At 73.4% G+C, this 57,671-nt stretch carries 46 protein-coding genes and 1 pseudogene (1 of these 47 running past the window's edge); 28 read left to right on the top strand and 19 right to left on the bottom strand.

Annotated elements, in window-relative coordinates:
• The first annotated feature begins 535 nt into the window (after window positions 1-535).
• From AB0C76_RS10155 to AB0C76_RS10190, 8 genes are all read left to right on the top strand, one after another.
• Entirely contained in the window at window positions 536-1,441 is a 906-nt protein-coding gene (locus tag AB0C76_RS10155; RefSeq protein ID WP_359962473.1) for an HEXXH motif-containing putative peptide modification protein, read from the top strand.
• A gap of 240 nt (window positions 1,442-1,681) precedes the next feature.
• On the top strand, window positions 1,682-1,867 hold the full coding sequence (fxsA, locus tag AB0C76_RS10160) for an FxSxx-COOH cyclophane-containing RiPP peptide (RefSeq protein ID WP_359962476.1): 186 nt from the start codon (window positions 1,682-1,684) through the stop codon (window positions 1,865-1,867).
• 34 nt (window positions 1,868-1,901) lie between these two features.
• On the top strand, window positions 1,902-4,280 hold the full coding sequence (locus AB0C76_RS10165; protein ID WP_359962478.1) for an FxsB family cyclophane-forming radical SAM/SPASM peptide maturase: 2,379 nt from the start codon (window positions 1,902-1,904) through the stop codon (window positions 4,278-4,280).
• A 98-nt stretch (window positions 4,281-4,378) separates the two neighbouring features.
• Entirely contained in the window at window positions 4,379-5,146 is a 768-nt protein-coding gene (locus AB0C76_RS10170; protein ID WP_359962481.1) for an AAC(3) family N-acetyltransferase, read from the top strand.
• Window positions 5,147-5,541: 395 nt separating this feature from the next.
• The gene (locus AB0C76_RS10175; protein WP_359962484.1) at window positions 5,542-6,300 is read left to right on the top strand and encodes a hypothetical protein; all 759 of its coding nucleotides are present in this window, start codon (window positions 5,542-5,544) and stop codon (window positions 6,298-6,300) included.
• Between the two features lie 137 nt (window positions 6,301-6,437).
• Window positions 6,438-7,793 carry a TIR-like protein FxsC gene (locus AB0C76_RS10180; RefSeq protein WP_359962486.1) on the top strand — a complete coding sequence of 452 codons (1,356 nt, stop codon included), beginning with the start codon at window positions 6,438-6,440 and terminating at the stop codon, window positions 7,791-7,793.
• A gap of 149 nt (window positions 7,794-7,942) precedes the next feature.
• Window positions 7,943-11,797: an FxSxx-COOH system tetratricopeptide repeat protein gene (gene fxsT, locus AB0C76_RS10185; protein WP_359962800.1), complete on the top strand. Its 3,855-nt coding sequence runs from the start codon at window positions 7,943-7,945 to the stop codon at window positions 11,795-11,797.
• A gap of 54 nt (window positions 11,798-11,851) precedes the next feature.
• Complete coding sequence (locus tag AB0C76_RS10190; RefSeq protein WP_359962489.1) at window positions 11,852-12,814, top strand: D-glycerate dehydrogenase; 963 nt, start codon at window positions 11,852-11,854, stop codon at window positions 12,812-12,814.
• 13 nt (window positions 12,815-12,827) lie between these two features.
• On the opposite strand, the gene AB0C76_RS10195 is transcribed toward AB0C76_RS10190, so the two are convergent.
• The 3 genes from AB0C76_RS10195 to AB0C76_RS10205 form a co-directional block, all read right to left on the bottom strand.
• Window positions 12,828-13,682: an alpha/beta hydrolase gene (locus AB0C76_RS10195; protein WP_359962802.1), complete on the bottom strand. Its 855-nt coding sequence runs from the start codon at window positions 13,680-13,682 to the stop codon at window positions 12,828-12,830.
• 44 nt (window positions 13,683-13,726) lie between these two features.
• Entirely contained in the window at window positions 13,727-14,671 is a 945-nt protein-coding gene (locus AB0C76_RS10200) for a DUF4231 domain-containing protein (RefSeq protein ID WP_359962491.1), read from the bottom strand.
• A gap of 146 nt (window positions 14,672-14,817) precedes the next feature.
• On the bottom strand, window positions 14,818-15,582 hold the full coding sequence (locus AB0C76_RS10205) for a sugar isomerase domain-containing protein (RefSeq protein WP_359962494.1): 765 nt from the start codon (window positions 15,580-15,582) through the stop codon (window positions 14,818-14,820).
• Window positions 15,583-15,804: 222 nt separating this feature from the next.
• Here AB0C76_RS10205 and AB0C76_RS10210 point away from each other — a divergent pair, with 222 nt between their 5' ends.
• Window positions 15,805-16,497, top strand: a complete 693-nt coding sequence (locus AB0C76_RS10210) for a metal-dependent transcriptional regulator (protein WP_359962497.1) — start codon at window positions 15,805-15,807, stop codon at window positions 16,495-16,497.
• 515 nt (window positions 16,498-17,012) lie between these two features.
• On the opposite strand, the gene AB0C76_RS10215 is transcribed toward AB0C76_RS10210, so the two are convergent.
• Window positions 17,013-17,711 carry a bifunctional DNA primase/polymerase gene (locus AB0C76_RS10215; protein WP_359962805.1) on the bottom strand — a complete coding sequence of 233 codons (699 nt, stop codon included), beginning with the start codon at window positions 17,709-17,711 and terminating at the stop codon, window positions 17,013-17,015.
• Window positions 17,712-18,026: 315 nt separating this feature from the next.
• Here AB0C76_RS10215 and AB0C76_RS10220 point away from each other — a divergent pair, with 315 nt between their 5' ends.
• Both AB0C76_RS10220 and AB0C76_RS10225 read left to right on the top strand, forming a co-directional pair.
• Complete coding sequence (locus tag AB0C76_RS10220; protein ID WP_359962499.1) at window positions 18,027-19,403, top strand: transcriptional regulator; 1,377 nt, start codon at window positions 18,027-18,029, stop codon at window positions 19,401-19,403.
• A gap of 168 nt (window positions 19,404-19,571) precedes the next feature.
• Window positions 19,572-20,756, top strand: a complete 1,185-nt coding sequence (locus tag AB0C76_RS10225) for a hypothetical protein (protein WP_359962502.1) — start codon at window positions 19,572-19,574, stop codon at window positions 20,754-20,756.
• 54 nt (window positions 20,757-20,810) lie between these two features.
• Here AB0C76_RS10225 and AB0C76_RS10230 read toward each other — a convergent pair whose 3' ends face one another.
• A complete protein-coding gene (locus AB0C76_RS10230) occupies window positions 20,811-22,091 on the bottom strand; it encodes an ABC transporter substrate-binding protein (RefSeq protein WP_359962505.1) in 1,281 nt (426 codons plus the stop codon).
• A 176-nt stretch (window positions 22,092-22,267) separates the two neighbouring features.
• Here AB0C76_RS10230 and AB0C76_RS10235 point away from each other — a divergent pair, with 176 nt between their 5' ends.
• Window positions 22,268-22,783, top strand: coding sequence for a hypothetical protein (locus AB0C76_RS10235; RefSeq protein WP_359962508.1), 516 nt, complete (start codon window positions 22,268-22,270; stop codon window positions 22,781-22,783).
• 134 nt (window positions 22,784-22,917) lie between these two features.
• Window positions 22,918-23,784, top strand: coding sequence for a formyltetrahydrofolate deformylase (purU, locus tag AB0C76_RS10240; RefSeq protein ID WP_329932214.1), 867 nt, complete (start codon window positions 22,918-22,920; stop codon window positions 23,782-23,784).
• Between the two features lie 23 nt (window positions 23,785-23,807).
• Here the strand turns inward: purU and AB0C76_RS10245 are convergent, their stop codons facing one another.
• Together AB0C76_RS10245 and AB0C76_RS10250 are read right to left on the bottom strand one after the other, a co-directional pair.
• Complete coding sequence (locus AB0C76_RS10245) at window positions 23,808-25,013, bottom strand: zf-HC2 domain-containing protein (RefSeq protein WP_359962511.1); 1,206 nt, start codon at window positions 25,011-25,013, stop codon at window positions 23,808-23,810.
• The gene (locus AB0C76_RS10250) at window positions 25,010-25,615 is read right to left on the bottom strand and encodes a sigma-70 family RNA polymerase sigma factor (protein WP_359962807.1); all 606 of its coding nucleotides are present in this window, start codon (window positions 25,613-25,615) and stop codon (window positions 25,010-25,012) included. The genes AB0C76_RS10245 and AB0C76_RS10250 overlap by 4 nt, the downstream gene beginning before the upstream one ends.
• A gap of 552 nt (window positions 25,616-26,167) precedes the next feature.
• Here AB0C76_RS10250 and AB0C76_RS10255 point away from each other — a divergent pair.
• The gene (locus AB0C76_RS10255; RefSeq protein WP_359962514.1) at window positions 26,168-26,647 is read left to right on the top strand and encodes an ATP-binding protein; all 480 of its coding nucleotides are present in this window, start codon (window positions 26,168-26,170) and stop codon (window positions 26,645-26,647) included.
• A 406-nt stretch (window positions 26,648-27,053) separates the two neighbouring features.
• On the opposite strand, the gene AB0C76_RS10260 is transcribed toward AB0C76_RS10255, so the two are convergent.
• The gene (locus AB0C76_RS10260; RefSeq protein ID WP_359962517.1) at window positions 27,054-28,022 is read right to left on the bottom strand and encodes a helix-turn-helix domain-containing protein; all 969 of its coding nucleotides are present in this window, start codon (window positions 28,020-28,022) and stop codon (window positions 27,054-27,056) included.
• 139 nt (window positions 28,023-28,161) lie between these two features.
• Here AB0C76_RS10260 and AB0C76_RS10265 point away from each other — a divergent pair, with 139 nt between their 5' ends.
• From AB0C76_RS10265 to AB0C76_RS10280, 4 genes are all read left to right on the top strand, one after another.
• Window positions 28,162-29,478 (top strand): MFS transporter, encoded by a 1,317-nt coding sequence (locus AB0C76_RS10265; protein ID WP_359962520.1) that lies wholly within the window; start codon window positions 28,162-28,164, stop codon window positions 29,476-29,478.
• A gap of 22 nt (window positions 29,479-29,500) precedes the next feature.
• On the top strand, window positions 29,501-30,028 hold the full coding sequence (locus AB0C76_RS10270) for a GNAT family N-acetyltransferase (RefSeq protein ID WP_359962522.1): 528 nt from the start codon (window positions 29,501-29,503) through the stop codon (window positions 30,026-30,028).
• 154 nt (window positions 30,029-30,182) lie between these two features.
• The gene (locus tag AB0C76_RS10275; protein ID WP_359962524.1) at window positions 30,183-30,524 is read left to right on the top strand and encodes a DUF4229 domain-containing protein; all 342 of its coding nucleotides are present in this window, start codon (window positions 30,183-30,185) and stop codon (window positions 30,522-30,524) included.
• Between the two features lie 32 nt (window positions 30,525-30,556).
• Window positions 30,557-31,639 (top strand): LacI family DNA-binding transcriptional regulator, encoded by a 1,083-nt coding sequence (locus AB0C76_RS10280; RefSeq protein ID WP_359962526.1) that lies wholly within the window; start codon window positions 30,557-30,559, stop codon window positions 31,637-31,639.
• 76 nt (window positions 31,640-31,715) lie between these two features.
• Here AB0C76_RS10280 and AB0C76_RS10285 read toward each other — a convergent pair whose 3' ends face one another.
• Window positions 31,716-32,930, bottom strand: coding sequence for an MFS transporter (locus AB0C76_RS10285; RefSeq protein ID WP_359962529.1), 1,215 nt, complete (start codon window positions 32,928-32,930; stop codon window positions 31,716-31,718).
• A gap of 429 nt (window positions 32,931-33,359) precedes the next feature.
• Between AB0C76_RS10285 and AB0C76_RS10290 the strand changes: the two genes are divergently transcribed.
• Window positions 33,360-34,700, top strand: a complete 1,341-nt coding sequence (locus AB0C76_RS10290) for a dicarboxylate/amino acid:cation symporter (RefSeq protein WP_359962531.1) — start codon at window positions 33,360-33,362, stop codon at window positions 34,698-34,700.
• Window positions 34,701-34,792: 92 nt separating this feature from the next.
• On the opposite strand, the gene AB0C76_RS10295 is transcribed toward AB0C76_RS10290, so the two are convergent.
• The gene (locus AB0C76_RS10295) at window positions 34,793-36,571 is read right to left on the bottom strand and encodes a glycoside hydrolase domain-containing protein (RefSeq protein WP_359962534.1); all 1,779 of its coding nucleotides are present in this window, start codon (window positions 36,569-36,571) and stop codon (window positions 34,793-34,795) included.
• A gap of 823 nt (window positions 36,572-37,394) precedes the next feature.
• Window positions 37,395-37,598: a cold-shock protein gene (locus AB0C76_RS10300; RefSeq protein ID WP_030060085.1), complete on the bottom strand. Its 204-nt coding sequence runs from the start codon at window positions 37,596-37,598 to the stop codon at window positions 37,395-37,397.
• A gap of 322 nt (window positions 37,599-37,920) precedes the next feature.
• Between AB0C76_RS10300 and AB0C76_RS10305 the strand changes: the two genes are divergently transcribed.
• The 9 genes from AB0C76_RS10305 (at window position 37,921) to AB0C76_RS10345 (ending at window position 47,341) form a co-directional block, all read left to right on the top strand.
• On the top strand, window positions 37,921-38,817 hold the full coding sequence (locus AB0C76_RS10305) for a menaquinone biosynthesis protein (protein WP_359962537.1): 897 nt from the start codon (window positions 37,921-37,923) through the stop codon (window positions 38,815-38,817).
• A gap of 139 nt (window positions 38,818-38,956) precedes the next feature.
• Complete coding sequence (locus tag AB0C76_RS10310; protein ID WP_359962540.1) at window positions 38,957-40,600, top strand: protein kinase; 1,644 nt, start codon at window positions 38,957-38,959, stop codon at window positions 40,598-40,600.
• A gap of 186 nt (window positions 40,601-40,786) precedes the next feature.
• Window positions 40,787-42,007 carry a cyclic dehypoxanthinyl futalosine synthase gene (gene mqnC / locus AB0C76_RS10315; RefSeq protein WP_359962543.1) on the top strand — a complete coding sequence of 407 codons (1,221 nt, stop codon included), beginning with the start codon at window positions 40,787-40,789 and terminating at the stop codon, window positions 42,005-42,007.
• A gap of 49 nt (window positions 42,008-42,056) precedes the next feature.
• Window positions 42,057-42,707: a hypothetical protein gene (locus AB0C76_RS10320; RefSeq protein WP_359962546.1), complete on the top strand. Its 651-nt coding sequence runs from the start codon at window positions 42,057-42,059 to the stop codon at window positions 42,705-42,707.
• Between the two features lie 259 nt (window positions 42,708-42,966).
• Window positions 42,967-43,554, top strand: coding sequence for a hypothetical protein (locus AB0C76_RS10325; protein WP_359962548.1), 588 nt, complete (start codon window positions 42,967-42,969; stop codon window positions 43,552-43,554).
• Between the two features lie 137 nt (window positions 43,555-43,691).
• Window positions 43,692-44,393, top strand: coding sequence for a demethylmenaquinone methyltransferase (locus tag AB0C76_RS10330; protein WP_359962549.1), 702 nt, complete (start codon window positions 43,692-43,694; stop codon window positions 44,391-44,393).
• Between the two features lie 117 nt (window positions 44,394-44,510).
• On the top strand, window positions 44,511-45,821 hold the full coding sequence (locus AB0C76_RS10335; RefSeq protein ID WP_359962552.1) for a geranylgeranyl reductase family protein: 1,311 nt from the start codon (window positions 44,511-44,513) through the stop codon (window positions 45,819-45,821).
• A gap of 110 nt (window positions 45,822-45,931) precedes the next feature.
• The gene (locus AB0C76_RS10340) at window positions 45,932-46,768 is read left to right on the top strand and encodes a TIGR03619 family F420-dependent LLM class oxidoreductase (RefSeq protein WP_359962554.1); all 837 of its coding nucleotides are present in this window, start codon (window positions 45,932-45,934) and stop codon (window positions 46,766-46,768) included.
• Between the two features lie 27 nt (window positions 46,769-46,795).
• Entirely contained in the window at window positions 46,796-47,341 is a 546-nt protein-coding gene (locus AB0C76_RS10345) for a nucleoside deaminase (protein ID WP_359962556.1), read from the top strand.
• A gap of 147 nt (window positions 47,342-47,488) precedes the next feature.
• On the opposite strand, the gene AB0C76_RS10350 is transcribed toward AB0C76_RS10345, so the two are convergent.
• The 8 genes and pseudogenes from AB0C76_RS10350 to AB0C76_RS10385 all read right to left on the bottom strand — a co-directional run.
• On the bottom strand, window positions 47,489-47,944 hold the full coding sequence (locus AB0C76_RS10350; RefSeq protein WP_329932195.1) for a cupin domain-containing protein: 456 nt from the start codon (window positions 47,942-47,944) through the stop codon (window positions 47,489-47,491).
• Window positions 47,945-48,131: 187 nt separating this feature from the next.
• Entirely contained in the window at window positions 48,132-49,403 is a 1,272-nt protein-coding gene (locus AB0C76_RS10355; RefSeq protein WP_359962559.1) for an MFS transporter, read from the bottom strand.
• Between the two features lie 8 nt (window positions 49,404-49,411).
• Window positions 49,412-50,668, bottom strand: coding sequence for an ATP-grasp domain-containing protein (locus AB0C76_RS10360; RefSeq protein ID WP_359962562.1), 1,257 nt, complete (start codon window positions 50,666-50,668; stop codon window positions 49,412-49,414).
• Window positions 50,669-50,759: 91 nt separating this feature from the next.
• The gene (locus AB0C76_RS10365; RefSeq protein ID WP_359962565.1) at window positions 50,760-52,046 is read right to left on the bottom strand and encodes an ATP-grasp domain-containing protein; all 1,287 of its coding nucleotides are present in this window, start codon (window positions 52,044-52,046) and stop codon (window positions 50,760-50,762) included.
• Window positions 52,043-53,056: a cysteine synthase family protein gene (locus tag AB0C76_RS10370; RefSeq protein WP_359962810.1), complete on the bottom strand. Its 1,014-nt coding sequence runs from the start codon at window positions 53,054-53,056 to the stop codon at window positions 52,043-52,045. Before AB0C76_RS10370 ends, AB0C76_RS10365 begins: the two co-directional genes overlap by 4 nt.
• Window positions 53,051-54,304: pseudogene (locus AB0C76_RS10375) on the bottom strand (ATP-grasp domain-containing protein); the annotation flags it as partial. The pseudogene AB0C76_RS10375 and the gene AB0C76_RS10370, both read right to left, overlap by 6 nt.
• Before the next feature lie 146 nt (window positions 54,305-54,450).
• Window positions 54,451-55,050, bottom strand: coding sequence for a serine O-acetyltransferase EpsC (gene epsC, locus AB0C76_RS10380; RefSeq protein ID WP_359962568.1), 600 nt, complete (start codon window positions 55,048-55,050; stop codon window positions 54,451-54,453).
• 171 nt (window positions 55,051-55,221) lie between these two features.
• Window positions 55,222-57,671: the 3' portion of an amino acid adenylation domain-containing protein gene (locus AB0C76_RS10385; protein WP_359962571.1), read on the bottom strand. 1,636 nt of this gene lie beyond the right edge of the window; only the last 2,450 of its 4,086 coding nucleotides appear in the window; the start codon falls outside the window, past its right edge; its stop codon occupies window positions 55,222-55,224.

A 57,671-nucleotide genomic window follows, 5' to 3' on the forward strand; every position in this document is an offset into this window, starting at 1 on the left:
GGTGTGGTCGTGGGCTTTCGGGTGGGTGGGGTTCGCCGGGGGTGGCTGCGGGGGTGGCCGCTCCGGGGGCTGGGTGATTTTCCGACTGCCGACTCCGTGGGTGGGGGGCTTGGACCGTTGGCAGTCTGAAAATCACCCGTCACGCCCCTCTCCGCGGCCACCCCCTCCCGCAGCGCACCCTCTCGCTGTGTGTGTGGCGGGGGAGGGGGTGGCCGGGGTGGGTGCGGGGGTGACGGGGGTGTGGGGAGGGGTGGTTGGGGTGGGGGGTGTTGGTTTCGGGGCGGGGTCCGCCGTTTGGGTTGTGTGCGGCTGTTGGCGGCGTTTCCCGCCTGCCAGGGGGTGAGACTGCGGCCGGGTGGTATCGGACTGGGAGGACGGAACGGTGACGGGTGCGGGTGAGGCTGTGGCGGTCGGGGTGCCGGGCGCGCGTGGGGCGGACGGGTTGCCCCGGCACGGGGTGGACCGGGCCACGTTCCGGGCGATCGCGGGTGGGCGGGGTGGGGCGCAGGCGGTTCGGTTGTTGCGTGCGGGGCAGTTGAGCAAGCGGGCTCTGCTGCTGGTGGCGCTGCGCCGGGCGGCTCCGGAGGGCGACGGGTACCACGCGGCGTACGCCGAGGTGCGCGCGCTGCAGCGGGCGGACCGGATGCGGTGGGAAGAGGTGCTGCTGCGGCCGGAGTTGGATGCCTGGGCGGCCGACTGTCTGCGCGGCCTGGTGGCCGGTGAGGACGTACCGCTGGGCGGGCTGGGCGAGTTCGTGCGGTCCGGTGCGGGCCGTCCGCTCGCGCTGGAGTGCGACGGGCTGCGCTGGGCTCCGGTGGTCGACCACGCCGGGCCACGCCGGGTGGATTACGGGCGGCCGCCGGCCGGGCCGCTGACGCCGTCCGAACTGGACGAGTGGGAGCGGCGGTTGGCGCAGGCCTGGCAGGTCCTGGTGCGACGGCACCCGTGGCACGCGGAAGCGGTCGCGGCCTGCGTCACCACGATCGTCCCGCTCCGGCCGGCTCCTGGCGGGGAGGCGGTGAGCGCCGCCGCCCGGCGCGCGTACGGCGCGGTGGCGGCTTCGCTGCCGGACGACCCGGTGCTGCTGGCGCTGGCCCTGGTGCACGAGTTCCTGCACGTCCAACTCGGTGCGTTGCTCGACCTCGTGCCGCTCCACCGGCCCAACGGAGCCGCCGTCTACCACGCACCCTGGCGGTCCGACCTGCGCCCGGTCGGCGCGCTGCTGCAGGGGACGTACGCGCACCTGGGGGTGGCCGCCTTCTGGCGGACCGAGGCCGCCTCGGGGCCCGACCGGGAGCGTGCGGAGCGGGAGTGCGAGCGCTGGCGGACGCACACCCTCTCAGCGGGTGAGACGCTTTTGGCGAGCGGAGAACTCACCGACTACGGTCGGGAGTTCACGGAGGAAGTGGTGCGGTCCGTCCGCGAACCGGGCGGGGGATGACCGGTCGGTTCGAACGACAGCTCGAAGAGTCCCGCCTCGGCGCGCGCCACGGCGAAGTGCGCGACCGCCGAACGGGTGAATTCTCGGGGGCCCACGCGCCGCCGCACGGCGTTCGGACCGTTGCGGAGACCAACTCGAAACCGCAAGGTGCCGCGCTGGTGCCTCGTGGGCACTACATTGGTCGCAACCGGGTGGCTTACCCACCCTCGGCAGGTCGTAACCGCGCCTAAGGAAACGAATATGACACCGGTAACCAGCATCAGGCCGGCCGGCAACCTGACTGACCCTCAGGAGACGCCGGAGCGCCCCTCCCTCGCCGATCTGGCCGCGCTGGGCGCGGAAGAGCTCGCCGAGAGCCTGCGGCGCGCACTCCCCGGCGCGGAATCCGGCCTCGTGCCGGTCGCGGCCTTCAACTCCTCGATCTGACCGGCGGGCCGAGACCGACCCTTCGAGTCAGACCGTGACGACGCGAATTCCCCTGACGCAATTCGTGGTCAAGATGCACAGCCGGTGCGATCTCGCCTGCGACCACTGCTACGTCTACGAGCACGCCGACAGCAGCTGGCGCACCCGGCCGAAAACCGTCGGTGACGAGATCCTGGCCAAGGCCGCCGAACGCATCGGCGAGCACGCGGCCGCCCACCGGCTGCCCGCCGTCCGGGTCGTCCTGCACGGGGGAGAACCCCTGCTCGCCGGCCCGGACCGGCTGCGCCGCGCCGCCGAGGCGCTCCGGGCGGCGCTCCCGCCCGGCTGTGCCCTCGACCTGCGCATCCACACGAACGGCGTGCTGCTGAGCCGCGCCTTCTGCGAGCTGTTCGCCGAACTGGGCGTCCGCGTCGGCATCTCGCTCGACGGGGACCGCGCGGCCAACGACCGCCACCGGCGCTTCGCCGACGGGCGCAGCAGCCACCCGCAGGTCCTGCGGGCCGTCGCGCTGCTGCGCGAGCCCGCGTACCGGCACCTGTTCGCCGGACTGCTGTGCACGATCGACGTCGAGAACGATCCGGTCGCGGTCTACCGGGCCCTGGTCGAACTCCAGCCCCCCGCCGTCGACTTCCTGCTCCCGCACGCCACCTGGGACGATCCGCCGAAACGTCCCTCCTCGCTCGGGCCGACCCCGTACGCCGACTGGCTGCTCGCCGTCCACGAGCTGTGGGAGGCGGATCGGCGGCCCTTCGCCGTGCGGACGTTCGAGTCCGTCCACCGGACGCGGCGCGGCTTCTCCAGCCTCACCGAGTCGCTCGGCCTGGAGCCCTCCGACCTCGCGGTACTGGAGACGGACGGGACCTTCGAGCAGGCCGACAGCCTGAAGACCGCGTACGACGGCGCCCCCGCCACCGGGCTGAACGTCTTCGAGCACAGCCTCGACGACCTCGCCGGGCACCCCGGCATCGCCGCCCGCCAGTCCGGTCTCGCCGGCCTCTCCGGCACCTGCCGCGCCTGCCCCGTCGTCCGGAGCTGCGGAGGCGGTCTGTACGCCCACCGCTATCGGAGCGACGATGGGGGAGGCGGCTTCGACAACCCCTCCGTCTACTGCGGGGACCTCATGGCGCTCATCAACGGCGTGGCGGCGTACGGCGGTGCGGTGACCCTCCCTGCCCAGAGCGCCGCGCCGGTCGTTCCGGCCGCGCTCGCCGACCACCAGCTCGACGAACTCGCCCGGGGCTACGGGAGCGCGGACACCGTCCATGCCCTCGGCCGTTCCCAACTCGCCCTCACCCGGGCGATGCTGGCCGCCGCCTGGGACGCCTCCGGACAGGGGCGGGCCGAGGCGTGGTCACTGCTGGCCGCGCTGGACGTCGCCGCCCCCGCCGCCGTCGACGCCGTCCTCGTCCACCCGTACGCACGCGCCTGGGCCGCCCGGCGGCTCGCCGGGGACCTCGGCACCGGGCTCGGGCCGCTGGCCGCGCTCGCCGCGGCAGCCGCGGTGCGGGCCGCCCGGGGCGACGCGGTGGCCGTGCCGGTGCGCGGCGGGTGGCTGCACCTGCCGACGCTGGGGCGCCTCGCCCTCCCGGACGGGGAGGCCGTCGTGACGGGCACGGCGGACGGCTTCACCGTGCGCGCCTCCGACGGGACCGTCCGCACCCTGCTGGACGAGCCGCTGCGGCGCGTCCGACTGGCGGGCGGGTGGACGATCGCGCTGGAGGACGTCGACCCGCTGCGCGACAGCCACGCCCACGCGGTGTCGGCCCGGCTGTCGGGCGGCGAACTCCTCGACTGGACGGGTGCGTTGCGCGAGGCCTGGGAGCTGCTCGGGCGGGACCTGCCCGGGTACGCGGAGGGCATCCGGGCCGGCCTCACGACGGTGACCCCGTTGCGGCCGGGCCCCGTGGGCCGGGACGTCAGCTCGGCGGCCCGGCAGGCCTTCGGCGCGGTGGGCATCGCCCGCCCGGCGACGGCGCCGACGCTCGCCCTCCTGCTGGCCCACGAGTTCCAGCACGTGAAGTTGGGCGCGGTGCTCGACCTCACGGACCTGTACGACCGAGGCGACGACACGCTGTACTTCGCGCCCTGGCGGCCCGACCCCCGGCCGCTGGAGGGCCTGCTCCAGGGAACGTACGCCCACCTGGCGGTCACGGAGTACTGGGGCACCCGCACGCTCGCCTACGACGGGCTGCCGGGCGAGGCCGCGGACCGGGCCCGGCGCGAGTTCGCGCTGTGGCGGCGGTACACCGCGGAAGCCGTCGAGCGGCTGGCCGGTTCGGGCGCGCTGACCGCGCTCGGATCGCGCTTCGCCGACGGCATGCGTGCCACCGTGGCCCCCTGGCTGGCCGTACCGCTGCCCGCGGCGGCCGAACGGGCGGCCGATCGGGCCCGGCGGGAACGCGCCGCGGTCTGACCACCATCCACCTGCCCCGGGGCACCCTCACCCGGGGCCCACGACCCCGGGGTGCCGTCATCCTCACCGAATCCCGCGCGGGCAGTACCGCCCCCGCCGTGCTCGCCCGTGAGTTCACCGCACTCGGCGTCCGCCCGGGCATGGTGCTCCATGCCCAGGCGTCCCTGCGCGCGCTCGGCCCGGTGCCGGGCGGCGCGACGACAGTGGTCGAGGCCCTGCTCGAAGCGCTGGGGGGCGAGGGGGGCGGAGGCACCCTCGTCGCCTACACGGCGACCCCGGAGAACTCGGCCACCTCGCGCATCCATCGCGCCGAGACCGCCGGCCTCTCCCCGGAGGGCGTGGACGACTACCTCTCCCGGATGCCGCGGTTCGACCCGGCGACCACCCCGTCGTCCCCCACGATGGGCGCCCTCTCGGAGGCGATCCGCACGCATCCGGGCGCACTGCGCAGCGCGCACCCGCAGACGTCGTGGGCAGCCGTCGGCCCGCATGCCCGGGCGATCACTTCGAGTCACCCGCTGAACTGCCACCTCGGCCGCGAATCCCCGCTCGGCCGCCTCTACGACCTCGACGCCCGGGTCCTGACCATCGGCGTACCGATCGCCCGCTTCACCGGCTTCCACCTCGCCGACCTGCGGATGCCCGATGTTCCGCAGCGCGAGTACCGCTGTGTCGGTGCGGAGGGCTGGACGACGTTCAAGGCCCCGGACCTCGACGACCTCCACTTCGCCACCCTGGGCGCCCAGGTGCTCGCGGCGGCCACCACCGTCGCCACCCGTCCCATCGGCAGTGCCACCTGCCGCCTGATCCCCCTGCGCGAAGCCGTCGACCTGGCCGAACACTTCCTCCGCCTCGCCCGCTCCTGACGTCCCGCGCCCGAAGGGCCCGCCGGCGACGTCACGGACCCCGCGTCACTTTCCCAGACCTGAAGTCTCAGTGAACCGCGCACCGGACGGGTGGTCAGTGACATCCGCAACCGGGGCAGGTGGTGCCTCCTGTCCGGGCTCCGCAGGGCACTCGCATCGCGAACCGGCTCACGACCTACCCACGGGTGCGCCCCTCCACTCACCGTCTCCCGCGAGGCGTTGCGCGACGCGATGGCGTGCGCCGGGTACGGGCCATCCGTGATCGCGGACGCCGGTCGAGCTGGTACCGGCGCCACCGGGGATAGGTGTCGTCCATCGCACACGGCCCGTCCGGCCGCCCGGGCGGGCTCGGCGCATAGGATCCGGACAGGTGTTCGTCGTGTGAAGGGTTGATCGTGATCTTCAAGCGGGCCGCTGCCGTGGCCGGGATCCTCGCGACCCTGACCGGTCTCGCCGGGTGCGGGGACGGCGGGAAGACGGGCGGCGCTGCCCAACCGAGTGCTTCCGCCACCACCGAGCGGCTGGAGTCGGCGACCGGGGGGACGATCCTGGCGGAGGGGCACAAGGTGTTCTCGAAGGCGGCCTCGGTCAAGATCACCGGGAGCGAGGTCGAGTCGGGGGACAAGACGGCATTCGTCCTGTCGGTGGCCGATAACGGGGACTGTGCCGGGACGTTCGACTTCGGAGACTCGGGCAGGCTCGACGTGCTGATCAGCCACGGGCAGACGCTGTTCAAGGAGGACGACCGGCTGCTTGCCAAGGCCGGCGGGGACAAGGCCGTCGGGGCGGGCAGGGGGCGGTGGCTGCGCGTGAAGCCGGGGGACGCGCAGGAGAAGGTGACGTCGTTCTGCGACCTCAAGAGCACTCCCGTCTTCGGGAACGGCGACTGGTACGAGAACGTCCTCTCCGAGGGCACCACCACCGTGAACGGGCAGAAGGTGGTGTCCATCCTGTCGATCAGCCAGGCCAACGGCACCTTCGACGGTTACGTCGCCACCGACGGCCCGGCGCACCCCGTCCGGATCGAGACGTCGCGGATCGACGGGAACACGGACGGCTTGACCATGGACTTCTCGGACTACGACGCCCCCGTCACCGTCAGCCTCCCGTCCGCCGATCAGATCATCGATCTGGACTCCCTCAAGCAGAGCTGACCAGCACGTCGTTTCGGTCATGTCAATTCGTGCGAGTCGTTGTGCTATTCCATTGGGGCGTCAGTCGTTCCTACACTGAAGCCCCGCGCACGGGGGCTGCGGGGAACAGGTTGCCGGCGGGCCCGGGGGAGGCGCGTGTGAACGACCGGGGCTGGGACGAGGACGACGCCCGCCCGTACTTCTTCCTCTCCTACGCCCACACCCCGAGGTCGGGCGCGCGCGGTGCCGGGGACCCGAACCACTGGGTCCGCCAGCTGTACCGGGACCTGTGCGAGGCGGTGCTCCAACTGACCACCGTGCCCGCCGGGGTGCCGGTCGGGTTCATGGATGAGTCCATGCACCAGGGCGAGTTGTGGGCGGAGCGGCTGTCGGAGGAACTGGCGAACTGCCGCGTGTTCGTGCCCCTTTACTCGCCGCGGTACTTCAACAGCCTTCCGTGCGGCCAGGAGTGGCACGCCTTCACCCGGCGGCCGGTCTATCCGGCGAACCTGGACTCCGAGCGCACCAGCGGGATCGTGCCGGTCCTGTGGGCACCGATGAGCCGCTACAAACTGCCCAAGGTGGCCAGCGACCTCCAGTTCAACCACACGAGCTTCGGGCCGGACTACGCCACCGAGGGCCTGTACGCGCTGATGAAGCTCACCTACTTCCGCTCCGCCTACGAGCTGGCCGTGCACCGGCTGGCCGCGCGGATCGTGCAGGTCGCCGAGGAGACGGTGATACCGGTCGGGCGGCGGCTGGACTTCAACGCCCTGCCCAGCGCGTTCAACGTCACCGCGCCCACCAAGCAGCTCCGGATCTCCGTCCTCTCCTACCACCAGGGCGAGTTGCCCGAGGACCGCAGCCCCGACTACTACGGCGCCAAGCGCACCGACTGGCACCCCTACCGCCCCTCCGGCTCCCCGATCGCCCAGCACGCGGTGCGTCTCGCGCGGCAGTTGGGCTTCCAGCCGACCGTGCACGAGTTCGACGACGAGGCCGAGGCGATCATCGCCGGCGAGGCCGCCGCGCCCGGCCTGGTCCTGCTGGACCGCTGGGCGCTGTGCGACGAGCGCCGCCGCGAGCTGGTCCGGCGCTTCGACCGCTCGGACGCCACCTGGGTGAGCGTCCTGGAGCCGTGGAACATGGACGACCCGGAATGCCAGGAACGCGAGGGCGAGCTGGGCGAGCTGAGCGACCGCACGCTGCGGATCACCCGCCGGGCCAGCCGCCCGAGCTTCCTCGGTGCGACCGGAACCCCCGGGCTCACCAGCCTCGACGACTTCGACGACGCGCTGCCCCGGGCCGCGATGAAGGCCAAGTACGCCTTCGAGAGCCGCACCCGGGCCGAGCCGGACGACCCCCCGGCGCCGCGGCCCAACCTGCGGGACGCGTTCCGGCGCGAACCCGACCCCTTCGGACCTGGCCCCACCGACCGCGACGACCACCCAGACCGCGACGACACCGACGACGACCCCGGCTACGGGACGGCGCCCGTGGGAGGACCCAGATGAGTGACAACACCACCAGGAACCTCCGCCTCGGGGGGCTCACCGCCGCCGACCTGGCCGCGCAGCGCGAGGCCCGCGGACGCGCGGAGGAGCAGGACCGCGGCGGGCGGATCATCACGTTCTACTCGTACAAGGGCGGCACCGGCCGCACCATGGCGCTCGCCAACACGGCCTGGATCCTGGCCGCCAACGGCTACCGCGTGCTCACCGTCGACTGGGACCTGGAGGCGCCCGGCCTGGCCAAGTTCTTCCACCCCTTCCTCGACCCGGCCTCCCTCGCCGGCACCACCGGCATGATGGACCTGATCGCCGAGTACCGGGAGGAGGCGCTGCGCCCGGTCGAGCACGCCGAGGGCTGGCACCTCGACTTCGCCCGCGTCCACCCGCACGCCCTGTCGCTGTCCTGGCCGCTGTTCCCGCGCGGCGGCAGCCTCGACTTCCTCTCCGCCGGCCAGTTCAACCGGGACTACTCGGAGGCCGTCACCCACCTGGACTGGGACATCTTCTACGACCGGTTCGACGGTGGACAGTTCTTCGACGCCCTCAAGGCCGACATGGCCAAGCGCTACGACTACGTGCTGATCGACTCCCGCACCGGCCTGTCCGACATCGCCGAGATCTGCACCGTGCAGATGCCCGACGACCTCGTCGTCTGCTTCACCCTCAGCGACCAGTCGATCGACGGCGCCTCCCGGATCGCCCAGCACATCCACGACCGCTACCGCGAGCGCGGCATCCGCATCCTGCCCGTCCCGATGCGCATCGACGAGGGCGAGAAGGAGAAGGCGGACGCCGGCCGCGCCCTCGCCCGGGTGCGCTTCGACGGGCTGCCGGCCGGCCTGGGCGGCGAGGAACTCGCCCAGTACTGGGGCTCGGTGGAGATCCCGTACCGGCCGTTCTACGCCTACGAGGAGATCCTCGCGACCTTCGGCGACCAGCCCGGCACGCCCACCTCGATGCTCGCCGCGTGCGAGCGGCTGACCTCCGTCATCACCGAGGGCAGGGTCACCAACCTGCCGGCCGTGGACGAGGAGGTGCGGCTGCGCTACGTCGACGCGTTCACCCGCCGCCGCCCCTCCGTGCCCGCCGACCTCTACCTGTCGTACGTGCCCGAGGACCGGATGTGGGCGGACTGGATCGAGTCCGTCCTCACCCGGGCCGGCTTCCGGGTGCTGCCGCGGGACCTCAGCGCCGGCACCGACCCGCGCGAGGAGACCGAGCGCGGCATCGACGCCGCTTACCGGACGGTCGCCGTGCTCTCGCCCGCCTACCAGCGCTCCCCGCAGGCCCGGGCGCTGTGGGAGTCCGTGGTCAGCTCCGACCCGTCCGGGACGCGCCGCCAGCTCGTGCCCGTCCGGGTCGGCGACGTCCGGCTCACCGCGCCGTTCAGCAACCGCAACCCGGTCGACCTGGTCGGCCGCGACGAGGCGCAGTCCGTCCAGACGCTGCTGCGCGCGCTCGGCCGCGGCGAGGTCGTCCTGCCGGAGAGCAACGGCGGGGGGCCGCGCTTCCCCGGCAGCAAGCCCGCCGTGTGGGACGTCCCGCCGCGCAACCCGTCCTTCACCGGCCGTGCCGCCGTCCTGGAGCAGCTGCGCAACCAGCTGCGCGGCGGCATGGCGGCGGTCCTGCCGACCCCGCAGACGCTGTACGGGCTCGGCGGCGTCGGCAAGACCCAGGTCGCCCTGGAGTACGCGCACCGGTTCATGTCCGACTACGACCTGGTGTGGTGGATCGACGCCGAGCAGACCGAGCTCGTCGCCCCCGCCCTCGCCGACCTCGCCCGGCGCCTGGGCCTGCGCGTCGGCGACTCCGTCACCGAGGCCGCCGAGGCCGCCCGCGAGGCGCTGCGGCGCGGCGTGCCCACCCCGCGCTGGCTGCTGATCTTCGACAACGCCGACGAGCCGTCCGAGATCCGCCGCTTCTTCCCCGGCGGCTCCGGTCACATCCTGGTCACCTCCCGCAACCAGGCCTGGACCGGGCACGCCGAGGCCCTGGAGGTCGACGTCTTCACCCGCGGCGAAAGCGTCGAGCACCTGTGCCGGCGCGCCCGCGGCCTGTCCAGGGCGGACGCCGACCGGGTCGCCGAGGCCGTCGGTGACCTGCCGCTCGCCGTCGAGGTCGCCGCCGCGTGGCTGGACACCACCGGCACCCCGGTCGAGGCGTACGTCGCCCAGCTGCACGCCGAGGCCGCCCGCGCGCTGGCCGTCGCCCGGCCCGCCGACTATCCGACCCCGGTCGGCGCCACCTGGAACGTCTCCATCGGCCGGCTGCGCCAGCAGTCCCCGGCCGCCGTGCGGCTGCTCCAGCTGTGCGCGTTCTTCGCGCCCGAGCCGATCTCGATGAACCTCTTCTACAGCGACCAGATGATCCGGGCGCTGGTGAAGTACGACGCCGACCTCAGCGACAAGTTCATGCTGGGCAAGGTCATCCAGGCCATCGGCCGCTACGCGCTCGCCAAGGTCGACGCCGGCAGCAACAGCTTCCAGGTGCACCGGCTCGTCCAGGCGGTGATCCGGGCCGAGATGACCGACGATGAGCAGGAGGTCGCCGTCCACGAGGTGCACCGCATCCTCACCGGCGCCCGGCCCGTCCTCGGCGACACCGACGACCCCGCCAACTGGCCCGCCTTCGACGAGATCTGGCCGCACCTGTCGCCCTCCAAGGCGCACAACTGCGACGAGGCCGACACCCGCCAGCTGCTCATCGACCGCGTCCGCTACCTGTGGAAGCGCGGCGAGCTCGACCGCGCCCGCGACCTCGGCCACGCCCTGGACACCGAGTGGACCCGCAAGCTCGGCGAGGGCGACCGGCAGACCCTCCTCCTGCGCTTCCAGCTCGCCAACGTCCTGCGCTCCCAGGGCAACTACGCCGAGGCCCTGGCCCTGGACGAGGACACCCTGGAGCGCCAGCGCGGCCTGCTCGGCGAGCACCACGCGTACACCCTGATGACGGCCGGTTCGCTCGGCGCCGACCGCCGGGCCCTCGGCCGGTTCCAGGCCGCCCTCGAACTCGACCGCGAGATCCTCTCGCAGTTCCGCGAGCTGTTCGGCGACGACCACCCGCGCACCCTCGCCATGGCCAACAACCTGGCGATCGACTACCGGCTCGTCGGCGAGAGCGAACTCGCCCGCGAGCTCGACCAGGAGACCCTCGACCGGCGCACCGCCGTCCTGGGCCCCAAGCACCCCTACACCCTCTCCACCAAGTCCAACCTCGCCCGCGACCTGCGCGAGCTCGGCGACTACCAGGGCTCGGTGGAGCTCCTCCAGGAGGTCACCGCCGACCTCGGCGACGTCCTCGACCCCGACCTGCCGGAGAACCTGCGCAACGCCAAGTCGCTGGCCGTCTCGCTGCGCCGGATCGGCCAGCTGGCCGAGGCCCGCCGGATCACCAAGGAGACCTACGAGCGCTACCTGGAGCGCTACGGCGCCGACGCGCCCGACGCGCTCGCCTGCGCGCTCAACCTGGCCGCCGACCACAGTGCCTCCGGCGACAAGGAGACCGCCCGGGACCTGTGCGCGACCGTGTTCGAGGGACACCGGCGGCTGTTCGGCGACGAGCACCCGTTCACCCTGGCCTGCGCCAACAACCTCGGCATCTACCTGCGCGGCAGCGGCGACGTCCCGGGCGCCATCGAGCGCGGCCGGGCCACTGTCGACGGGCTCACCCGCTCCGTCGGGCCGGACCACCCGTACACCCTCAACGCGATGATCAACCTGGCCAACGCGTACGGCGACGACGGGCAGATCCAGCGCGCCGAGGAGCTGGGCCGCGCCGCCTACGAGGGCCTGTGCGCCCGCTACTCCCCCCGGCACCCGGACGCCGTCGCCTGCGAGGCCAACCTGGCGATCACCCTGCGGGCGGCCGCACGGCACGGCCAGGCGGCGGAACTGCGGGCCCGCTCGATCGCCGAGCTGATCCGGCAGTTCGGCGAGGAGCACCCCAACACGGTGGCGGCCCGCGGCTGGAAGCGGATCAACCGCGACCTGGAGCCGCAGCCGGTGTGACGCGTCCGGACACGTTCGGAGGGACGTTCAGGGGGCGGGGTACGCTCCGGAGCCATGACTACCCCGCCCCCGGTCCTGGTCACCCGCCGCCTCGCGCCCGGGGTGATCGAGCGGCTCACCGCGCACCACGCCGCCACCTGCCACGACTCCGACCGGTCGATGCCCCGGCCGGAGCTGCTGGCCGCCCTGCCCGGCCGCCGGGCCGTCCTCACCACCCTGGACGACCGGGTGGACGCCGAGTTCCTCGACGCCGCCGGGCCGCAGCTGCGGATCGTCGCCAACCACGCCGTCGGCTACCACAACGTCGACGTGGCGGCCTGTGCCGAACGGGGGGTGCTCGTCACCAACACCCCCGGCGTGCTCACCACCGCCACCGCCGACATGGCCTGGGCGCTGCTGCTCGCCGCCACCCGCCGGCTCGGCGAGGGCGAACGGCTCCTGCGCTCCGGCCGGCCGTGGGTGTGGGCGCCGAACTTCCTGCTCGGCATGGAGCTGTCCGGCACCCCGCTCGGCATCCTCGGCATGGGCCGGATCGGGCAGGCCGTCGCCCGGCGGGCGCGCGGCTTCGACATGCCCGTGAGCTACCACAACCGGAGCCAACTGCCGCCGGAGCTGGCCGAGGGCGCGGAGTGGAAGCCGCTGGACGAGCTGCTCGCGACGTCCACGGTGCTGGTCGTCACCTGCCCGCTCGGCGCGTCCACCCGGCACCTGCTGGACGCCCGGCGGCTGGCGCGACTGCCGCGCGGGGCCGTCGTGGTGAGCATGACGGCGGGTGTGGTCGACGAGGAGGCGCTCGCGGCCGCCCTGGAGTCCGGCGCGCTGTTCGCCGCGGCCGTCGACAACTTCGAGCACGAGCCCGCGGTGCCGTCCGCCCTGCTGGCCCAGGAGCGCGCGGTGCTGGCCCCGCACCTCGGCAGCGCCACCGTGGCGACCCGTCAGGCGATGGGCGGGCTGGCCGTCGACAACGTCCTGGCGGTGCTGGCCGGGGGCGGGCCGCTGACGCCGGTGAAGGCCTGACGTCCGTGGAGCGCTAACCCGCCGCCCAGGCCAGGGCGGTGGTCAGCACCCGGAAGGCGCCGAAGTGCGCGGCGCCGGGCTCCAGGAAGAGCTCGGCGCCCGGGATGTGGTCGGCCAGCCACCGGGAGTGCTCGACCGGTGAGAACTGGTCGTCCGCGCCGTGCCACAGCCAGGTCGGCACCGCGATGTCCTCGCACTTGAAGCCCCACTCGGCGGTGAACGCCAGCACGTCGTCGATCCAGCCGTCCGCGCCGTGCCGGAACGCCTCCCGGTAGTTGCTCTGCAGCATCCGCCGCAGCCCGCTGTCGGCCACCACCATCCGGTCGGCGGGCGACAGTTCGGGCCGCAGGCCCTTCAGCAGCCGGACCGGGTCGTCCTTGATCTGGCGGGAGCGGAACTCCATCGTGTCCGCGATCCGGTCGTGGCCGCGCTCCGCCTCCCGGTAGGCGCGGACGTTGGACGGGGTCATCCCCGCGTACCAGTCCAGTCCGGTCGCGTTGCGCGGCGCGAGCCCCACCAGCACGGCCACCCGGCTCACCCGATCCGGCAGCAGCGCCGCGCAGGCCAGCGCGTGCGGGCCGCCGCCGGAGCGGCCCAGCACCGCGAAGCCCTCCAGGCCGAGGTCGTCCGCGATGATCCGCACGTCCGCCGCCGCCGCGCTCACCCGCCGCCCGACCTGCCGGGTCGAATCGCCGTACCCGGGCCGGTCGTAGGAGATCAGGCGCACCCCCAGCCGGTACAGCACGGTGCTGCGCGGGTGCGGGCCGACCCGGCTGCCCGGCATGCCGTGCAGCAGGAACACCGGACGGCCGCGCGGATCGCCCAGGGACTCCACGGCGAGTGCGCGTCCGCCCGGAGCCTTGACCATTCGTAACGCCACGCGCCTGCCTCCTGAGTGTCACCGGTTGGGGGTCACCGGTCGGTGGTGGTGCGGATCTCCCGGCGGGCCTGCCAGGTGGTGTGCTCCCGGGACACCGCGTCCTCGGCGTCCCTGGCCAGCCGGGCCCAGATCTCCTCGGCGTCCGCCGACTCCAGATCCAGCGCCGCCAGTTGGCGCCGGATCTGGTCCAGCTCGTCGGCCGCGAGGCCGTACGCCGCGGCCAGCGGACGGTACTGGCGCAGCTGCGCCCACGCGGCGACGGACGCGGCCACCGCCGAGACCGTGCCGAGCGCGTCGTAGGTGAACGCGCCGAGCGCCCGCAGCACCGCGAGCACCAGCCCGAGCGCGGGCAGCACGACGCCGAGCACTCCGGTCCAGAAGCCCGCCCGGGCGCAGTACCGGGACTTCGAGCGGTACCACGCGTGCTGCACCTCGATCCGCTCGCGCAGGTACACCTCGCGGCGGACGGCCAGCGGCTGCGCGCGCAGGTCGCGCATCGCGTCGGTGATCCCGGCGGGCTCGGTGAGCGGTTCCCCGCCCGGCTGCGACCCGACCGCCGGGCCGTCGCGGAAGGCGCCCAGCACCCGGCCGAGCTGGAAGCGGTACAGGCCCTCGGCGTCCGGCAGGGCGCGCGGCGGCGGCTGGTAGGCGTCGGCCCGGACGGCGAACTTCCAGGCGAGCGTCTTCACCGACTCCGCGGCGGCCCGGCCCTGGTACCAGAGGCCCTGCGGGTTCTGCCGGCCGATCACCACGGCGAACCCGATCGCGCCGAGGTAGGCGACGGCGGCCGGCCAGGCCCACGCCTCGCCGTCGGCCGAGCCGGTCGCGGCGGCGACGAGGAGCAGGAGCAGTTCCCACGCGGAGAGCACCACCGAGCGGTGCTGCCCGCGCAGCGAGGCGGAGTCGGCGGCCCAGAAGAGGTCGGGCAGGAGGTCCGGCTCCCGCACCCACCCGGTACGCCCCGCACCAGACGCCATGTTCGGCCCCCACCCGTCGCTCCGGTCGCACCCCTTCCCTGCCCCGGCGGGCTCCCCGGTACGCCTGCGGCCCGGCCGTCCGGCCCGCAATGGCCGGGAACCCCCGGTGGTTGTCCGGCGGGCGGCCCGGGGTCCAGGGGCACGGCTCAGTAGGTGTAGAAGATCCGCTCCGCGTTGTCGCTCATCTGCCGGACGTTCCACTCCGTCCCGCCCGGCACGTTGCCCGAGCGGAACAGCGGCGGCGCCTCCGCGGTGCCGGCCTCCGCCGCCTGCGCCAGGCGGCCCACCGCGGAGGCGACGACGGCCTGCATCAGGGCGCTGGTGACGATCGTCGAGACCGGGCCGAACGTCGTCCGGGCGCCCGGGTGGGTCAGTTCCCCGTCGCCGACCGCGATCTTGCTGTCCAGCACGACGTCGCAGTTGTCCTTCAGGTACGTCCCCGACGGGTGCGCCGAGGGCACCTCGCCCGGGTAGGCGAGCGAGGTGACGCCGATCACCTTCAGCCCGCGGCCGCGCGCGTACCGGGCCAGCTCGACCGGCATGACCTGGCGGCCGGACAGCGAGATCACGAAGAGCACGTCGCCCGCCGTCGCCGGAGTGAGGTCCAGGCTCGTCGTGGCCAGGCCGGACACCCGCTCCAGGGCGCTCGCCAGCGGCGCGGGCATCACCGTCACCCCGGCCATCCCGGGCACGTTCAGCAGGTTGACCGGCACCAGCCCGCCCGCCCGGTAGACCACGTCCTGCGCGGGCAGCGAGGAGTGCCCGGCACCGAAGGTGAAGACCCGGCGGCCCTGCGCGATTGCCTCGGCGAGCAGCGCGGCGGCGGCCTCGATCGGCTCGGCCTCCTCCTCGCGGACCCGCTGGAGATGGGCGATCGCGGCGTCGAAGTACCGGCCGACCAGGTCGTTCATCTGGTGCCTCCGCTCTCTGCCGGTGAGGGAGCCGGCCCGGGTGGGGCGGCCGGGGTGGTCCGGGCCGCCAGTGGAGAAAGCTACGGCGAGCACGGTGGTGCCTCGGCGGCACCGCTGTCAACAGGAACGAAAACCGGTGCCGGAAGCCGCCGGGCGGGCCCGGTCATCGGCCCGGTACGTCAGAATTGGCGGTGAGGACACCGAAGAACGGAGCCAGCGGCGATGTCTGGGCTGATCGACACCACTGAGATGTACCTTCGCACCATCCTGGAGCTGGAGGAGGAAGGCATCGTCCCGATGCGCGCCCGGATCGCCGAGCGACTGGAGCAGAGCGGCCCCACCGTCAGTCAGACGGTCGGCCGGATGGAGCGCGACGGGCTCCTCCAGGTCGCCGGGGACCGCCACCTGGAGCTCACCGAGGAGGGCCGCCGGCTCGCGGTGCGCGTCATGCGCAAGCACCGCATCGCCGAGTGCCTGCTGGTCGACGTGATCGGCCTGGAGTGGGAGCAGGTGCACGAGGAGGCGTGCCGCTGGGAGCACGTCATGAGCGAGACGGTCGAGCGCAAGGTGCTCGCCATGCTCGGCCACCCGACCCAGTCCCCGTACGGCAACCCGATCCCCGGCCTCGACGAGCTCGGCGACGCCAAGGCCGAGGGCGAGGGCTTCGACGCGGCGCTGGTCCAGCTCGACTCGGTCAAGACGGGCGAGGAGGGCGTCAGCGTGGTGGTCCGCCGGATCGGCGAGCCGATCCAGACCGACGAGGGCCTGATGCGCAGGCTGCGCCGGGCGGGCGTCCGGCCGGGCTCGACGGTCATGGTGAGCCCCGGCGTCGGCGGTGTCCTGGTGGGCACCGGGGAGAACGCCGCGGAGCTGGGCAAGGACATCGCCCAGCACGTGTTCGTCGCCAAGGCCTGAGCCGCCGCCGGGCCGCCGCCGGGCCGCCCGAGCCGTCGGCGGCGCACGACGGCGCACGCCAGGGCACATCGGCGGCACGAGGCCGCACACACGACGAAGAGGGCCCGCTGCTCCTCATGCAGCGGGCCCTTCCGTCCTCCCCTGTCCCCCTCTTCCCTCCCGTCCCCTCCGGTCCCTCCCGCTTCCCCTCCGCACCGCCCCGCCCGGCTTCCCCGTCCGAGCGTCCCTTCCGGCGTCCCCTCGCACCGAATTCCTCCCCTCGGTCGATCATGGCAATCCTTGAGCGCTGTCACTCGTACGAGGGGCTTCTCCGGTTGACCAGCGGGTAGACCGGGCCTTTATCCGCACATGCGTATGACGGGCCCTGCCTCCGGTGGGAGACAAGGCCCGTCACTCGCGCGCGTTGTGTCGCGCGGCGCACGCCCTCACCCGATAGGCGTAGGGCGGCTGTCCGGGAGAGGGTGAATCCGGCCCGGCCGAACGGCCCGGCGGACTTCCCTCCGGCGCACCACGGCTCAGTGCACCCCCGCCGGCTGGGCGTTCTGCGGGCGGGCCGAGGGGGCCTCGCGCCCGCACGCGTACGCCAGCGGGCTGATGAGCTCCGCCGCGTCCGGCAGCCAGCGGTTGAGCGCGGAGGGGGAGCGGGCCCACTGGGCGTACCCGGTGCTGCCGACCCGGGACGGCGGGGCGACCGTCCAGTCCCCCTCGCCGCGGGCGACCAGGTCGAGCCGGCCGGGCGGCCAGCCGAGCTTGCGGAGCATCTCCGGGAGCTTGGCCGCGACCCCGGGCAGCACCAGGAAGTGCAGCCGGCGCCCGATCCGGCCGGGGGAGGCGGGGACGGCCACGACCGGGCCGAGCTGGAGGTCCTGCCGCTCCATCCGGGCCAGCGCCAGGCAGCCGGCCACCTCCGGGACGTCCAGGACGTCGAAGGAGCGGCCGGTGGGCAGCAGGATGGAGGCCTGCGGCCGTTCGGTCCACCAGCGCCGCACCGCCCCGGGGCCGGCGCTCGCCTTGCGGGCCCAGTCCGCGTCCAGCGGATGGGCGCCGGGCAGCGGGCAGCGCGGGTCGCCGCAGGAGCAGCGGGCGGGCCCGTCGCCGTCGATCAGCCAGGCGCCCGGGGCGACCTCCCAGTGGCGGTTCTCGGCGTAGCTGACGGCTTCGATGAGCAGCGGGGGCAGTCCGGTGTTCTTGCCCTGGTCGGGGGAGTCGGGGATGTCTTCCACGGGCTGCTCAACTACCGTGTGTGAGCCTGGTTACGGCCCCGCGGTGCCCGGATGGGCGCATGACGGCAATGTCACCCGAACCGGTGACTCAACCGAGTTGGGGCGGGCGGGGGCCGGCGCAGAGGGGGCGCACGGGAGCATTTCCCAGGGCGCGTGGGGGGTGCGGTTCGTCACCGTGGGTATCCCGCTGGCGTTGCTGATCGCTAACCTAGTGTCAGATTCCTTGGACGGTCGGACAGTCGGCAACAGATCAGCAGAATCGTCGCCCGCCGGCCGGGACCGGAGGGTGTGGGGAGGCGAAGCCCAATGGCCGCGAGACCACTCGTCGCACGACAGCCCAACGAGCGTCTGCAGCAACTGATTCAGGAGGCCAGCTGCTCCAACGCCGGCCTGGCCCGGAGGGTCAACCTCTGCGGCGCCGAGCACGGTCTGGACCTGCGCTACGACAAGACCTCCGTCGCCCGGTGGCTGCGCGGCCAGCAGCCGCGCGGGCAGGCGCCGGCGGTGATCGCCGAGGCCCTGGGCCGCAAGCTCGGCCGCAGTGTGTCGGTCGAGGAGATCGGCATGGCGGACGGCAAGAACCTCAGCTCCGGCATCGGGCTGCAGTTCGCGCCGACCCTCAACGCGGCCCTGGAGCAGGTCTGCGAGCTCTGGCGCAGCGACGTCGGCCGGCGGGACTTCCTGACCGGGGCGACGGTCGCCGCCTCCGCCCTGGTGGAGCCCAGCCGGGACTGGCTGATCACCCCGCCGGACCCGGTGGTGGCGCGCACCGGCGGCCCGCGGGTCGGTCCGACGGACGTCGCGGCGATCAGGGCCACCACGACGATGCTGGTGGACCTGGACCACCGCTTCGGCAGCGGGCACGTGCGCCCGGTCGTCGTCCACTACCTCAACTCGGTGGTCTCCGGCCTGCTCGGCGGGGCCTACCGCGAGGAGACCGGGCGCCAACTCTTCGCCGCGGTGGCGAGGTTGACCGAGCTGGCCGGCTACATGGCGGTGGACACCGGACAGCCCGGACTCGCCCAGCGCTACTACATCCAGGCGCTGCGCCTCGCGCAGGCGGCGGACGACCGCGGCTACGGCGGCTACGTCCTCGCGGCCTCGATGAGCCACCTCGCGGCGACGCTGGGCAACCCGCGCGAGATCGCCCAACTCGCCCGCGCCGCGCAGGAGGGCGCGCGGACGGTGGCCACCCCGACGGCGATGGCGATGTTCTACGCGGCCGAGGCCCGCGGCCACGCGCTGCTCGGGGACGCCCGCTCGTGCGAGGCGGTCGCGGCCAAGGCGCTGGAGATGATGGAGAAGCGCCGCCCGGAGGACGACCCGGACTGGATCGTCCACTTCGACGATGCCTACCTCGCCGACGAGCTGGCCCACTGCCACCGGGACCTGGAACAGGCCGGCCAGGCCGAGCACTACGCCCGCCGGGCGCTCGACCTGCACCCGCCGACGCGGGTGCGCCGCCGCGCGGTGGACCTGGTCCTCCTGGCCACGGCGCAGCTGCAGCAGCGGGACCTGGAGCGCGCCTGCGAGACGGGCGCTCAGGCGGTCCGGCTGCTGAGCGGGCTGCGCTCCAACCGGGGCGTGGAGTACCTGGACGAGTTCCGGCGCCGGCTGGAGCCCTACCGGGAGCAGCGGGTGGTCCGCGAGTTCCACGCCAGGGCGGACGCGGAGGCCGCCTGAGCGGATCGGCCCCCGCGGGGGAGCAGGTCGTGATGTCCCGCCCACGTGGTCACCCGATGAGGCGAACCGGTAGCGTGGGCGCGACGTCCAAGGAACTGTGATGCTCCCAAGAACCGACGAGATGTGGTCCGCCGTCAGCGCGCGGTCGTGCACAGGTGAGGAATCGCGTTGAGTCAGCGCCGCTCGTACCCCAACTCGGGTGACTTCAACCTGGACGACCTGTTCCGCCCGGAGCCCGGCCAGCAGCAGGGCCCGCAGGCCGTCGTGCCTGGCCAGGCGGGCCAGCCGGGCCAGCCGCAGGGCGCGCCCGGCCAGCAGATGCCGCCGGTGGGGCAGCCGTCCGGGCAGCCGGAGTACCTGGGCGAGGGCGGGCACGCGCTGCCGACGCAGGCCATGCCGGCCCAGGGCGCGCCGTGGGCCGGCGCCCCGGCTCCCGGGGCCCAGGGCTACCAGCAGGGCGCCCCGGCGCCGGAGACCCAGCACCTCCCGCCGTACCCGACCGGCGACCCGCAGGCCGGCGGCTACCGGGGCACTCCCGGATACCCGCAGCAGGCGCCCGGATACGCACCGCAGCCGGACCAGGGGTACGGCCACCAGGGCTACCCGCCGGCCGCCCAGCCGCAGCCGGTCCAGCCCGGCTACTCCGGTGTCGACTACTCCGGCGCGGAGTACCAGACCACGGCCGCGCCGGCCCGCGAGGAGCGCGGCGGCGGACGCCCGTCCTCGAAGCTGATCATCGGCGGCGTGGTGGCCGGCTGCGCCGCGGCCGGGATCCTCGTCGCCGTGCTGATGAGCGGCGGCGACGACACGGGCGGCGAGCAGAAGAAGACCCCGCCGGTGGCCTCGGCCGGCAGCGCCTCGACCGGCCCGGCGAGCGCGAGCGGTTCGGCGGCCTCGGTCGACCCGGAGGTCAAGGCGCAGGCGCAGCCGCTGTCGGATCTGCTGGGCACCGCGAGCGACAGCCGCTCTGCGGTCGTGAACGCGGTCGGTGCCGTGCAGAAGTGCAACCAGCTGCCGGAGTCGCAGCAGGCGCTGACCGCGGCGGCCGGCAAGCGGCGCGAGCTGCAGACCAAGCTCGGCCAGCTGAAGACCGACAAGCTGCCCGGCGGTGCGCAGCTGGTCGAGCAGCTCAACGCGGCCTGGACGGCCTCGGCGCAGGCGGACGACGAGTACGCGGCCTGGGCCTCGGACTCGCAGGCCCCGGGTGCGTGCGGCAAGCAGGACAACCAGCACTACAAGAACGCGGTCACGGCCAGCGGCTCGGCGACGAACGCCAAGAAGCAGGCGTCCACGCTCTGGAACGCGATCGCGACGCAGACCGGCCTGCCGAGCCGCGGCGACGGCGACCTGTAGGAGGGCGCCGCAGGGGCGGGCCGCCCACGCCCCACGAGGGCGGCCCGCACACCGTCACGCCGGGGGCTTGCCGCCCGTGAGCACCCAGCGGACGTCGACGAAGCCCGGCTGCTGCAGGGTCATCCGGCCGCCCTTCACGACCTGGTAGGTGACCCAGGTGTTCACCAGCCGCGGCGACTCGGTGCTGGGCAGCATGTTGGTGGTGCCCCAGCTCAGCGGCGGGGTGAGGCCGACGTCGATGCCCTCGCCGCTGTCCAGCAGGGCGGTGATCGTCTTCGCGGCGACCGCCTTGCCGGCCGAGGTCAGCTTGTCGGAGACGACGCGGAACACCTCGTACGCGACCCAGGTGGTCTCCACGCCGGGGTCGGACACGTCGATGGTCCGGCCGCCGGCGCGCACGACGTCGCGCAGCCCGTCCCACACCTTGGCCGACTCCGGCGGGTACCAGCTGGTGACGAACGCGCCGCCCAGCGGTCCGCTGTCGCCGCCGGTGGAGTCGACCACCGACTGCTGGACGCTGCCGATCACCGAGGCGATCCTGGTGTTCCTCGGGCCCAGCCGCCGGTAGGCGTCCAGCAGGTTGCCGGTCGGCTCGGCGCCGAGCGCGATGGTCACGCAGTTGCCCGGCTCGTCCTTGCCGATCGCCTTGCGCACCACCGGCGTGTAGTCGTTGGACTTCTCGGGAGCCTTGATGTCGAGCAGCTTGAGCCCGGCCGGCTTGAGCGCGTTGGCCAGGTAGCCGAGCAGGTTGTCGCCGGCCGGGGTGTCCGGGCGCACCAGGGAGATGTTCTTGCAGCCGGCGTCGACCAGCTGGCGGCCGCTGCCGCCGATGAGCGCGGGCATGCCGCCGTCCACCGGGTAGGACAGCGGGCTGCTGAACTCCGGCTGGGAGAGGCCGTAGCCGCCGATCAGCGGGATCCCGGCGCGCTCCAGGACGGGCATGAAGGCGTCCCCCCACTGGCTGTAGGAGCCGATGACGGCGACCGCGTTGTTCTCCACCGCCTGCTGGGCGCAGGCCTTGGCGCCCTCGGCGTCGTTGTGGTCGTTGCAGGTGAGCACCCGCAGCCGTCGTCCGTTTAACCCGCCCTTGTTGTTCACGTCGCGTCCGATGGCCTCGGCGAGCGCCGTCATGCCCGGCCGGTCGGCCGAGCCGGTGCCGGCCGGCGCCCAGGTCATGACGGTGAGGTCGGAGCTGGTCGTGGCATCGGCCGGTCCGCCGCACGCGGAGGCCGAGAAGAGGGTGGGGAGCAGGGCCGCGGCGGTCGCGGCGGCGGCGATCGGGCGGCGTCGCGCGATCTGGTTCCGGGCCTGGAAGGTGTCCCTTCGGCGGGTCATCGGTCTTCCCTCTCTGGGGCGCCCTCCGGCGCACCGGAGCAAGCCAAGCCCCGGTGTCACAAGCCGAGAGGACCGAAGTGTGAACACGCGGAAAACGGGTGCCGAACTCCCGCGGGGAACGCGTGTAGATCCCGCGAGTGGAGCACGAACGGCACGGGAACGTACGATCGTTCCCCATGTCCGCCAGCACAGATTCTTCGCACCGGTCCGCCCGAAACCCTTCTCGTCCGGGCCACCGCTCCAGCACGATGGGCGGCATGCCGCTCAACGACCTGCCCTGGTGGCGCTGGCGAGCCCGACTGCGCTCGGCCCTGCACATGCTGTCCGACCCCGCCTTCCAGCAGGAGGCCTGGCTGACCGGCCGCGAGGGGTACGGGGACGTGACCGACGCCGTCTACCGTCTGGTGGAGGACACCTGGCTGGACCGCTGGTCCGCCGAGAAGTACGTCGGCGCGATCTTCCGCGACGCGGCCGAGGCCGCCCTGGTGGACGTCGCCGTGCTGCGGGTGGTCAGTCTGCTGCACGAGGTCGGCGCGGACGCCCCGGCCACCGCGTACGTCGGCCACCCCGGCTGGCCCGAGGCCGTCCGGGCCGCGCGCGAGGCGCACGTGCTGCTGGCGGTCAACGACGGGGACGACCCGGACGCGGCGCCCAAGTCGCTGGACGTGCTGCGGATCCTGACCTCGGTCTGAGCCCGGGGCCCGGTGCCCGTACTGCGGAGCGGGCGGCGCCGTCCCGCAGTACGGGCACCGGGACGGGCGCTGTCCAGGATGTGACACGCTGGACCATTCACGAAACGCACGACCATAGGACGGGATACCCCCACGTGGAACAGCAGCCGGCTAGTGCCCAGTACGTCCTCACGCTGTCCTGCCCCGACAAGCAGGGCATCGTCCACGCGGTCTCCAGCTACCTCTTCATGACCGGCTGCAACATCATCGACAGCCAGCAGTTCGGGGACGGGGAGAGCGGCCTGTTCTTCATGCGGGTGCACTTCTCGGCCGCCGAGCCGGTCACCGCGGACAAGCTGCGGGCCAGCTTCGCCGCGATCGGCGCCTCGTTCGGGATGGAGTGGCAGATCCACCCGACCGAGGAGCGGATGCGGATCGTCCTCATGGTCAGCAAGTTCGGGCACTGCCTCAACGACCTGCTGTTCCGCAGCCGGATCGGTGCGCTGCCGGTGGAGATCGCCGCGGTGGTCTCCAACCACACCGACTTCCGCGACCTCACCGAGGGTTTCGGCATCCCGTTCCACCACATCCCCGTCACCCGGGACACCAAGGCCGACGCCGAGCGGCAGCTGCTGGACCTGGTGGAGCGCGAGAACGTCGAACTCGTCGTGCTGGCGCGCTACATGCAGGTGCTCTCGGACGACCTGTGCAAGGCGCTGTCCGGCCGGGTGATCAACATCCACCACTCCTTCCTGCCGAGCTTCAAGGGCGCCAAGCCCTACCACCAGGCCCACGCCCGCGGCGTGAAGCTGATCGGCGCCACCGCGCACTACGTCACCGCCGACCTCGACGAGGGCCCGATCATCGAGCAGGAGGTGGCCCGGGTCACCCACGACATCACCCCGGACCAGCTGGTCGCGCTCGGCCGGGACGTCGAGTGCCAGGCGCTGGCCCGCGCGGTCAAGTGGCACAGCGAGCACCGCGTGCTGCTCAACGGCAGCCGGACGGTCGTCTTCGCCTGACGGGCAGGGGTCCTCAGGGCCCCTCAGGGCCGGGACAGCAGCGGCACCGCGCGCAGCACCTCGCGGATCGCGGCGCGGTCGCCGTGCTCGCCGACCGGCACCCGCTCCGGATCGCGGTGCGCGGCGGCCAGCTGGCAGAACTCCAGCCCGTCCAGCACCATCGACGCCACCGGCTCGCCGCCCGGCTGGTCGTCGCTCCGGCCGTCCCCGCGGCCGAAGTCCGGGCCGTCCAGCGGGATCAGCCACTCGCCGGCCGCCGGGCCGTCGATCACCAGCCGCAGCCGCCGCCCGCCCGGTCCGGTCCCGGGCGGCCCGGCCACTCCGGCCGGCTGGGCGGCCCGCAGCCCGGCCAGCGCGTGCGGGACCATCCGGACCGCCAGCTCCACCATCTGCCGCAGGTGCTGCGGCGCCGGCGGGTCGTACGGGTAGGCCACCGCGCGGGCCACGTCCTCGCCGTGCACGAAGCACTCGAAGGCGCGGTCCACGAACGCGTCGCGCAGCGGGACGGCGGCGAAACCGAAGTCCACCGGGGTGTTGCCCTGCGGGGCGAGGGCGGCGGTGCGCACCAGGTCGTGGGTCTGCCGCCGCCAGCGGGCCCGCACCGACTGCGGCGGAGCGCCGGCCGCCCCGGCGAGCAGCCGTGCGGTGCGCTCGGTGACCCCGGCGTACCGGCCGCCCTGCGGCGGCACCCGGGGCGGCCCTGGCCGGGCGTCCGGCTCCTGCGGCGGCACCCGGCGTTCGACCGGCGCGGCGGCGGTGCCCGGAGCGGCCGGCACCGGGTCCGGCAGGCCGAGGGCGAGCGCCACGTAGCCGTCCACGGCGGTCAGGTGGCACAGCACCTCGGCCGGGCGCAGGTATTCGGTGCCGCCGTGCCACGGGAGTTCGGCGACCTCCTGCCACTCCTCGGGGCCGAGGTCGCGCAGCAGCGCGTCGAGCTTCGCGGTCTCCGCCGCGTACGGAACTCCCCAGGCGGGGACGGGCAGTTCGGCCGGGCGGCGGGCCAGGCACCAGTCGAGCACCTGCTGGCGCAGCGGGCCCGGCTGGTCGAGCGGCTCGTCCACGGCGAGCCAGCCGGCCGCCTCGCGCAGCCGCGCGGCCTCCTCGGCGCACTCCGGACAGGCGCGCAGGTGGAGTTCGAGTTCGGCGGCCTCGGCGGGCGGGCACGCGCCGAGGGCCCAGGCGCCGAGCAGCGAGCGCAGGGCGTCGTGCTGTTCCCCGGTGGTCGTCACGTGCCCCCGTTCCCGTCCTGCGCGGTCCGGCCGCACTGGCGGGCGCGCTCGTCGGCCAGTTCGGTGGCGAGCAGGTCCAGGCCGAGCCGCATCCGCTGCTTGGCGGCCTGATCGCTGATGCCGAGCCGGCGGGCCGTCTCCTGGTAGGTGCGGCCGTCGTAGTACGTCACGGCGATCGTCTCACGCAGGCTGTGGGGGAGGGAGTCGACCACGTACTGCATGCGCGCGGCGGTGGCGACCTCGCGGATCTCGTCCTCGGCGGACCCGGGCCCGGCGCCGGGTTCGGCGGCCCGGCGCAGGCGCAGCCGGTCGACGGCGCGGCGGTGGGTGAGCGCGCCGAGCCAGGAGCGCAGCGAGCCCTGGGCGGGGTCGAAGGCCTCGGGGTGCTCCCACACGTGGGCGAAGACCTCGCGGGTGAGCTGGGCGGCGGCGGCCTGGTCGGCCAGTATCCGCCCGGCGAGCCCGTGCACCATCGGCGCGAGCAGGTCGTAGAGTTCGCCGAGCGCGGTCTCCTCGCCGCGGGCGAGGCGCCGCTGGAGCTGCTCGTCCCAGCGGGGGACGGCGTCCGCGGCCGTCGCGGCACCGCGGTCCGGGGTGGCCATCGGGCCGGGGGTGGCCATCGGGCCGGGGGTGGCCATCGGGCCGGGGGTGGCCATCGCACACCACCCTCCTGACCGGGGTCCGCTGGCTTACTCAACGGTATCTTGCGGCCGACGGGCGGCGGGAGGAATCCCCGAAGAAGGGAACCCCGAGTTTCGGATCGTCACATGGTGGGACGTTCGGCTCGTGGGACCGTCCGCCGATGCCGCTGTTCGAGAACGGTCGGACATATGTCGCACGGGTGGTTCGCGAGTGGCGGGCCGGGTGTCGGGGGTGTGCGGCGGTAGGTTCGCCACTGCCGGTCCGGCGTGGTCGGCCGCGGTCCGGCCGAGCGCCGGTGCGAGGTTCGCCAGAGTGAACGGGACAGTATGCACTGCCCTGTCCCCCGATCGCTGGAATATGCCCGAAGCGCTTGCTGCGGTCCGTCCGCCCGCTCATCCTGAGGCGTATTCGTGTCGCGGCCAGCACCGGGTGGGACGTGCGAGGGCCCTGCCGGCCGGCCGAACCGGCCCGATCGGGACGATGGCCGAACTGCGAGTGCGGGTGGTGGAGCGGTGCAGGTTCTTCAGGTACAGCTGGCGGTGCAGGCGGATCCCGCCGAGGTGGGCCGGGCCCGCCGGTGGGTGCGCTCGCGGCTGTTGAACCACGGGGTCGACCCGGACGCGCCGATGGCCGAGACGGTGGTGCTGGTGGTCTCCGAGCTGGTGACCAACGCCGTGGTGCACACCGGCTGTCCGGCCGTGCTGCGGCTGTGCCTGCCGGTGGACTGCGCCGCCCCGGAGGGTGCCCCGGCGCCGGCCGTCCCGCTGCGGGTGGAGGTCGCGGACGCGAGCCAGGTGGCGCCGGCCCCCCGGCACGCGGGCGCGGACGCCGACGCCACCAACGGGCGCGGCCTGGAACTGGTCGAGCTGCTCTGCGAGCGCTGGGGTTGGTACCCGGACGGCTCGGGCAAGCGGGTGTGGTGCGAGATCGGCGCGGACGCCCGGCCGGCGGACCCGCTGGCGGGCGTGGACTGGGCGGCGCTCGCGCAGTAGGCGCCGCCTCGCGATCAGCGGGCCGACCACGATCACCGGACCGACCCGGGGCGCGACCGCCGCGATGATCACCGGCCGAAACCTGACGCAACCATTCCGAATTTCCGACAACCCATTGACGTGACGTATCCGACTGATCACGCTTGGGTGCAGCTCTCCGTCGCGAGGGGACGCCGAGGGGACACCCGTGCGGCCGTCGTGGTGCTGCTGTCCAGGGGGATCGTGCCAGCAGGGGGACCACGGCCCGCCGGAGGTGTGACCTCCTCGGCGAGTGCGGAGAGCCGGTGCGCGGGTTCAGGGCCCGTGCGTTGCGATCGGATGGCGGCCCGCCGTGCCGCGCTCGGGGTGTGCACGGCCGGCCGCCATCCGACTCGTCCTCGGCCTCGCCGTCCGGTTCGCCGTCAGTTCAGGACACCGCCCGGAACGTCCTGCGGTAGGCGCTCGGCGCGACGTCGAGGCGTCCGCGCAGCTGGAGCCGCAGTGAGGCCGCGGTGCCGAAGCCTGACTCCCGGGCCACTTGGTCGATCGTCAGGTCGGTGCGCTCCAGCAACTGCCGGGCGCGCTCGGTGCGCTGGACGGTGAGCCACTGGCCCGGACTGCTGCCGGTCTCCTCGCGGAAGCGCCGGGTGAACGTCCGCACGCTCATCCCCGCGCGGTCGGCGAGCTGGCGCAGGGCGAGCGGTTCGTCCAGGTGCTCCAGCGCCCACGCGCGGACCGCCGCCGTGCCGGTGCCGCCGTGCTCCACCGGGCTCGGGGCCTCCACGTACTGCTTCTGGCCGCCCTCGCGCCACGGCGGGACGAGACAGTTGCGGGCGACCGCGTTGGCGACCGCGCTGCCGTGGTCGCGCCGCACCACGTGCAGGCACAGGTCCACCCCGGCGGCCACCCCGCCGGAGGTGAGGACGTCGCCGTCGTCCGTGTAGAGCACGTCGGGGTCCAGCCGGACCCGCGGGTACAGCTCGGCGAAGCGCTCGGTGTAGCGCCAGTGCGTGGTGGCCGGGCGGCCGTCCAGCAGGCCGGCGGCGGCCAGCAGGAAGGATCCGGTGCAGATCGACATCAACCGGGTGCCGGGCCGGATCCGGGCGATCGCGGCGGCCAGTTCGGGGGTGTAGGCGGCGTCGGCGGTGGCCGGGTTGGCGTCGGCGGAGGCCGGGATCACCACCGTGTCGGCCCGGTCCAGGAGTTCGGGCCCGTGGTCGACGGCCACCCGGAAGTCGGCGCTGGTGGCGACCGGCCGGCCGTCCAGCGTGCAGGTCGCCACCTCGTACAGCGGCTCGCCGCCGGGCCCCTTCGCGCCGCCGAAGATCCTTGCGGGGATGCCGAGTTCGAAGGCGATGACCCCCTCCAGGGCCAGGACCGCGACCAGGTGCGCCATCTCGTTCCTCCCGTCATGGCCCGCGTGGCCCCTACGGCTGCGGACCGGGCCAGCCTAGGCCAGAGCGTGGCCCGATTCTTTCGAAAGCTGGCATTCAGGCCACTCGTCGCCGTCCGGCCGCCCCGGGAGACTCGAGCGCGTGACCGAACGCAACGTCCTCGCCCCCACCCCCTCCACCGCGACACCCGCCCGCCCCACCCGGCGCGTGCACTACGCCTGGGTGGTCGCCGGCGTCTCCCTCCTGGTGCTGCTCGGCTCGGCCGGCTTCCGCTCCACGCCCAGCTTGATGATGGACGCCCTGCACAACGAGTTCGGCTGGTCGCTCGGGACCATCTCCAGCGCCACCTCCGTCAACCTCACCCTCTACGGCCTCACCGCCCCCTTCGCCGCCGCCCTGATGGACCGCTTCGGCGTGCGCCTGGTCGTCGTCTGCGCGCTGCTCACCATCTCGGTCGGCTCCGGACTCACCATGCTGATGCGCGAGCCGTGGCAACTGGTGCTCTGCTGGGGCGTGTTGGTCGGCCTCGGCAGCGGCTCGATGGCCGGCGCGTTCGCCACCACCATCACCGGCCGCTGGTTCCGCGCCCGCCAGGGCCTGGTCACCGGCGTGCTGACGGCCGCCGGCGCCGCGGGCAACCTGGTCTTCCTGCCGGTCGGCGCCTGGCTGGTCGAACACCACGGCTGGCGCTCGGCGGTGGTCGTGGTCTCGCTCGCGGCCAGCGCGGTCGCCGTCCCGGTCCTGCTCCTGATGCGCGAGCGGCCCGCCGACATCGGCCTCCTGCCCTACGGCGCGACCGAGGCCCCGCCCGCCCCCGCCGCCGACGGCCGGGCGCTGGCCCGCACCCTGCGCGTGCTGCGTGACGCCGCCCGTACCCGGGCGTTCTGGCTGCTCGCCGGCTCCTTCGCGATCTGCGGCGCCACCACGGCCGGCCTGGTCGGCACCCACTTCATCCCGGCCGCCCACGACCACGGCATGCCCGTCACGACGGCGGCGAGCCTGCTCGCCATGATCGGCCTGTTCGACGTGGTCGGCACCATCGCCAGCGGCTGGTTCACGGACCGCGTCGACTCCCGCCTCCTGCTGGTCGTCTACTACGGGCTGCGCGGGATCTCCCTGCTCCTCCTGCCGCAGCTGCTGGCCGGCTCGCTGCAGCCGCCGATCCTCGCCTTCGTGATCTTCTACGGCCTGGACTGGGTGGCCACCGTGCCGCCGACCGTCGCCCTGTGCCGCCGGCACTTCGGCGAGGACGCCCCGATCGTCTTCGGCTGGGTGCTCGCCAGCCACCAGATCGGCGCGGCCGTGGTGGCCGGGCTCGCCGGCTTCGCCCGGGACGCGCTCGGCGACTACGACGCCACCTGGTACGGCGCCGGCGCCCTCTGCGCGATCGCCGTCGGCCTCTGCCTGGCGCTGCGCGGCACCGGCCGCAAGGACCGGGTCCTGCCCGCCCTGTCGTAACGACCCATTAGGCTCCGCACCCATGACGCTTACCTTCACCCTCGACCCGAAGTCCGACCCCGACCTGCGGGCCGCGATCGTCGGCCTGTGGGCCGACGTCACCAACGCCGACGGGGCCGTCGGCTTCGTGGCGCCGGTCACGGAGGACGACGTCTGGGACACCGCCGACCACCACTTCGCCGGGATCGCCCCCGAGGGGCCGGACCGCCTGCTCGTCGCCCACGAGACGGAGACCGGCCGACTGGTCGGGGTGCTCTTCTTCGAGTCGATGCGCTTCAACCTCATGGAGCACTGGCGGATGCTCAAGCGCGTCATGGTGCACCCCGACACCCAGGGCCGCGGGTACGGCGTCGAGTTGATGGCCGAGGCGGAACGGATCGCCCGGGAGTGGGGGCTGGACGGCCTTCGGCTGACGGCACGCGGCGGCCAGGGCCTGGAGCGGTTCTACGCCCGCTGCGGCTACCGCGAGGTCGGCCGGGTCCCGGGCGCGATCCGGGTGGCCCCGGGGGACGACCGCGACGACATCACCTTCTGGCTCGACCTGCGCTGACGGCCGGGCCCCGGCCCGCGCCGACACCCGCGCCGCCGACCGTCCCGAACGGGCTCGGAGCGGGGGACGGGCGACCCGTCCCCCGCTCCGCCCGTCGGGCATGCTTCACTGGGAGACCGGCCCCGACCCCCAGCGCAGTGAAGGACGTGCCCCAGTGAGCAGCAGCAACGGCCCCGCCAAGTCGCATGCCACGCTCCGCTACACCTCCCTGCGGGTCAGCATCTTCCTCGGCTGCCTGCTGGTGGCCCTCCTGCTCGGCCACTTCGGGATCATCCCGGTCAGCGGCCAGGCCGGCGTGATCTTCCTCTTCCTGCTGGCCGCGATCGCCTCCGCGCCGCTCAGCTACGTGCTGCTGAGCCGCCAGCGCGACGACATGTCCGCCCAGATCACCACCAAGGTCTCCGGGATGCGCAGCCGCACCGCCGAGCGGATCGCCGCGCAGAACGCCGAGGAGGACGCGGCCGACGAGGCGGCCCGCGCCGCCGCGCGGAACTGAGGCCGGACCGCCCCGGACCCGCTCCCGCCGCCGTGTCCGCCTCCGCCGATCTCCCGCAGACCCCCGCGCCGCACGCCCCCGAGCCGCCGCCCGACGGCGCCAGCGGCACCTGGCCCGCCCCCGCGCGGCGTCCCACCGGCCGGGACGTGGCCCGGCTCGCCGGGGTCTCCCAGGCCACCGTCTCGCTCGTGTTCTCCGGCTCCGAGGCCGGCTCCCGGGTCTCCGACGCCACCCGCGAACGCGTCCGAGAGGCCGCCCGCAGCCTCGGCTACCGCCCGCAGGCGGCCGGCCGCCAGCTGCGCCTGGGCCGCAGCGGGATGATCCTGCTGGCCGTCCCCAACCTCCTCGGCCCGTTCTTCGGGCGCGTGCTGGAGGGCGTCCACGAGGAGGCCGGGCGGCACGGCCTGGCCGTCGTGGTCAGCTCCGGCTGGGGCAGCGCGACCCTCGCCGAGGCCGCCACCACCAGCCGCTTCGACGGCCTGCTGATCTGCTCGCCGGACGACAGCCAGCTCGGCGAGCTTCCCGCCGACACCCCCGCCGTCTTCCTCGACGCCGACCCGGGCACCGACCGCGCCCGGCCCACCATCGAGCTCGACGTCGCGGGCGGCATGCGGGCCGCGGTCGAGCACCTGGCCGCCCTCGGCCACCGCCGGATCGGCCGGCTGCGTTCGATCCACTCCGCCTACACCTTCCGGGTGCGGCAGGCCGCCTTCGAGCAAGCCGTGGCCGAACTCGGCCTGGACGTCGTCGAGTTGGGCGTCCGCCTGAACGAGGGGCACCCGGCCGCCCGGAACGTCGCCCGCGGGATGCTGGAGCGGCCGGACGCGCCGCGCGCGGTGATCTGCGACGACGACGTGGTGGCGTCCGGGGTCTACCAGGCCGCCGCCGAGCTGGGCGTGCGGGTACCGGAGGACCTGTCCGTCGTCGGCATGGACAACGTCGCGGTCGCCGCTCTGCTCGCCCCGCCGCTGACCACGGTCGACCTGCCCGGCGAGGAGCTCGGCCGGGCCGGCACCGCGGCCCTGGCCGGCCTGCTGCGCGGCGAGCGGGTGGCCCCGCCGCCGCCGCTCGCGACCTCGCTCGTGCTGCGCTCGTCCACCGCCGCCGCCCGCTGACCGACCGGCCGTGGCGCACGCATGACTGTGCCCGCCGGTCCAGACCTCCGGCGGGCACAGTCGTCTCTGGGGGTGGTCAGGCCACCGGCACCGGCACCGGCTGCGGCACCGGCGCGAGCGGCACCGTCCGGAACCACCGGCGCGCGCCGAACAGCAGGAGGCCACCCAGCCCGATCCCGCCCGCCGCGCACAGCGCGACCGGCCGCAGCGAGCCCTCCGCGAGGTTCCCGGACACCGCGTAGCCGAGCGAGTTCCCGGTCGCGAACAGCGTCACCAGCCAGGCGAACGCCTCCGTCACCGTCCCGGTCGGCGCCAGCTCCGCGACCAGCACGAACGCCGCCGCCAGCAGCGGGGCCAGCACGATCCCCGACACGAACGCCAGCGCGGCCATCGGATACGGCCCGGGCAGCACCACCAGCGGCAGGTAGGAGGCGGCCATCACCAGCGCCATCACCCACGTCCGGGTGCCCGTGCCGCTGCGCCACTTCACCGCCCCGTACGCGAGCGCGCCCAGCAGTCCGCCGAGCGCCGCCAGCGCCAGCAGCGTGCCGGCGCCGCCGGGCAGGGCGCCCGCGTGGTGCTCGGCGTAGGCGATGAACAGCACGTTCTGCGCGCCGACCGCCCAGCCGGCCCCGGCCAGCCCGACCAGCAACAGCACCAGGCCGGGGGAGCGCAGCGGGCCCAGCAGCCCGGCCGAGTGCTCGCGCGCCGGGGCCCGCCAGGCCCGCGCCGGTGCGGCGGTGGCGACGACCACGGCGCCCGCGAGGCCCAGGCCGGCCGCCACCCACAGCGCCGCGACGGGGCTGAAGAAGCCCGCGATCCCGGCGACCGCGAGCGGCCCGGCGACGTAGAGGATCTGCTGCGAGGCGGAGTCGAAGGCGTAGGCGGTGTCCAGCTGTTCCTCTTCGACCACGGCCGGCCACAGCGAGCGCAGGCAGGGTTCGAGCGGGGGCATCGCGAGCCCGGCGATCGCGGCGCCGACCGGCGCGGCGAGCACCGAGCCCGGCGCGAGGGCGAGCAGCGCGTACCCGCCGCCGGCGACGACGGCGGAGGCGATCAGCACACGGGGCTGCCCGGTGAGGTCGACGATCCGGCCGAGCACGGGCCCGCCGACGGCGGCCGCCAGGGCGTACACGGCGGTGGCCAGGCCGATCCGGCCGTAGGGCGCGCCGGCCTCCCGCAGGGCGAGGGCGATGACCAGGGCGGTCATGCCGGCGGGCAGGCGGCCGAGCAGGGTGCCGAACAGGAGGCGGCTGACGTGGGGGGCGCGGAGCAGGGCGAGATAGCCCATCGGCGGATCTCCGGTGGGGCGTGCTGGAACAGGGACGTCGTCAAGGTTATACGTATAACTGCCGCCGGTCAATCGGCCCCGGCCGGCCACCTGGTGTCGCGTCGGGCTCGTTCGTGTCCGGATCTCGCTCTTGCACCACCCTGACCTCAAACAACTACTTTGAACATCTCAAACCTTTACTGCTAACGTGTCGCCCATGACCCCCTCGGACGCACCCCGGATGCACGGCCTGGGCACCCCGCCCACCGCCGCCCGCGCGTGCCGTCTGCCGGGAGCCGTGGACAGCCCGCGCCGTTGTCGCGCCGCCCGCTGTATTCCGGCGGCACGCCCCTGACCGGGGCCGAGCCCTCACCGCCCGGCCCGCGCGCCGTGCCGCCGTCCCCGCCGCACCCCACCGTCAGCACCGCCCTCCCCCGGAGTCGCACCCCCATGTCCACAGCGCCCGAGGCGACCTCGTCGCCGTCCGTGCTCGCCCGCATCCGCAAGACGCCGTTCTGGGTTCAGATCGTCGCCGGCCTCGTGCTCGGCGTCGGCCTCGGCTACGTCGCCCGCGCCGCCGACGTCTCATGGCTGGCCACCACCCTGGAGACCATCGGCAAGACCTTCGTCCAGCTGCTCAAGCTGGCCGTCCCGCCGCTGGTCTTCACCGCGATCGTGGTGAGCGTCGCCAACCTGCGCAACGTCACCAACGCGGCCCGCCTCGCCGTCCGTACCCTGCTCTGGTTCCTGATCACCTCGCTGATCGCCGTCGCCATCGGCCTCGGCCTCGGCCTGCTCACCGACCCGGGCAAGGGAACCAACCTCAGCACCGAGGGCCTCAAGGCGCCCAAGGGCGGCGGCACGTGGGTCGACTTCCTGACCGGCATCTTCCCGACCAACATCGTCACGGCGTTCACCGAGGTGAACGTGCTGCAGATCGTCTTCATGGCGGTCGTCGTCGGCGCCGCCGTCATCAAGCTCGGCACCAAGGCCGAGCCCGTCCTCAAGCTCAGCGAGTCGCTCCTGGAGCTGACCCAGACCGCCCTGTGGTGGGTCATCCGGCTCTCCCCGCTCGGCACCCTCGGCCTGATCGGCAAGTCGGTCGCCAAGTACGGCTGGGACCTGCTCAAGCCCTTCGCGACCCTCACCGCCGACATCTACGTCGGCTGCGCGCTGGTGCTGTTCGTCGTCTACTCGCTGCTGCTGAAGTTCGCCGGCGGCCTCAACCCGCTCAACTTCTACCGGGGCGCCTGGCCCGCCATCCAGCTGGCCTTCGTCTCCCGCTCCTCGGTCGGCACCCTGCCGGTCACCCGCCGCGTCACCGAGCGCCTCGGCGTCCCGAGCGAGTACGCGTCCTTCGCCGTCCCGTTCGGCGCCACCACCAAGATGGACGGCTGCGCCGCGATCTACCCGTCGATCGCCGCGATCTTCGTCGCGCAGGTCTACAACATCGACCTCGGCATCAAGGACTACGTCCTGATCGCCTTCGTCTCGGTCATCGGCTCGGCCGCCACCGCGGGCCTGACCGGCGCGATCGTGATGCTGACCCTGACCCTCTCCACCCTGGGCCTGCCCCTGGAGGGCGTCGGCCTGCTGCTCGCCATCGACCCGATCCTCGACATGATGCGCACCGCCACGAACGTCGCCGGTCAAGTTGTAACGCCGATCATCGTCGCTGCCCGCGAGGGCATCCTGGACCGCACGGCCTACAACAAGCCGCACGGTGACCTGCTGGACGAGCCGGCCACCATCCCGGCGCAGGCCACAACGAAGGCTGCCGCTGCGGCCTGATGAGTCCAGCGAACGGGCCCTCTCCCCGAGGTGGGAGAGGGCCCGTTCGCTGGGCGTGCGCCGCGTGGCGAGCTGCGTGCCCTACTGGGCGATCAGAACCACCGGCCGGTGACCGGGGTGTCGGTGGCAGCCCCGAAGCGGAGGCTGTAGAGCACCGAGCCGGAGTCGTAGAGTGCGCCGTAGAAGCTCGCCGTGCTGGGCCGGAAGACGCCGACCTTGTCGATCCCGCTCCCGTTCCAGTCGCCCTTGATCGGGACGTCGCCCTGAGCGCCGAACGGGACGGCGTGGTTGATGGCGACCGAGGTGTTGGAGTTGCTCAGGTAGAACGTGCAGTCGCTCGGCCGGTAGATCCCGACGGTGTCCCTGCCCGTGCCGCTCCAGTTCCCGACCATCGGAATGTCCCCGGGGTTGCCCAGCTTGATGGCGAAAGCCACCGTCTGGTTGTCGTTGGTCAGGTAGAACGCGGAGTCGCTCGGCCGGTAGACGCCGATGGTGTCCCGGCCCTGGCCGGTCCAGTCCCCGACCAGGGGGATGTCGCCGGGGCTGCCGAACGGGGCCGCGACGGCGACGGTCGCGTTGTCGTTGCTCAGGTAGAACGCGGAGTCGCTCGGTCGGTAGACGCCGATGGTGTCCCGGCCCGGACCGCTCCAGTGGCCGGTGAGCGGAACGTCGTTCGGTGAGCCGAAGGTGACGGCTGCGGTGACGTTGCCGCTGCTGTCGGCCATCGCGAAGGTCTGGGCGCCCGGACGGTAGATACCCGCCAGGGTCGGCTTGCCGTTGGGCGTGGTGTCGACCTGGACGTCGAGGTAGTCGTGGTCGATGTTGACCGTGGCGCCGCCCCAGGTCTCGGTGAGGTTGCCATCGTACTGGTGGACGCGCTGGTGGTTGGCCCAGGCGGTGCTCGGGATCACCGGTTCGTTGACGTCCGCAGCGCCGTTCCACCGTGCGGTGAACAGCACGTCGGGCATGGTGTAACCCTTGCCGCTGCCACTGTTGTTGACCAGATCCGCGATGCCGGTGGAGGCACTGCTGTAGACACCGGAGTTGTAGCCCTGCGCGTGGAGTTCGGCGCTCCAGGCGGACAGGAACGGCTGAACCGTCGAGGAGTACGTCGCGACGTTGTAGGACTCCATGTCGTAGTACAGGACGCTCCCCGGGCCGAGACCGAGAGCCGCGGCGTTGGCCACGGCATCGTCGGCCGCGGCGGCACCCTGACTGGCCGGCGCGGTGATCCTGGAGGCCTGGAGACCGACGTACACCGGCAGGAAGCGCCAACCGGCGGAGTACTGCTGCTGCATCCAGGACGCCGTCAGATTGGGCTGGCTGCAGGCTCGGCTGGCGCCCCCGATGTAGATGCCGACGGCTTGGTAGGGCGAGTTGGCGCGCCAGGTGTTCATCGTGTTGGCGTCGGGTGCCGAACAGGCGTCGAAGCCCTTGCCCGTGTACTTGGTCGCATCGGCCGGCAGCGCGGGCGGGGTCGACGCAGTGGCGGCAGGAGACGATTGGACAGGTGCCGCCGCCGCGAACGACCGCTTGGTGGGCGGGGCAGCGATCGGCTCCTTCGTTGCGCCGGCGGGGAAGCCGGCCGAGGAGAGGACCGTCCGGACGAGCGCCTGGTCATCGTCGTAGACTCCGGTGGCCGTGATCCCCGGAGCGGTGGCGTGGACCTTCCGCTCGATCTCCGACACGGTCGTGGCCGACGCGGCGTCATCGGCGCCGGGCTCGACGAGCAGTGCCTCGGTGGTGCCCACCACGTGTGCGGGGCAGTCCTGGCGGGCCCCGGGGGTGCCGAGATAGACGGCGTGCCGGTCGAAACGCACGCAGGCCGTCGGATTGGCCGCGAGATCGATCACCGGCCAGTCGGCGGGCACGTGAAACGAGTGGCCGAGGTAGGAAACATCCTTGGTGGGCGTCGCCGGCGCGCTCGGATCGGCCTGCGCGGATCCCAGGCTGACGACGGACAGCGCCGTCGTCAGCCCGAGTGCGGTGAGTATTCGACGACGGGGACTGGTCAGTGTGGTGATGGGGTTCTCCCGTGGGAAGCGTCCCGGGCGGTGCCCGGTTCGGCGGCCAGGTCCCGCGCCCAGGCCGTGCGGCCGAAAGCGCGTCGGCACAGCATAGAAATCCCGGCTGACACGCCATTGGCCGCTTACCTCTCAGGCGAACGTGGACCACTGAGTGCCCATCACCCGAATCTCCGGATACTGGGTGACGCCCTGACGGACAGGGCTGTTGCGTGACCCGTCGACCGGCTCCGGGTCGACGTCCCTCGGGTGCCACGGAGGGAGACGAAGCATGGCCGGCCCAGCGGCGATCCCGGCCCAGGCCCTTCGGGAACGTCGCCGGTCAGGCGCTGGTGCCGGTCATCGTCGCGGCGCGGGAGAAGACGCTCGACCTCGTCGCCTACAACAGCCCGGCCGGCGACCTGCTGGACGCCCCGGACTCGGCCGTGATCCGGCTCAGGCCGGCACGAAGGCCGCCGCCGCGGCCTGACACGCCGCTGACGAGGCCCGCCGCCGCGCCCGACCGGCGCGGGGGCGGGCCTTCGCGCGTCCGGGGGCGGGGTGGGAAAAGGCAGGGGGCCCGCCGTGTGGCGGGCCCCCTTGGGTGTTGCTCTTGTGCTCACCGTGGCGGCCGTCGGGGGCCGCCTGCGGACCCGTCGGGGTCCCGAGCGATCAGATCATCAGAGGATGGTCAGATAGCGGTGACGTTCTCCGCCTGCGGGCCCTTCGGACCCTGGGTGACGTCAAAGCTGACCGCCTGGTTCTCCTCCAGCGAGCGGAAGCCGCTCGCGTTGATGGCGGAGTAGTGGACGAAGACGTCGGGGCCGCCGCCCTCCTGGGCGATGAAGCCGAAGCCCTTCTCAGCGTTGAACCACTTGACGGTTCCCGTGGCCATGCCGTTCTCCTTGCGAGGCGTGTCGGGGGCCACACCGTGTGGCTCCCGGTCCGCTGCGCTGATCGCCCTGCCTCCGGACGAGTCCGAAGTTTTTCGATATTGCTGAAAAACTACAAAAAGCCTGCGGTTACATGCTCCGCAGGCTTCAAGTACTGCAAGGGGAATCAAACTGCAACTGAGGGCAACGCTAGCATGCGGTTGCGGTGACGACCAGGGGTGAACTGCGGTGCGGACGGCGCGTGTCGGGAGGGCGGGTGCGAGCCGTTCACGACACCGGGCATACGCTGCGGGGAGGCGCACGAAGAGCATAGGGAGCGGCGCAGTGGAGCACACCCCGGAGGAACGCACCCCGGTCAGGCCGAGGGTCGGACACATTCAGTTCCTGAACTGCGTACCCCTCTACTGGGGACTCGCCAGGACCGGCAATCTGCTCGACCTCGACCTCACCAAGGACACCCCCGAGAAGCTCAGCGACCAGCTGGTCGCCGGCACGCTCGACATCGGCCCGATCACCTGCGTCGAATATTTGCGGCACGCCGACGAACTGCTCGTCCTGCCCGACATCGCGGTCGGCAGCGACGGGCCCGTGATGTCATGCGTGATCGTCAGCAAGGTGCCGCTCGCCGACCTCGACGGCCGCCGGGTCGCCCTCGGCTCCACCAGCCGCACCTCCGTCCGGCTCGCCCGCCTGCTCCTGGAGGAGCGCGAGGGCGTCCGCCCCGAGTACTTCAGCTGCCCGCCCGACCTCGCCCAGATGCTCGCCGACGCAGACGCCGCCGTCCTCATCGGCGACCCGGCGCTGCGCGCCTACCTCGGCCAGGCCGCCGACCTCGGGCTCACCGTCCACGACCTGGGCGCGATGTGGAAGGAGTGGACCGGCCTGCCCTTCGTCTTCGCCGTCTGGGCCGTGCGCCGCGAGTTCGCCGCGCGCCGGCCCGAACTGACCGCCGCCGTCCACCGGGCCTTCCTGGAGTCCCGCGACCTGTCGCTGGTCGAGGCCGCCAAGGTCGCCGAGCAGGCCGCCCGCTGGGAGGCCTTCGGCGCCGACGTGCTGGAGCGGTACTTCAGCGAGGCGCTCGACTTCTCGCTCGGCGAGCGGCAGCTGGCCGGAGTCACCGAGTTCGCCCGCCGGGTCGCGCACGACAGCGGCTTCGCGCCGGACGTCGCCGTGCGGCTGCTGGAGCCGGTGGCGGGCCTGGAACCCGCGGTGGTCGGCTGAGGTCCTGACGGGCCGGGGCCCCTGCGGGACCCCACCGGTCGGCCGGGGCCGGTACGGTCTGCTCCCGGGTGCGCGCGGTGCGGGCGTCCGGGAGCGGCCCGGTGAAGGGCCGTCCGTCGGCGAGGGGAGCGTGCGGGGGATGCAGGCACTGGGGTCGGACGACCCGCGCCAGGTGGGCGCCTACCGGCTGTTGCGTCGGCTCGGCGCCGGCGGAATGGGCCGGGTCTACCTCGGCCGGACGGCCGGCGGGCGCACCGTCGCCGTCAAGCTCGTGCGCGGCGAACTCGCCGACGACGCCGAGTTCCGAGCCCGCTTCCGGCAGGAGGTCGCGGCCGCGCGCCGGGTCGGCGGCGCCTGGACCGCGCCCGTCCTGGACGCCGACACCGAGGGCGAACAGCCCTGGGTCGCCACCGGCTACGTCGCCGGGCCCGCGCTCGGCACCGCCGTCCGCGACGGCGGGCCGCTGCCCGAGGCCGCCGTGCGCGCCCTCGGCGTCGGGCTCGCCGAGGCGCTCGCCCACGTCCACGGCCTCGGCCTGGTGCACCGCGACGTGAAGCCGTCCAACGTGCTGCTCACCCTGGACGGCCCGCGGCTGATCGACTTCGGCATCGCCCGCGCCCTGGACGCCGCCGGCGGATTCACCCAGTCGGGTTACGTCGTGGGCTCGCCCGGCTTCATGTCGCCCGAACAGGCGAACGGACAGGGCGTCGGGCCGGCCGGGGACGTCTTCTCGCTCGGCGCGGTGCTCGCCTACGCGGCCACCGGCGTCCATCCCTTCGGCGAGGGCGTCAGCGCGGCCGTCCTCCTCTACCGCGTACTGCACGAGCAGCCGGACGTTCCCGGGCTGAGCGGGCCGCTGCGCTCGATCGTCCTCGACTGCCTCGCCAAGGAGCCGTCCGACCGGCCCACTCCGCAGCAGCTCCGTGCCCGGCTCGACCCGGAGGGCACGGCGGCCCTGCGGCTGCGCCAGGGCGGCTGGCTGCCGCCCGCGCTGGCGGCGGGGGTGGGGCGCAGCGCGGTCGAACTGCTGGACCTGGAGGGGGAGTCGGGGAGCGCTCCGGCCGACGTGTCGCCGGCGGCCGGGGGGCCGGCTTCCAAGGCGGGTGCGGGGACGGGGGCCGGGGTGGAGTGGACGCCGACCTACGTGCCACCGGCGCCCGGAGGTGGTTCCCGGCCGCGCCGCACGGTGCTGGTCGTGGCGCTGGCGGCCGCGCTCGTGGTGCTCGCGGGCGGCGGTTACGGGACGTACCGGTGGCTGAACCCGGCGGCTCCGGCGGTGACGGCCACGAGCAGTGGTTCGCCCGCCGGCCCGTCCGGGAGCGGCAGCGCCGCGCCGGAGCCCGCGCCGACGCCGGACGGTCCGACCGCGGTGGCGAGCACGCCCGGCGGGCCGAACGCGGTGCCGGCCGCGTTCCTCGGCACCTGGACCGGGGACATGGTCACCGACAAGGGCCTGCCCGCGGGCACCACCCGGCTCACCATCGGGCCGGCCGCGATCGGGCAGGAGAACACCACCAGCCAGAACGGCATGTCCGGCATCATCTCGATCAGCTGCGACGGCGTGTGGAAGCTGCGGGAGGCGGGCCCGAAGAAGCTCGTGTTCCAGTCCCGGCTGGTCCGCTCCAGCCTGCCCGGCGCGTGCTCCGGCGGGGCGTACGCCGAGACGCTCACCCTGCAGGACGACGGGACGATCCGCTTCACCTCCGCCGACCCGGTGGCGGGCAACCCGGCCGGGACGATGCACCGCACGGGCGCGGCCCAGTCCGACGGCGCGGCGCGCTGACCCGACGGGAACGGGCGGTGAACACAGGGGGGCAGGAGGCGGCAGCGGGCCGGGCGGCGGGCTGGCGCAGGGGCCGGAATCGGCTGGCGTAGGCTGGTTCGGCCGTACCCGGTAACACCCGCGACCGGGACCGACGCCGTGAGAACAGCAGTACCCGAGCAGTTCCGAGAGAGAGAAGGCCGTCAGGTGTCCGAGCTCGCAGCGACCACCCTCGATGCGCCCAGCACCGACCTGCAGGCCGTGCTCGACCGCGCCGCCGGCGGCGCCCGGATCACCCCCGAGGAAGCGCTGGAGCTCTACCGCTCCGCGCCCCTGCACGCCCTCGGCTCGGCGGCCGACGCGGTGCGCCGCCGCCGCTACGCCGGCACCGAGCACATCGCGACCTACATCATCGAGCGCAACATCAACTACACGAACGTCTGCGTGACGGCGTGCAAGTTCTGCGCCTTCTACGTGCCGCCCAAGAGCGACAAGGGCTGGTCGCGCGAGCTCGACGAGATCCTGCGCCGCTGCGCCGAGACGGTCGAGCTGGGCGGCACCCAGATCATGTTCCAGGGCGGCCACCACCCGGACTACGGCGTCGAGTACTACGAGCGCGCGTTCTCGGCGATCAAGGCGGACTTCCCGCAGCTGGTGATCCACTCGCTGGGCGCCTCCGAGGTCGAGCACATGTCGCGGATCTCGGGCGTCTCGATCGAGGAGGCCATCACCCGGATCCACGAGGCGGGCCTGGACTCGTTCGCGGGCGCCGGCGCCGAGCTGCTGCCGGAGCGCCCGCGCAAGGCGATCGCCCCGCTGAAGGAGTCCGGCGAGCGCTGGCTGGAGATCATGGAGGCCGCGCACGGCCTCGGCGTGGAGTCCACCTCCACGATGCTGATGGGCACCGGCGAGACCAACGCCGAGCGGATCGAGCACCTTCGGATGATCCGCGACGTGCAGGACCGCACGGGCGGCTTCCGCGCGTTCATCCCCTACACCTACCAGCCGCAGAACAACCACCTGAAGGGCTCGACGCAGGCGACCGTCTTCGAGTACCTGCGGATGATCGCGATCGCGCGCCTCTTCCTCGACAACGTCGCCCACATCCAGGGCTCCTGGCTCACCACCGGCAAGGAGGCGGGCCAGCTGTCGCTGCACTACGGCGCTGACGACCTCGGCTCCGTGATGCTGGAGGAGAACGTCGTCTCGGCGGCCGGGGCCAAGCACCGCTCCAACCTGACCGAGCTGATCCACCTCATCCGGGCCGCCGACCGCGTCCCGGCGCAGCGCTCGACCACGTACGAGCACCTGCGGGTGCTGGACGACCCGGCGAACGACCCGGTCGACCCGCGCGTCGCCTCGCACATCGCCTCCACGGCGATCGAGGGCGGCACGGCGCACCCCGAGCTGAAGATCCTGGACAACTGAGCGGCACCGCCGTGGCCGCCGCAGCCGTGCCGGGCGCCGTGGTGCCGCCGTGCTGACCCTGCACCGGGCGGGCTTCGTGCTGCCCGATCCGGCCGGGGCCGGCCCCGCGCCCGCCGCCAGCACCGTGCTCGTCGACGGCGCGGTGCTGGTGCGCGGCGAACTCGTCGAGGCGGCGGGCCCGTTCGGCGAGCTCGCGGCGGCGCATCCGGGCGCCCGGGTGCGGGACTGGGGCGCGGCCGTGCTCACGCCCGGGCTGCGCAACCCGTACGGGCACGGGCTGTTGGAGCGCGCCTACCACCCGGACCCGCGCGAGGAGATCGGCGCCGAGCCGGTGCCGGGCGGGCTGGACGCGGAGAGCGACGACGTGCGGTGCGGGGCGAGCGCCCGACGCGGGCTGCAGCGGATGCTGGGGTTCGGGGTGACCGCGGTGGCCGGGCCCTTCGAGCGGGCGTCGGTGCGGACGGCGGTCGCGCGGTCCGGGCTGGCCGCGCTCGCTCCCGGGGGCGGCACGGGTGCCGCCGAAGGCCCGTTGGACCCGCTCGCCGTGCTGCCGCTCGCGCAGGCCGCGCACGGGCGGATCGAGGCCGGGGGACGGGCGGACTTCGCGGTGTTCGCGTGCGACGGGGACGTTCCGGCACCGCTGCCGGGAGGCTGCCTGGCGACCGTGCTGGGCGGCCGGTTGGTGTACAGACGGCGCTGACGGCGCGGCGGGTGCGGGCTCCCGCACCGCCGTCGGCCCGTCGGTGGTCCGACTTCCTTGCGGCGCAAGGGACTTCCTTCGTGTGCGGCCGAAGTCCGGCCCGTGCGGCGCCGGGTGATTGCCCCTTCGCCGTGACCTGAGGGCCCGCCAGCGGATACGATCCCGGACAGCTCACTCCGTACCCCCACCACACCACCGCCCGGGCCCGCGGGCGGCGGGGCCGCGTCCCCGGCCCCGACGCAAGCCAGGACAAGGAACCATGCGATCCGCGACCGTCCCCCCGCCGCGCACCCCGCGGTTGGGCCGTGGCTGGTACCTCGCCGCCGTGCTCAGCGCCGTGCTCGCCGTGGGCATGTGCCTGCTCGGCTGGCGCCAGGCCGACCAGGCCGACCGGATCGAGGCCCACCCGGTGCGGGTTGAGGGCGTCGTCACCCAGCTCCCGACCGGGGGCGGCTCCTACAGTGCGGTCAGCTACCGGGTCGGCGGCCAGGCCCACACGGCCGCCGCGCTGCCGCTCGCGGACGGCACCAAGGTCGGCGACCCGATCTGCCTGGAGCACGCCGCCGACGACGCGGGCGCGGTGCGGATCTGCGGCGACACCTACCCGCAGCCGGTCGGCGTCGGGCTGGCCCGGTACAGCGTGCCGGTGGCGGTCGCGCTGTTCCTGGTCTGCGTGTGGCGCATCCGCCGGCACCGGCGGGCGATCGCCGTCCGCACCGGGCAGGGCCGGATCGCCACCACCGTCGCCTTCGCGGCCGGGGCCCTGGCCGAAGGGATGCCGGCGATAACGGACGGCAAGCGCTCGCGCCGCAAGCGGCGCGCGGGCGGACGGCGCGCACTGCACTGACGCGGTGCCCCGCGAGGCGCGGACAGGTGCGCCGGGGGCGTGCGGAAGGGCGCCTGTGAGCTCCGAGGGGCGCGGGCCGCGGGCGCTGCGCTGCCCCGTTGCTCCGGGCGCGGGCGCCAGGGTGAACAATGGGGGGCGTGACCCGAGCCTCTCTGGACAAGCAGCCGCACGAAGTCGCCGCCATGTTCGACGACGTCGCGGCGAAGTACGACCGAACCAACGACGTGATCTCCCTCGGCCAGGCCCGCGCCTGGCGCCGGGCGGTGGCCGAGGCGGTGGCCGCCGGACCCGGGGACCTCGTGCTCGACCTCGGAGCCGGCACCGGCACCTCCTCGCTTCCCTTCGCGGAGGCCGGCGCCAGGGTCGTCCCGTGCGACTTCTCCGTCGGGATGCTCGCCGAGGGCAAGCAGCGCCACCCCGAGCTGCCGCTCACCGCCGGGGACGCGACCCGGCTGCCGTTCGCGGACGACACCTTCGACTCGGTGACGATCTCCTTCGCGCTGCGCAACGTCCACGACACGGACGCGGCGGTGCGCGAGATGTACCGGGTCACCAAGCCCGGCGGCAAGCTCGTGCTGTGCGAGTTCTCCACGCCGACCTGGACGCCGTTCCGCACGGTCTACACGGAGTACCTGATGCGCGCCCTGCCGCCGGTCGCCACCGCGGTCAGCAGCAACCCCGACGCCTACGTCTACCTCGCCGAGTCGATCCGGGCCTGGCCGGACCAGCCCGCGATGGCGGCCCGGCTGCAGGAGGCCGGCTGGTCGAAGGTGGCCTGGCGGAACCTGACCGGCGGGATCGTCGCGCTGCACCGGGCGTACAAGACCGTCGCCGCGTAGCCGTCGTCCCTCCCCGCCCCGTAAGCGGACCTAGACTGCCCGAGGCGGCAGCCGCCGTTCACCCGTCGCCGTCGTTCCAGCCGTCGTTCCAGCCGTCGTTCCAGGAGAGTGCCCACCGTGTCCGAGACCGCAGCCGCCCCGACGAAGCCGGACAGCACCGTCGAGAGCACGGCGGACGTCATCGTGGTCGGCGCGGGCCCGGCCGGTGCCACCACCGCGTACTACCTCGCACAGGCCGGCCTGGACGTGCTGCTGCTGGAGAAGACCTCCTTCCCCCGCGACAAGGTGTGCGGCGACGGCCTCACCCCGCGCGCCACCAAGCAGCTCGTGGACATGGGCATCGACGTCTCCACCGAGAACGGCTGGCTGCACAACAAGGGCCTGCGCATCGTCGGCGGCGGCGTGCGGCTGCAGCTCGACTGGCCCGAGCTGTCCTCCTTCCCCGACTACGGACTGGTCCGCAAGCGCGCCGACTTCGACGAGCTGCTGGCCCGTCAGGCCGAGAAGGCCGGCGCCCGCCTGTACGAGCGCTGCAACGTCAGCGGCCCCGTGCTGGACGACCGCACCGGGCGCATCGTCGGCGTCACCGCCAAGCTCGGCGAGGAGAAGCGGGAGGTGACCTTCCGCGCCCCGCTCGTCGTCGCCGCCGACGGGAACTCCACCCGGCTCTCCCTCGCCATGGGCCTGCACCGGCGCGAGGACCGGCCGATGGGCGTCGCCTACCGGACGTACTTCACCTCGCCGCGCCACGACGACGACTACCTGGAGTCCTGGCTGGAGCTGTGGGACACCCGCGGCGGCCAGCGCCGCCTGCTGCCCGGCTACGGCTGGATCTTCGGCATGGGCGACGGCACCTCCAACGTCGGCCTCGGCATCCTCAACTCCTCGCCCGCGTTCGGCGAGCTGGACTGGCGCGAGGTCCTCAAGGCCTGGTGCGCCGGCATGCCCGAGGAGTGGGGCTACACCCCCGAGAACATGACCGACCCGATCCGCGGCGCCGCACTGCCGATGGCCTTCAACCGGCAGCCGCACTACACCCGCGGACTGCTGCTCGTCGGCGACGCCGGCGGCATGGTCAACCCGTTCAACGGCGAGGGCATCGCCTACGCGATGGAATCCGGCAAGATCGCCGCCGGCGTCATCGTCCAGGCCAACGCCCGCGTCACCGACGGCGGACGCGAGCGCGCGCTGCAGGCCTACCCGCGCATCCTCAAGGACGTCTACGGCGGCTACTACACGCTCGGCCGCGCCTTCGTGAAGCTCATCGGCAACCCGCAGGTCATGCAGATCGCCACCCAGCGCGGGCTCACCCACCCGATGCTGATGCGCTTCGTCCTCAAGCTCCTCGCCAACCTCACCGACCCCCAGGGCGGTGACGCCATGGACCGCGTCATCAACGGCCTCGCCAGGGTCGCGCCGAACGCCTGACGGACGGCCCGCGGGCGGACGGCACACCACCGTTCGCCCGCACCAACAAATTTGATCAAGCATTGCCAAGAACCGCCCGCGCACGAAGGCCAATTGCTAGCCTGGCAGCCATGCGGATAGGCGTGAACGTCCCCAACTTCGGTCCCGGAACCCACCCGGAACACCTCGCCCGATGGGCCAAGACCGTCGAGGGCCTGGGCTTCGACCTCCTGATGGTCTCCGACCACGTCGCGATCACCCCGGACGTCGCCAAACAGTATCCGGCACCGTTCTTCGAGCCCTTCACCACGCTCTCCTGGCTCGCCGGCATCACCACCCGGGTCCAGCTGGGCACCACCGTCCTCATCGTGCCCTACCGCCACCCCCTGCTGATGGCCCGGATGGCCGCCAACCTGCAGCAGCTCAGCGGCGGACGGCTGATCCTCGGCGTCGGAGTGGGCTGGGCCAAGGAGGAGTTCGCGGCGCTCGGCGTGCCCTTCGAACGGCGCGGCAAGCTGACCGACGAGTACCTGCGCACCATGCGGGCCGCCTGGGACGACGAGGCCGACTACGGCAGCGGGCAGATCCCGGTCTGGGTCGGCGGCAACAGCGACGCGGCGCTGCGCCGGGCCGTGCGCTTCGGCGCGCCCTGGCACCCGCTGCGGTTCACCATGCCGTGGTTCACGGAGGCGGTCGGCCGGCTGAGGGCCATCGCCGACGAGGCGCAGCAGCCGGTGCCGGAGCTGGCGCCGCGCATCCTCCTGAAGCTGACCGACCGGCCCGTCGACGGGCCGGACCGCAAGGCCGGCGAGGGCACCATCGAGCAGATCCTCGGCGACATCGAGCAGCTGCGCCTGACCGGCGCCGACACCGTGCTGCTCGACCCTTACCTCGGCGACCCGGACGAGACGCTCCGGCCCGAGGTGGCGTGGCAGGCCCTGGCCACCGTCGCCGCGCACAGGTCCTGATCACCCCCCCTTAGAGACGGAGTACCCGTGGCCAGCAACGCCCATGACCTGCACGAGAGCGACGTCGCCGGCGCCGCCGCCGTCACCGAGTCCGATCTGCCCTACCTGCGCCGATGCGTGGAACTGGCGACCGAGGCGGTGGAGGCCGGCGACTACCCGTTCGGCTCCGTGCTCGTCTCGGCGGACGGCAAGATCCTCGCGGAGGACCGCAACCGCGAGTCCAGCACCGGGGACCCGACCCGGCACCCGGAGTTCGAGCTGGCTCGCTGGGGGGCGGTCAACCTGAGCCCCGAGGAGCGGGCGAAGGCGACCGTCTACACCTCCGGCGAGCACTGCCCGATGTGCGCGGCGGCGCACGGCTGGGCGGGCCTCGGCCGGATCGTCTACGTGAGCTCGACGCGGCAGTACCGTGGCTGGCTGGCCGAGTGGGGCGTGAACATCACCTCGCCGCTGAACCCGCTGTCGGTGCGGGACGTCGTCCCCGGACTGGAGGTGGCCGGCCCGTCGCTCGAACTGGCCGGTGAGGTCCGTGAGTTGCAGCGCCGCTTCCGCGGCATTGACGCGGTGGTCTGAGCTTTCGCCGCTCTTCTCCGCCGCCACCGCGTCCCGGTGGCGGCGGAGGTCCGTCCGGAGCCCGGGAGGGCGGGGCGACAACGGAACCGGGCCCGACAGCGATCCGCTGTCGGGCCCGGTTCCGTCGTCCGTCCGGCCGCCGGTGGATCAGACCATCCGCTGGTCGTACTTCGCCATGTGCTCCTGCAGCTCCTCGAGGCTGGGGTTGCGGCCGTTGGCCGTGAGGCGCTCCAGGCCGCGGAAGTAGTCCTCCCGGTTGAAGATCGGGTAGAACATGATCAGCAGGGTGGCGTCCTCCTTGCCCCGGTTGGTGAAGCCGTGCGGCGCACCCTTGGGGACGTAGGCGAAGGCACCGGGCTCGCCGACGACCTTCTCGTCGCCGATGGTGAACTCGATCTCACCCTTGACGACGTAGAACATCTCGGTGGACTGGTCGTGGATGTGCGGGGCGGCGCCGTTGGCCTCCGGGGCCATGTGGTGCTCGAAGAAGCCGAACTCCCCGTTGGACTGCTCGGTGGTGAGCTTGAAGTAGGTCTTCTTGCGGCCGTCGCGGATGCTCGCGAACTCGCCGCCACCGGCCGGAACATACAGGGGGATGGACATGTCTCTCCTCAGTGTGTTTCACAAGGGCCGGCCCGTCGGACGGGCCGGGTCTTTCGGTGGTCGGTTGCTCAGGTGGTCGGTTGCTCAGGTGGTCGGTTGCTCAGGTGGTCAGGTGATGCGGTGGTCAGGTGATGCGGTGGTCAGGTGCTGCGACGGCCCGTTGCTGCGGTGGCCGGTTGCCGTGGTGCTAGCCGGCCTCGGCCAGGGCGGCCTCTTCTTCCTGCGGGGCCCGGGCGTCCGCCTGGGCCTGTGCCCACCGGCCGATCGCCGGCGCGGCGAGGCCGCAGGCGGCGAACAGGGCGGCGAGCACGACCCACCCCGCGGTCCCGGTCGTGACGACCAGGCTGACCAGGACCGGTGCGGCGATCTGCTGCACGGCCAGGCCGAGCCAGAAGACCGAGAGGTAGACGCCCTCCTGGCCGGGCACCGCCAGCAGGTAGGAGGCGCCCCACCCGCCGGCGGACTGCCACAGCTCGCCGCCGGTCAGGGCGACCATGGCCAGGAGCAGGACGCCGATCGCCAGGATGACCGGGAGCTCGGGCGCCGCGGTCAGCAGCAGGCAGCAGATGGCGAGTGAGAACCCGGCGCGGACCAGGGCCTTGGCCGCGCCGGCGATGGTGTCGGTCCCGCGACTGGCCCGCACCTGGAGGGCGACCGCGAGGACGGTGTTGACCGCCACCAGGGGGGAGATCACCGCGGACGAGACGCCGGTGTGGCCGGTGATCCACATCGGGATGCCGATGCTCAGCAGGGTCATGTGCATCGTCAGCACCGCGTTGATCCCGGTGAACGACAGGAACGACCCGTCCCGCAGCACGCTCATCGAGAACCGCCGCCGCAGGCTCGACGCCGACGCGTTCAGCACCGGGAGCCGGGAGGCCAACAGGGCGAGCACCGCGAGCGTCGTGGCGTTCAGCAGCAGGATCCCAGTATACCCCGCCCGGGTATTGATCAACAGTCCGATTCCGCCCGCGAGGGCGCCGACGGTGAAGCCGACGTTGCGGATCGACCGCAGGATCGCGATCATCTTGATCCGCTCGTCGCTCGACACCACCTGCCCCACCAGGGCCTGCTCCATCGGCGCGGCGGCCTTGTCGACCAGCCCCAGGACGCAGACCACGGCCAGGAATTCCCAGAGGTTCTGGACGAACGGGTACACCACGAAGCAGGCGCTGCGCCACAGGCTGACCCCGACCAGCACCTTCTTGGGGCCGATCCGGTCGGCGAGGATGCCGATCGGGATCGCCGTGCCGAGGGCGATGGTCGCGGACAGGGTCAGGCCGAGGCCGAGGTCTCCCTCGGACAGGCCCACCGACCTGGTGATGAAGGGCACCGACACGGACAGGAAGGCGCCCGTGCCGACCGCGTTGATCGTCGCCATGACGGCGAGGCGCCAGCCGACCGAGCCGCCCGGCATGGACCCGCGCAGGCCGCGGATGCGCTGCCACAGAACAGACATGTCGTTCCTCAGTCGGTTGCGATGCGAATGGCGGCGTCCGCGTCCAGCACGCGCCGGAGCGTGCCGTCGGCGTCCGGCCCGGTCGCGATGACGTGCCCGGCGCGGTCCCAGGACGACGCCCACGGGCGGACCTCCTGGCCGACCACGACGTCCACCTCGGCGTCGTGCACGCCGGGCAGCGCCTTGGCCGTCTCCAGGCCGGAGATCTCCGTGACGGTGCCCGGCTCGGCGGCCAGGAACCTGATCGCCGACGTCCGCTGGGACGCGCTGGGCAGGCTGACCGGCCGGCCGGCGAGCAGGTCGATCAGCGTCAGCCGGATCTTCGTGTCGTAGGCCAGGTCGACCAGGTCGATCAGGTAGTCGCCCGGGCAGCGGCCGGCGCACTCGACCAGGGTCGGGCCCTCTCCGGTGAGGATCCACTCGGCGTGCAGGATCCCGGTCCGGAAGCCCGTGGACGCGACGAGCTGACGGATCGCCGTGGCGAACGCGGCCTGTGTGTCGTCGTCGAGCGGGGCGGGCAGCAGGTGGCCGAGCTCGACCGGGTGCGGCCCCTCGATCACCGACTTCGCGGTGACGTTCTCGAAGATGACCTCGCCGTCGCGCACCAGCGCCTCGACGCTGAACTCCGGCCCCTCCAGGCGCTCTTCGGCGAGGAAGCGCCAGCGCAGCTCGCGGTCGGGCACCTGCTCGTACTCCGAGGCGGACGACGTCCGCTCCCAGGCCAGCGCCGCACCGGCGGCGTCGACCGAGTCCAGCAGCTGCACGCCGACGCTCGCCTGCCGGTTCGCGGGCTTGACGACCACCGGGCCGTCCCCGGCGAAGTCGAGGATGTCCTCGGGCCCGAACACCTCCCGCCAGCGCGGGTTGCGCACGCCGCCGGCGCCCGAGACCTCGCGCAACCGGGCCTTGTCGCGCAGCGCCTGCGCGGCCTCCTCGGTGGCGCCGGGCAGCCCGAGCTTCTCGGCCAGGGCGGCCGTCGCCGGGACGGCGTACTCCAGGCCCGGCACGACGGCGGCGATCGGGCGCTCGGCGGCCAGTTCGACCGCCAGGTCCAGGGCCTCGGTCGACTGCTGGTAGCCGGCCGCGACGATGCGGTCCAGGCAGTCGAAGCGCGAAGCCGCGTCCTGCAGCTCCCGCTTGCGGATGATGTCGGGTTCCTCGATCACCACGACGGACCCGCTCGGGACCTTCCCGTCGATGGCGCGCAGGTACGCCGCGTTGTAGCCGACGAACACCACCTGTGCGTTCGGGTCGGGGGCGGTCATGCCAACCTCCTGGTTGCTGGGGCGGTTGCTGGGCCGGTTGCTGGGCCGGAGCACTGACTGGGCACTGCGGAATCCGTGCCGGGGCCGCGCCTCACGCGGGGGCCCCGACCGCGCCGGCGTGGCCGGCCGCGCGCGACGGCACGCCGTCCACGACGACCTCGACGGTGGCGAGCACCTCGGCGAGCCGGGCCCGCGCCTCCTCGGGGGAGGCGCCGGAGACCACCACGTGCCCGTGCCGGCTCTTGGAGTCGCGGACCTCCGGAGCGGTGTCCCCGGGCCGCAGGCGCACGCTCAGCTCGTCGACGAAACCGAGCCGCTTCGCCTCCTCCACGCCGCGGACCTCGTCGACCCGGCCGGACGGGAAGGTGAAGAAGTGGACCAGCGCCGTCGCCGTCGGGACCGGTACCTCGGTCGGCGTGCCCGCCATGCTCGCGAAGACCGCCCGCTCGACGTCCAGGCCGGTGGCCAGCTGGACGAGCCGCGGGATGCGGTCGCCACCCAGGCGGGCCTGGGACTCGACGATGCGCGGGCCGCGCCCGGTCAGGATCACCTCGGTGTGCGCCGGACCGAACCGGTAGCCGCAGGCCGTGAGGAAGTCCGTGGTCAGCCGCTCGATCGCCGCGCGGTCGCCGTCGGACAGCGGCGCCGGGTGGACGTGCCCGGCCTCCACGAACAGCGGCGGCGGGCCGAGCAGCTTCTCGGTGATCCCGACGACCTGGTGGCGGCCGTCCTCGCTCAGCGTCTCGACGCTGAACTCGGGGCCGCGCAGGTACTCCTCGACCAGGAACGGGCCGTCGTAGCCGTACTCGTCGACCAGCGCGGTCCACGCCGCCAGGTCCTCCGGGCCCTGCCACAGGAACACCCCGCGGCTGCCGGCGAGCGCGGAGGGCTTGACCACCACCGGGTGGCCGATCCGCTCGACCGCGCCCGGCACCTCCCGGCGGGTCGGCGCGGCCTCGAAGGCCACGGGGGAGAGTCCGCGCTCCGCCAGCAGGTCGCGCATCGCGTGCTTGTCGGCCAGGTAGCGCACCGCCGACGCCGGGTTGAGCTCCGCCCCGAGTTCCTCGGCCGCCTCGTACGCGGTGACCATCGTCTCCTCGCGGCCGATGTGGTACACCACCGAGGCGCCCTGCTCCTTCGCCACCTCGCGGATGGTGCGGCCGAGTTGCTCGTGGTCCTCGAAGTCGGCGAGGACGAAGAAGTCCGCGAGCCCGCGCACGTCGTCCAGGTACTGCGGGGACTCCAGGCGGGTGTCCCAGATCGCACCGACCCAGTAGCCCTCGGCCTGCGCCTTCTGGACGAACTGGCGGTACGGCATCACCATCAGCAGGCGCGGCCGGCCGTCGGTCCCCTCGGTCCCGTCGATCGCGGGGCTCAACGGGCACCGTCCCCGGCGGCGGGCGCGGCGGCGGGCGTCGACGCGGCCTCGCGGTTGAGCAGGCTCAGGTAGCGCTCGCCGGTGTCGGGCAGCAGGGTGACGATCCGCTTGCCCCGGAACTCCGGACGACTCGCGACGACGCTGCTCGCGTGCACGACCGCACCGGCCGAGACGCCGACCATGAGACCGGCCCGCAGGGCGAGTTCACGGGTGGTGCGCAGCGCGTCCGCGTCCGCGACCGGGATCACCTCGTCGATGAGCCCGCGGTCCGTCGTCGGCGCGATGAACCCGCCGTTGAAGCCGGGGATGCAGTGCGTGCCCGGCTCGCCGCCCGACAGCAGCGGCGAACCCGCCGGCTCCACCGCCACGATCCGCACCGCGGGGTTCTTCTCCCGCAGGTACTTGCCGGTGCCGCTCAGCGTGCCGCCGGTGCCGACGCCGCACACGAACACGTCGACCCGGCCCTCGGTGTCGGCCCAGATCTCCGGACCGGTCGACTCGTAGTGCGCCCGGACGTTGTCCGCGTTGTCGTGCTGGCAGCAGAACCACGAGCCCGGCGTCTGCTCGTGCAGTTCCTGGGCCTTGTCCACCGCCGCCTGGTAGCCGCCGGTGTGCGGGGTGCGCACCACCTCGGCTCCCAGCGACCGCAGCATCGTCACGCGCTCCTGCGTGGCGTTGTCCGGCAGCACGATGACGCAGCGGTAGCCGCGGGCCGCCGCCAGCGCCGCCAGCGAGATGCCGGTGTTGCCCGAGGTCGCCTCGATCACGGTGCCGTCGCCCGGGGTCAGCTCCCCGCGCTCCTCGGCGGCCTTGAGCATCGACAGCGCGGCGCGGTCCTTGCTGCTGGACCACGGGTTGAACAGCTCCAGCTTCGCGAGCACCGCCGCCCCGGCCGGGGCGCCGTCCACGATCCGGTCCAGCGGCAGCTCCAGCAGCGGCGTGCCGCCGATCAGGTCGACCAGCGACCGCGCGACCGGGCGCGCCGCGACCGGCTCGGTGCGGATGATGATCTCGCGGGCGGCGGCCTCGGCGGTGCGCGCCGCGAGCTGCGCGCTCTCGGCGATCACCAGGACGTGACCGGCGCGGTCGCCGTTGCGGCGCACCTCGTGCAGGACGTCGCCGGGCTTCGGCTTGACGACGACCTCCTCCACGCCGGGCTGCGCGGCGGCGCGGTCCTGGCCGCCGACGGACACGACCCGGCCGGCCGGGGCGGTCAGGTAGCGGATCGCGGCGCCGCCGACCGGCTTCGCCGGCACGACCTCGGCCGGCAGCGGCTCGCCCAGGTACTGGCGCGACACCAGCTCCAGCGAACGGATGCCGAGAGCGCGGTCGACCAGGTAGGTGATCTTCCCGCCGGCGGGCCGGGGGTTGATCTCCACGAGCTTCGGTCCGGACGGGGTCACCTTGATCTCGACGTGCGCCATGCCGAGGTCGAAGCCGACCGCGCGCAGGGACTCCACCGCGAGGTCGCCGATCGCGCGGACCGTCGCCTCCGGCAGGCTCGACGGGAAGCTGTGGCCCAGCTCGACGAAGTAGCCCTGGCCGGTCACCGACTTGTCGGTCACGCCGAGCACCTCGAAGCGGTCGCCCTCGGCCAGCACCTCGACGCTGACCTCGGGGCCGGTGATGAACTCCTCGACCATCAGCTCGTGGTAGCGGCTCTGGCCGCGGGTGTTCTCGACCCGCGACCGGATCAGCGCCACGTGCTCGGCCGCCTGCTCCGCCGTCTCCACCAGCCTCACGTCGGCGCTGCTGGTCTCGTCGGCCGGCTTCACCACGCACGGAAGGCCGATCTCTGCGGCGGCCGCGGCGGCCTCCTCCGGGGTCCGCACGGTGCGGAACGCGGGCATCGCCACGCCGAGTTCGGCACAGCGGCGGCGCATCAGCGCCTTGTTGCGGGCCGTCGCGACGCCGTCCACGCTCACCGTCGGCAGCCCGAGCAGGATCGCCACCTCGGCGGCCACGACCACGTCGTACTCGGCCAGCGTCAGGAACGCGTTGAACGGGTGCTCCGCCGAGGCCGCACGCACGTGGGGCATCAGCTCGTCGAGGACGTTCGTCTCGCAGTGCACGATCTCGTCGACGTACTTGTCGAAGTAGGCCGGGCCGCCCGGCACTTCGAGGTACCGGTCCAGGTCGCGGGTGAAGAAGGTGACGCGGCAGTCGAGTTCCTTGAGGATCTGCAGACCCTCGAAGCCGGAACCGGAGAGGTTGCTCTCCAGGACACCTACATGGATCACGTATGCCTCCGTTGGCATGCCGACCTGCGGTCAGGGGACTGGCGGTCGGGCGGTCGGGCTGACTCGCGGGGGAGCCGACTTGCGATGAATGGGGGAAGGGAAGCGAAGGGAAGGGGGAGGAGGGCCGGGCGGCCGATGGGGAGCGGGCCGGGCGGCCGGGCGGCCTACCAGTAGCCGGACGTCGCCAGGGTGCGCAGCAGCTGGGAGGTCTCCTCGGTGGGCGGCCGCTGCGAGACCTTCGCCGCCGGGGCCATCACCCGGGCGCCGGCCGGCACGTCGGCCAGCACGAGGGCGCCGGCCCCGATCAGCGCGTCGTCCCCGACCGTGACCGGGCCGAGCACGATCGCGTTCGTGCCGATCACCACCCGGTCGCCGACCACCGGGTGGCGGCGGGCGCCGGGCTTGCGCCAGGAGTCCCGCCAGAACCCGACCGCGCCGAGCGTCACCTGGTGGAAGATCGTCACGTCGTCGCCGATCACGGCGGTCTCACCGATCACCACGGCCGCGCCGTGGTCGATGAACACCCGCCGGCCCAGCCGGGCCCCCGGGTGGATCTCGATGCCGCCGGTCACGGCGCGCGCCACGTACGCCAGCACGCGCGCCGTCTGCCGGTGCCCCCCGGTGTGGAGGACGTGCGCCACCCGGTGGGCCCACAGCGCCGGCAGGGCCGGGTGCAGGAGCGCCTCCCTCCGGGTGCGGATCGAGGGGTCCCGCTCGACGATCACGGCGAGGTCCTCCTTCGCCCTGGCGATCGTCCTACGCATGCCGTCCTCCGTCTGTCATGGCCTGTTCCCCGCTGCTCCGTCGGATGTGGTGACCCGGCCCGGTGTCCGGGGCGGTGACCGGGCTCGGTGCCCGGTGCGGTGGCCCGGCCCGGTGTCCGGTGTGGTGACCGGTGTGGTGACCGGGCCGGGCGTCCGGTGCGGTCGACGGGCTCAGTAGTTCGGGACCTTGACCAGCGTTCCGGTGCCCTCGACGATCTCCGGCAGGTAGACCCGCTCGTTCCAGGCCTCCTGCTCGACCGGTTCCAGGGCGATCGACACGGCGCCCTCGTCGACCGAGAACGCGGTCTTCACGGCGCTGGTGATCGCCTCGACCAGGTCGGAGATCTGCTGCGCGTCGAGATCGTTCGGGAAGTGCTTGATGTTGACGTGGGGCACGCCGGTGACCTTCCTCATGAGCCGTGCGGACTTGATGGCGGAGGTGAGTTCGTCGATTCCGCCGGAACGGATCAGGCCGTAGTGGTCGGCCTTCAGCTGGGTGATCGTGGGGGCCTGCGCGGTCAGCGCGTAGCCCGAGTCGATGAACGAGGACTGGTCCGCGTCCGCCCGGAACACCGTGACCGGCGCCGAGACGGTGCGCTCGGCCAGCTCCTCGGGGGCGTACTCGAACAGGAAGGTCCGCCACACCACGTCGGTGATCCGGCGCACCAGGTCGCGCTCCAGGTGCTCGAAGCGGCCGCAGACGAAGTCGACGAAGCTCTCCCCGTCGCGCGTCGCCGCGATGCACTCCTCCACCGCCGACTGCTCCAGGTTCCCGGAGAAGACGGAGTAGAGGATCGCGACGAACGTCGGGTCGGTGAAGCTGGCCGCCGCGTCGGCGGGCGCCTCCAGGTGCGCCTCCACCGGGGGCTTGCCCGGCGCCAGGAGGATCACCTCGTCGACCTGCTCGCCGGCGCGCTCCAGCTGGTAGGCCACCTCGAAGGCGACCCGGGCGCCGAAGGAGTAGCCCCACAGCGTGTACGGGCCCTGCGGCTGGACCTCGCGGATCAGCTCGATGTCCCGGGCGACCATCTCGTCGAACGTCGGGTACGCGGTCTCGCCGGCGTTGATGCCGTGGGCCTGCACGCCGAGGAACGGCGACGTCAGGTCCAGCCGGCTCGCCAGCAGGCGCAGGCTCATCGGGTAGCCGCCGAGCCCGGGCCAGCAGAACACCGGCCGGCGGCCCTCCTCCCCGGCGCGCAGGCGCACCAGGCGCGACGACGCGGTCGACGGCTCGCGGTCCACCCGCCGGGCCAGCTCGGCGATGGTCGGCGCCTCGAACAGCACCTGCAGCGGCAGCCCCGCGCCGAGCTCCTTGTTGATCCGGCTGATCAGGTTGACCGCGGTCAGCGAGTGCCCGCCGGAGCCGAAGAAGTCGTCGCGGATGGAGACCCGCTCCTGCTTCAGCACCGTCCGCCACAGGGCCGCGATCGCCTCCTCGGTGGGCGTGCGCGGCAGGACCACCGGCGTCTCGGTGTCGTCCACCGCGGCCTTGTCCAGCTCGCGCAGCGCCTGGTGGTCGACCTTGCCGTTCGGGGTCAGCGGGAAGGCGTTCAGCACGGTGACCCGGTTCGGCACCATGTACGGCGGCATCGCGTCGGCGAGGTTGTCCTTGACGATCTCGGCCGGCCCGCGCATGTGGACCGAGTCCTCCTTCATGCCCTCGCTGAGCCGCTGCTCCTCGCTGATGCGGCCGCCGACGGCGAAGTAGGAGGCGGTCTCCGGGCCGAGCCCGACGATCTCCGCGATGCGACGGGCGGCCGACAGCGGGTTGCCGGTCTCCGAGCTGTAGCCGGAGGACATCAGGCCGAGGCCGAGGTCGTTCATCTGCAGGCGCTGCAGCTCGCGGCCGAGGTCGGTGTAGCGCTGCCAGGGCTCGTCCGCGCGGCCGAGGATGCTGACCCCGAAGGCGGCGCGCTGGTACACCTCCTGGTTGATCGCGATGACGTGCTGCTTGCGCACCAGCTCGTCGGACACCTTCACCAGCTCGCCGTCCGCGTAGCGGTACTGGCCCGCGGGCAGGTCGGCGATCCGCCCGGGGTGGGCCTGCACGTAGAGCTCGACCGGGTCGGCGACGGCCGGGGCCGCGGCGCTCTCCACCTCGTAGGTGGCCAGGTAGTAGTCCTCGCCGGGGCAGCGCAGGAGGTCCTTGACGGCGGGCTCGCCGGTGCGGGCGGTGATCCGCAGGCCGTAACCGGGCAGCACGTGGTCGAACAGGCCGACCATGTGACCGGCCTCGAACTGCAGGACCTCCTGGACGTTGTTGAGATAGACCGCCTCGATGGCCGACCGGCTTCCGACGAAGTGGGCCTTCAGCCGCGGTTCCCCGGCGGGGGCCGGGGCGATGAGCACGAGGCTGTGGTCGACCGGGTGGAAGTAGTAGTAGCCAGGTTCGAGGCCCGCGACGCCCGAAAGCTCCAGGTAGAGCTGGGTGGCGTACAGCGAACCCGGGGAGGCGTAGCCGTACTTGGGCAGCAGCCGCTCGGCGCTGGTGAACCGGCCGAAGTTGCGCAGCAGCGCGCCGAGCTCGGCCGGGGTGAGGGTGTCCGGGGTGCGCGGCGCGGTCGTCGCCGTACCGACCGGGCGGGCGAGCAGGTTCAGGACGTCGTCCCGGGTGACCTCGC

Source organism: Kitasatospora sp. NPDC048722, assembly GCF_040650235.1.
Classification (GTDB): domain Bacteria; phylum Actinomycetota; class Actinomycetes; order Streptomycetales; family Streptomycetaceae; genus Kitasatospora.

Excerpts from the sequence above, each read along its gene's own strand:
- AB0C76_RS10200 (WP_359962491.1), bottom strand. The coding sequence starts at position 14,671 with ATGGCGTCTGGTGCGGGGCGTACCGGGTGGGTGCGGGAGCCGGACCTC.
- AB0C76_RS10355 (WP_359962559.1), bottom strand. The coding sequence starts at position 49,403 with ATGTCTGTTCTGTGGCAGCGCATCCGCGGCCTGCGCGGGTCCATGCCG.
- AB0C76_RS10190 (WP_359962489.1), top strand. The coding sequence starts at position 11,852 with ATGACTACCCCGCCCCCGGTCCTGGTCACCCGCCGCCTCGCGCCCGGG.
- AB0C76_RS10250 (WP_359962807.1), bottom strand. The coding sequence starts at position 25,615 with ATGGCCACCCCGGACCGCGGTGCCGCGACGGCCGCGGACGCCGTCCCC.
- AB0C76_RS10285 (WP_359962529.1), bottom strand. The coding sequence starts at position 32,930 with ATGGGCTATCTCGCCCTGCTCCGCGCCCCCCACGTCAGCCGCCTCCTG.
- AB0C76_RS10210 (WP_359962497.1), top strand. The coding sequence starts at position 15,805 with ATGTCTGGGCTGATCGACACCACTGAGATGTACCTTCGCACCATCCTG.
- AB0C76_RS10290 (WP_359962531.1), top strand. The coding sequence starts at position 33,360 with ATGTCCACAGCGCCCGAGGCGACCTCGTCGCCGTCCGTGCTCGCCCGC.
- AB0C76_RS10325 (WP_359962548.1), top strand. The coding sequence starts at position 42,967 with ATGCGATCCGCGACCGTCCCCCCGCCGCGCACCCCGCGGTTGGGCCGT.
- AB0C76_RS10340 (WP_359962554.1), top strand. The coding sequence starts at position 45,932 with ATGCGGATAGGCGTGAACGTCCCCAACTTCGGTCCCGGAACCCACCCG.
- AB0C76_RS10230 (WP_359962505.1), bottom strand. The coding sequence starts at position 22,091 with ATGACCCGCCGAAGGGACACCTTCCAGGCCCGGAACCAGATCGCGCGA.
- AB0C76_RS10220 (WP_359962499.1), top strand. The coding sequence starts at position 18,027 with ATGGCCGCGAGACCACTCGTCGCACGACAGCCCAACGAGCGTCTGCAG.
- AB0C76_RS10300 (WP_030060085.1), bottom strand. The coding sequence starts at position 37,598 with ATGGCCACGGGAACCGTCAAGTGGTTCAACGCTGAGAAGGGCTTCGGC.
- fxsA (WP_359962476.1), top strand. The coding sequence starts at position 1,682 with ATGACACCGGTAACCAGCATCAGGCCGGCCGGCAACCTGACTGACCCT.
- AB0C76_RS10350 (WP_329932195.1), bottom strand. The coding sequence starts at position 47,944 with ATGTCCATCCCCCTGTATGTTCCGGCCGGTGGCGGCGAGTTCGCGAGC.
- AB0C76_RS10205 (WP_359962494.1), bottom strand. The coding sequence starts at position 15,582 with ATGAACGACCTGGTCGGCCGGTACTTCGACGCCGCGATCGCCCATCTC.
- AB0C76_RS10360 (WP_359962562.1), bottom strand. The coding sequence starts at position 50,668 with ATGACCGCCCCCGACCCGAACGCACAGGTGGTGTTCGTCGGCTACAAC.
- AB0C76_RS10310 (WP_359962540.1), top strand. The coding sequence starts at position 38,957 with ATGCAGGCACTGGGGTCGGACGACCCGCGCCAGGTGGGCGCCTACCGG.
- AB0C76_RS10235 (WP_359962508.1), top strand. The coding sequence starts at position 22,268 with ATGTCCGCCAGCACAGATTCTTCGCACCGGTCCGCCCGAAACCCTTCT.
- fxsT (WP_359962800.1), top strand. The coding sequence starts at position 7,943 with ATGGCGCTCGCCAACACGGCCTGGATCCTGGCCGCCAACGGCTACCGC.
- AB0C76_RS10260 (WP_359962517.1), bottom strand. The coding sequence starts at position 28,022 with ATGGCGCACCTGGTCGCGGTCCTGGCCCTGGAGGGGGTCATCGCCTTC.
- AB0C76_RS10195 (WP_359962802.1), bottom strand. The coding sequence starts at position 13,682 with ATGGTCAAGGCTCCGGGCGGACGCGCACTCGCCGTGGAGTCCCTGGGC.
- epsC (WP_359962568.1), bottom strand. The coding sequence starts at position 55,050 with ATGCGTAGGACGATCGCCAGGGCGAAGGAGGACCTCGCCGTGATCGTC.
- AB0C76_RS10270 (WP_359962522.1), top strand. The coding sequence starts at position 29,501 with ATGACGCTTACCTTCACCCTCGACCCGAAGTCCGACCCCGACCTGCGG.